Genomic DNA, 57,671 nt, shown 5'->3' on the forward strand with positions numbered 1-57,671 from the left:
TGCCGAACTCAGAAGTGAAACGCCGTAGCGCCGATGGTAGTGTGGGGTCTCCCCATGTGAGAGTAGGGAACTGCCAGGCATCAAATAAGTGAAGAGGCCATCCGAAAGGATGGCCTTTTTGCGTTTCTGCGCTGCACAAACTAATCCCCCAACGCCCTGCTTATACGGTAAACTACCTGCGTTTTTGCATCAGGATAGCGTCTATGAACCACTCCCTTAAGCCCTGGAATACCTTTGGCATTCAACGTAATGCTAATCAAATTGTACGTGCCGATACTGCACAGCAGCTGCTGGATGCATGGCAAAGCGCAACAGAAAATAACGAACCCGTACTGATTCTGGGCGAAGGAAGCAATGTCCTGTTTCTCGACGATTTCGCGGGAACGGTGATCGTTAACCGCATCATGGGCATTGGTGTGGAAGAGCATGCCGATAGCTGGCATCTGCACGTGGGGGCCGGAGAAAACTGGCATCAGCTGGTGCAATTTACCCTCGAAAAAGGGATGCCGGGTCTGGAAAACCTGGCGCTTATACCAGGCTGCGCCGGATCGTCACCCATCCAAAACATCGGTGCCTACGGCATCGAACTGAAACATGTCTGTGAATATGTCGACTGCATCGAACTGGCGACCGGAACGGCTAAGCGCTTAACGGCAGAACAGTGTCGGTTTGGCTATCGTGACAGTATCTTCAAGCATGAATATCAGGATCGCTACGTGATTGTCGCCGTGGGCCTGCGTCTGCCAAAGAACTGGCAGCCGGTGCTGACCTATGGCGATTTAACGCGTCTCGATCCGGCAACCGTCACTCCCCGCGACGTATTTGACTCAGTTTGCCATATGCGAATGACCAAACTTCCCGATCCGAAAGTAAACGGAAATGCAGGAAGCTTCTTCAAAAATCCGGTAATTAGCAGCGAAAATGCAAAAGCCTTTCTTGAAGGATGGCCCACTGCGCCACATTATCCTCAGGCAGATGGCAGCGTGAAGCTGGCCGCTGGCTGGCTGATCGATCAATGCCAGTTAAAAGGCACGTCCGTAGGTGGCGCTGCCGTTCACCAGCAGCAGGCTCTGGTACTGATTAATCAACGCGATGCGACCAGCGATGATGTTGTACAGCTGGCGCATTATGTTCGTCAACGTGTGGGCGAAAAGTTTAACGTCTGGCTGGAGCCAGAAGTCCGCTTCATTGGCCGCACAGGTGAAGTGAATGCCGTGGAGACCATTGCGTGAAGGACAATACCATTCCATTAACCCTGATTAGCATCCTTGCTGACGGGGAGTTTCACTCTGGCGAACAGCTGGGCGAGCAGCTGGGCATGAGCCGTGCCGGCATTAACAAGCATATCCAGACGCTTCGCGACTGGGGCGTCGATGTGTTCACGGTGCCGGGAAAAGGCTACAGCCTGCCGGAGCCAATTCAATTGCTGAATGAAGACGTCATCCGCAGCCAGCTTGGACACGGCAACGTTGCGGTGCTGCCGGTGATTGATTCGACGAACCAGTACCTTATGGATCGGCTGAGCGAACTCTCGTCCGGCGATGCCTGTGTTGCTGAATACCAGCAGGCCGGTCGTGGCCGTCGCGGTCGCAAATGGTTCTCGCCATTTGGCGCCAATCTCTATCTGTCCATGTACTGGCGTCTGGAGCAGGGGCCTGCCGCAGCCATTGGCCTGAGTCTGGTCATTGGTATCGTCATGGCGGAAGTGCTGCACGATCTGGGTGCCGATCGGGTCCGCGTTAAGTGGCCAAACGATCTGTACCTTAACGATCGTAAACTTGCCGGTATTCTGGTCGAACTGACGGGTAAAACCGGTGATGCGGCGCAAATTGTTATTGGCGCGGGCCTCAATATGGTGATGCGTACTGTCCAGGATGACGTGGTGAATCAGGCCTGGACCAATCTTCAGGAGGCGGGGATTGTCATCGATCGTAACACCCTTGCCGTGCGCATGATTAAAGAGCTGCGCAGTTCACTCACGCTTTTTGAACAGGAAGGCCTGGCACCGTTCCTGTCTCGTTGGGAAAAGCTGGATAACTTCATCAACCGTCCGGTGAAGCTGCTGATTGGTGATAAAGAGATTTACGGCATTTCCCGCGGTATTGACGCACAGGGCGCGCTGCTTCTGGAGCAGGATGGCGCGATCAAGCCCTGGGTGGGCGGTGAGATTTCCCTGCGAAGCGCCGAATAACCGGATGGAGTAAACGATGCGAAAATCCGTCTGCGCTACCCTGGCATTTAACGATGGGGCAGCCTTCCGTAGAGCCCGAAATCACCTCTAAAGACGACGACGATTCGGCAAGTCTGAAAATGCAGGTGTGGATTTCAGCGCAATAATGACGCACTGACTATCCCCTCTCCCCTGTGGGAAGAGGGGGAAATCAGTTACTGCGGATACGGTACCCAGTCCCCGCCGTTCAGGCGAACGTACGGTTTGTTCTGATACTGAATCACCACCGCGTTGGCGTTCTCGGAGACTTCTGCCGTTTGCGGCAGGTTGCTGGTGAGCTGATCCCAGTTCACGCTATCTTCCACAAACAGCTTCCCGTCAACGGCGCGGGCAACCAGTTCTGAAATCGCCAGATAGCTGCTTGGCTGGGTAATCTCAATTGGTGCGCCCTGGTGCGGTGCCTTCATACCAAAGAATTTAATGCCTGCAGGCACGTTGGTAATGGACGGGCTTGGGATATCGCGCAGACCGGATACCTGCATTCTGTCGCCTTTCAGCGCGCCACCGTGCTCAGGTACCACGACCACCATCACTTTACGGCCAGATTTTTCCAGCTCCGTGAAGAACGCGTCCAGCTCGTCGAAGAATTTCTGCGCCCGCACTTTGTAATCCGCCGTTTTACTCACCCCCGGGAAGTGGTTACCGTCGTGAAGCGGCAGGGTGTTATAGAACGTTGCACTGCGCGGATTACTGTCTTTTTCGATGGTCTGCAGCCAGCGCTGCAGCACGGCGGTATCGTCATAAACCGGCGAGCCATCGAAGCCCAGCAGCGTAACGGGAAGACCGGTTTGATCCATCAGTGGCGCCTGCATGCCACCCTGTTCACGTACCTCTTTCAGGAAGTTACCGAACTGACCGTTATGCCCCAGCATCAGGTGCTGCGTAAAGCCCAGCTTCGCGAGATTATCGAACAAATAACACTGGTTGCCAGCGGGCTGATACAGGTTTTTATGCGATGCCTGACCGCAGCTTGCTCGCAGCAGGCGGATTGCCGCCGGGCCGCTGTATGAGGTGGCAGAGTTAAAATCTTTAAACTGGATGTCAAAGTGGGACCACAGCGGGTGAGACATCAAACCGGCGGCATCCACGTCGGCCCAGGAGAGGGAACAGATGTTAATCACCAGCAGCTCAAACGGCTGTGCATCGGCTGGCAGCGCATCCGGGAATTTCGTCTGTCGCTTATCTTCAGCGGTATAGAAGCTGGAGAGCCAGGCATTAAGATTGGTGGAGGTCGGCGGTGCAGTCTGCGTTGGAATATCGCCCACCACCGGCGTATCGCCTGCCGTTGTAACGGTAGCCGCTGCGCTTCCTCCCGTCGTGGTCACCGTTGTCGTCGGCTGGCCGGCAGGCCACAGCGAAAAGCTTGGCCCCGCCAGCGTCAGCACGTTAAGCCAGATCATAATGGCGACGACAAACACCGTGACGCGGATCCACTGAGACAGGAACAGCCAGGCAACCAGCAGGACAAAGACGGCGCCAATCATCTGCCAGTTAATGAAACGCTCAACCAGGTCAAGCATATAGTCTGCGCTGAAGCCCGCGACCTGCGATCCCTGGCTCATTATGCTTTCCGGACCAGGCAGCCAGGTATCGTGCCAGAACAGCGCAAAGCCGATGGGGATGGCCACCCAATGGCGTAAACGATGCAGCCTGATGTTCGGCAGAGGCATCAGCAGGAAGGCCATAAACACCAGGTTAAGCAGGGGATGGAAATTCAGATAACCTGCCCAAAGCAGGCCAAACTTCACCAGAAAGTAGAAGTTCCAGCCGGAAAGGCCGCGCCAGTATTGCCAGAGCGGCGAGGGTGACGAAGCGGTATAGGAAGAATTAGTCATGTTTACGGTCTGCCTTGACGTGTGATGCCCGTGTCAGTGTTCCGGCTGGTTTTACATAGCGAGGTTTTACAAACATCACTCTGGCCGTATCACGGATACGGCGTATGGAATGGCGTGCATAGTAGCCAAGCGGGAAAAAGATCAGCGCGCAGAATACGACCAGTTGGATGATATCGCTGATATTCATGATGGTGCGTTCTCCCCGTTCTCAGTTAATAAGCGAAGGGGTTCCGGAACCCGACGCCAGACATGTCCGTCATGTCTGGCATTGAGGAGCGGTTTTACATCGCTCGTGATTGCGAGCGGTTTAACCCATTGTTCAGGCTGGAGAGCGCGCATTTGCACCAGCTCTGCGCTGATAGCATTATCTTCGAACCAAATCATACGGTTCGAGAAAATATCCCCGGTAGGCAGGGGGAAGATGTGGTTAAGCGCGGTATCAAGATCGTTGACCCGGCAAAACGACAAAAACAGCACCAGGCGATTGTCGCCAATGGTCATGATGTCCCCTGTACGGTTCGGGCGACACAGGGTGAGCGCCTGCTCAACGCGAATGCCCGGGACCGGCCGCAGGGCAACCATAACCCCTTTCCCGTCCGCCGGAAGTAACGTGTTGCTCATCATGTTGCCGACGGCATCGCAGAACGTATCCCATTTCTGGTAGCCACGCAGCTTCATCGGCTGGGTCATGGAGAGCAGCGTGGAGATATCTTCCGGTACATGGCGACTGAACTGCTGACCCTGAACGCTTTCAATAAGCGTCAGGCAGCGTGACAGTGGCGCATTCCAGGGGATAACCATATTTGCCCCGCAGCCCAGAAGCAGACGCTCATCGGTAGCGCGCAGGCTGGTATTATTTTCGCGCACCACAATTTTTAACGCGCTGCCGCGCTGGCGGCGCAGGGTGTGAATTTGTCTCGCCAGCGTTTCAATCTGATTATTCTGCATCAACGAGAAAACGAGGGTGGCTGCCTGGGTGGTACGGGCTTCATGAAAAAGCGCTTCGTTAGACTCAAACAGTGTCCAGTTTTCCGAAAGCGCGGGCGCGCCCTCTAAAACCGCAATATGGCTCAGGATGCGCTTTTCATCGCTGCGCGGCTGCACCACGGTTTCTTCCTGCTGTGCCAGGTGCCATTTCCCCTCAATATGTTTAAGAGTCAGCTGTTGCCTGGCGCTCACGCCCTTTTCATTGCACCAGAAGGCAATATCGTAGAGATAGCTGCCTGCCTGGTCACGAAGACTTGCCAGCCCGAACAGGGAGCGATATTCGCCCATCAAAAGTGAGAACAGCTTGTCATTATTACTGCCGGGGTTGACGACCAATAGCGTGCAATTTTGAAACTTTGCCCATTTATTGATTTTTTCCAGCCACGACAGCAGTTTTTCAGCAGGAATATTTTGCAGTATGTTATTTGCACATTTAAGAATCACTAAATAGTGATCCGGATCTATAGAGCACTGAACGTCGCGGGACAAAAAGTATAGACTATCCGCTTCCGCTGACATAGAAAACAAACGTACTTTCTGGGGGCCGCTGTCGCTTTCCAGCGTAATTATTTTCTTCGGCTCTTCGCCCATGCTAATGACGGCCACGCGGGAATCCTTATCCTGAGCGGCAATTGTCTGGTTTACCAGGCTGATAGCGTCTTCATTACGATCCGTATTAATCCACCAGACTCCACCGACTGGCATGTGGCTCAATTCGTCCCATAATGACTGGATGCCAATAGAAAATATGGAGTCCACGATGTCCCTCTTTTCGTCTAATTTGCCTGTATCTCAGTTTACTAGCGAAAGCGTAGAAATAAACCTAACATTGAAATTAAAGAACATCAGATTTAGCATGTAAATGAAATTTGTCAGGGCAGGATGCCCCGCAACTTCCGAGCGTGCGATTTTCCTCAAAGGGATGGAATAAGAATGGATAATAACGAACCTGCAACCCCAGTCGACTCGACTCTGGGTTACACATTCCAAAACGATTTTCTGGCGCTGGCGCAGGCCTTTTCTCTACCTGAAATAGATTACACCGATATTTCCCAGCGGGAACAGTTGGCTGCTGCTATTAAACGCTGGCCGTTATTAGCTGAATTCGCCCATCAACATTAAGGGAGCCATTGATGGCCATACTCGGATTACAGGGCGTCCGTGGCGGTGTGGGTACCACATCTGTTACCGCGGCGCTGGCGTGGTCATTACAGCTTTTAGGTGAATCGGTGCTGGTGATTGACGCCTGCGCCGATAATTTGCTGCGTATGTCGTTCAACGTCGATTTCACTCGCGAAGAGGGCTGGGCCCGCGCGCTGCTTGATGACAAAGACTGGCGGGATGCGGGGCTACGCTATACCTCCCAGCTGGATTTACTGCCTTTTGGCCAACTGACCACCACAGAACGCGAGAATGAAGCCGCCTATCAGCGTCTGTTTTCGCAGTTCACGCTTGCGCTGCAGAGCCTGAAAGAAAAGGGGCACTACCAGTGGATCCTGCTGGATCTGCCGCACGGCGCCGGGACGCTGACCCGGCAGCTCATCGCCAAGTGCGATCATGTACTTTCCGTGGTGAACGTCGATGCGAACTGCCATATTCGCCTGCATCAGCAGGGACTGCCTCAGAACGCGCATCTCCTGATTAACGATTTACGTATCGGTAGCCAAATCCAGGACGATCTCTATCAGGTGTGGCTGCAAAGCCAGCGCCGCCTGCTTCCCATTGTGATTCATCGGGATGAGGGGATGGCGGAATGCCTCGCCTCCAAGCAGCCGCTGGGCGAATACCGCAGCGACTCGCTGGCAGCAGAAGAGATCCTGACGTTGGCGAACTGGTGTCTGCTGAACTTCGCCAGCAAGGCGGAGCCTGCCGGGAGTTCGGTATGAGTCGACTCGCCAGCTGGCTTCTCATCCCGCCGGTCAGTTCGCGTTTGAGCGATCATTACCGTCACTTTCGCCGGCATGGTGCTCCGGCATTCAGCGCCGCGCTCGGCTGTTTCTGGCTGATTCTGGCCTGGACGTTCATTCCACTCGAGCACCCGCGCTGGCAGCGCATCCGTGCGCGTCACGGCGAATTATACCCACACATTAACCCCGACCGACCACGGCCTTTGGACCCGGCGCGCTATCTTATTCAGGCCGTCTGGCTGGCAATATCGTCATCCCGAACGGAGAAAATAACGCCGCACTGGCGCAGCTATTCCCGCGTACAGCAGTTACGTGAACGCTATCACCAGTGGCTGGATAAACTGCCCGCTAGCGTCAGCGATAAGACCAGCCATCTGGATAACCATAAAGAGCTTGGGCATCTCCACCCAGGCTTGCGGCGTTTTATTCTCGGCGTGATTGTCGTGTTCTCGCTCATTCTGGCGCTGGTCTGTATTACGCAACCTTTCAACCCGCTGGCGCAGTTCATCTTCCTGATCCTGCTGTGGGGCGTGGCGTTGCTGGTTCGTCGTATTCCGGGCCGTTTCTCGGCGCTGATGCTGATTGTGCTGTCGCTGACGGTTTCCTGCCGCTACATCTGGTGGCGTTACACCTCAACGCTGAACTGGGACGACCCGGTCAGCCTGGTGTGCGGTCTGGTGCTGCTCTTTGCTGAGACCTACGCGTGGATTGTGCTGGTGCTAGGCTATTTCCAGGTGATCTGGCCGCTCAACCGCCAGCCGGTTCCGCTGCCTAAAGACACCACGCAGTGGCCGACCGTCGATCTCTTCGTCCCGACCTACAACGAAGACCTGAGCGTGGTGAAAAACACCATCTATGCCGCGCTGGGCATCGACTGGCCGAAAGATAAGCTCAAAGTCTGGATCCTGGATGACGGCAACCGTCCGGCGTTTCGCCAGTTTGCGGAAGAGGTCGGCGTTGAGTACATCGCCCGCCCGACTCACGAGCACGCGAAGGCCGGGAATATCAACAACGCCCTGAAGTATGCCTCCGGGGAGTTCGTCTCGATTTTTGACTGTGACCACGTGCCGACGCGCTCGTTCCTGCAGATGACCATGGGCTGGTTCCTGAAAGAGAAAGAGCTGGCGATGATGCAGACGCCGCACCACTTCTTCTCGCCGGACCCGTTTGAACGTAACCTTGGCCGCTTCCGCAAAACCCCGAACGAAGGCACGCTGTTCTATGGGCTGGTGCAGGACGGGAACGACATGTGGGATGCCACCTTCTTCTGCGGCTCCTGCGCGGTTATCCGCCGTAAGCCGCTGGATGAAATCGGCGGAATAGCCGTTGAAACGGTAACGGAAGATGCGCATACCTCGCTGCGCCTGCACCGTCGGGGCTATACCTCTGCCTATATGCGTATCCCTCAGGCCGCCGGTCTGGCGACGGAATCTCTCTCGGCGCACATTGGTCAGCGTATTCGCTGGGCGCGCGGCATGGTGCAGATTTTCCGCCTCGATAACCCGCTGATAGGCAAAGGGCTCAAGCTGGCGCAACGTCTCTGCTACGTCAACGCCATGTTCCACTTCTTGTCCGGCATCCCGCGGCTGATCTTCCTGACCGCGCCGCTGGCGTTCCTGCTCCTTCACGCCTATATCATTTACGCCCCCGCGCTGATGATTGCGCTGTTCGTTCTGCCGCACATGATCCACGCGAGCCTGACGAACTCGAAGATTCAGGGCAAATACCGGCACTCCTTCTGGAGTGAAATCTACGAAACGGTGCTGGCGTGGTACATCGCGCCGCCGACGATGGTCGCGCTGATTAACCCGCACAAAGGGAAATTCAACGTCACCGCGAAGGGCGGTCTGGTGGAAGAAGAGTACGTCGACTGGGTGATCTCCCGCCCGTATATCTTCCTCGTGCTGCTGAATATTGTCGGCGTGATCGCCGGTATCTGGCGCTACTTCTACGGCCCGGAAAACGAAATCCTGACCGTCTTTGTAAGTATGGCCTGGGTGTTCTACAACCTGATTATCCTCGGCGGCGCGGTGGCGGTATCGGTAGAGAGTAAACAGGTTCGTCGCGCGCATCGCGTTGAAATCTGCATGCCTGCGGCAATCGCCCGTGAAGATGGTCACCTCTTCTCCTGTACGGTGCACGACTTCTCTGACGGTGGCCTGGGGATCAAAATCAACGGCCAGGCGAAAGTGCTGGAAGGGCAGAAGGTTAACCTGCTGCTTAAGCGCGGTCAGCAGGAGTATGTCTTCCCGACGCAGGTTGTGCGTGTGGCAGGCAGTGAAGTGGGTCTGCAGCTGATGCCGTTGACCAAAAAGCAACACATTGATTTTGTGCAGTGTACGTTTGCCCGTGCGGATACATGGGCTCTCTGGCAGGACAGCTTCCCGGAAGATAAACCTCTGGAAAGCCTGCTGGATATTCTGAAGCTGGGGTTCCGTGGCTATCGTCACCTTGCAGAATTTGCCCCGTCGTCGGTGAAATTAATTTTCCGGTCACTTACTTCGCTGGTTTCCTGGGTCGTGTCGTTCATTCCTCGTCGTCCCGAGCGGGATGAGACGAAGCAGGCGGACCCGGTTATGGCTCAACAATGATGATAACGCGATGAAAACAAAACTTTCCTGGTTATGTGCAGTGGCAATGGGAGTGAGTGCACTTCCCGCAACAATGGCTAACGCAGCACCCGGTAACGCAGCGGCGACGCCTGCGCCGACGGTACCTGTCGTCGCGCAGGCAACCGATCCGGTTGTTACGGCGGCACCCGGTCAAACAGAAAACATCATTCCGAACCAGCCAACGGAGGGGAACACCCTGCCGGCCGTGAATCCGGTCATCGGGCAGGTGATGCCGGGCGTGCGGGGGGCTAACGCGCCCGTTGTCGCGGATAATGTGCCGTCGCGGGACGTGAAGCTGACCTTCGCGCAAATTGCGCCGCCGCCGGGCAGCATGGTGCTGCGCGGCGTCAACCCTAACGGCAGCATTGAATTTGGTATGCGCAGCGATGAGGTTGTTTCAAATGCGGTACTGAACCTTGAATACACCCCGTCGCCATCCCTGCTGCCGACGCAGTCTCAGCTGAAGGTCTACCTGAACGATGAACTGATGGACGTTCTGCCGGTGACCAAAGAGCAGCTGGGTAAGAAAACACAGGCGCAGGTGCCGATTAACCCGCTGTTCATCACCGACTTTAACCGTATCCGTCTGGAGTTTGTTGGTCACTACCGCGATGTCTGCGAAAACCCCGCCAGCAACACGCTGTGGCTGGACGTCGGGCGTAACTCCTCGCTGCAGATGACCTACCAGCCGCTGGCGCTGAAAAACGATCTGTCGGCGTTCCCGGTTCCGTTCTTCGACCCGCGTGATAACCGTCCGCTCACGCTGCCGATGGTGTTTGCATCGTCCCCTGACGTGACCGAGCAGCTGGCGGCGACCATTGTGGCCTCCTGGTTTGGCTCCCGCTCCGGCTGGCGCGGTCAGAACTTCCCGGTGATGTATGACAAAATGCCGGACAGGAACGCGATTGTCTTTGCAACCAACGCGAAGCGTCCGGGCTTCCTGCGCGACCACCCGGAAGTCAAAGCGCCAACCATTGAGATGGTAAGCCACCCGGATAACCCGTACGTGAAGCTGCTGGTGGTCTTTGGTCGTGATGATAAAGATCTGGTCCAGGCCGCGAAGGCGATTGCTCAGGGCAACGTCCTTTTCCGCGGCAACAGCGTGGTGGTGGACGAAGTTAAGCCGCTGCTGGCGCGTAAACCTTATGACGCGCCAAACTGGGTGCGTACCGACCGCGCCGTGACGTTTGGTGAACTGAAAACCTATGAAGAGCAGCTGCAGGCGTCCGGGCTGGAGCCATCGCCGATTAGCCTGTCGCTGAACCTGCCGCCGGATCTGTACCTGCTGCGCACCAACGGCATTGATATCAATCTCAACTACCGCTATACCGCGCCGGCGACGAAAGACAGCTCGCGCATGGATATCAGCCTGAACAACCAGTTCCTACAATCGTTCAGCTTGCAAAGTACCCAAGACACCAACCGTCTGATGCTCCGCCTGCCGGTGCTGCAGGGGCTGCTGGACGGTAAAACGGACGTCTCTATTCCGGCGCTGAAGCTTGGCGCGATCAACCAGCTGCGTTTTGATTTCCAGTACATGAACCCGATGCCTGGCGGTTCGGTGGATAACTGCATCACCTTCCAGCCGGTACAAAACCACGTTGTGATCGGCGATGAGTCGACCATCGACTTCTCGAAGTACTACCATTTCCTGGCGATGCCGGATCTGCGTGCCTTTGCTAACGCGGGTTTCCCGTTCAGCCGCATGGCCGATCTCTCTGAATCCATTGTGGTGATGCCAAAAGCGCCAAACGAAGGCCAGGTGACGACCCTGCTCGACACCATGGCAACCGTAGGCGCGCAAACCGGATTACCGGCAGTTAACGTCACGTTGACGGACGATGGCAGTCAGATCCAGAACAAAGATGCGGATATCATGGTGATCGGCACCATCCCGGACAAGCTGAAGGATGAAAAACGTATCGACCTGCTGGTGAAAGCCACCGAGTCGTGGGTTAACACGCCGCTTCGCCAGACCGAGTTCCCAAGCATTATGCCGGACGTGAACGACCGTAAGGCCAGCGCGCAGACGGCCGTAACCTCTCAGGGGGCGATGGCTGCGGTGGTGGGCTTCCAGTCTCCTTACAACGATCAGCGTAGCGTGATAGCCCTGCTGGCGGACAGCCCGCGTGGCTATGAACTGCTGAATACCGCGATGAACGACAGCGGCAAACGTGCCGCGATGTTTGGTTCTGTGTCGGTGATCCGCGAGTCCGGTGTCAACAGCCTGCGCGTGGGTGATGTGTATTACGTCGGCCATCTGCCGTGGTTCGAGCGCCTGTGGTATGCGCTGTCGAACCATCCGGTTCTGCTCGCCATCCTGGCTGCGGTCAGCGTGGTCTTGCTGGCATGGGTGCTGTGGCGTCTGCTGCGCATCATCAGCCGTCGTCGCCTTAACCCGGATGAGTAAGACGTGATGAAAGCCTTTCGCTGGTGTGTAGTCGCAGCGTTGATGCTGGCGGCGATCCCTCTTCGCGCCGCCTGTACCTGGCCTGCCTGGGAGCAGTTTAAAAAGGATTACATCAGCGAGGGCGGGCGCGTCATCGATCCGAGCGACACGCGCAAAATTACAACGTCGGAAGGGCAAAGCTATGCGTTGTTCTTTGCCCTGGCCGCTAACGATCGCAAGGCGTTTGACCAGCTGCTGACGTGGACGCGCGATAACCTCGCCAGTGGCAATCTCAACGATCGTCTGCCCGCCTGGCTCTGGGGACAGAAAGACAAAGAAAACTGGGGGGTGATTGATACCAACTCCGCCTCAGATGCCGATGTCTGGATTGCCTGGTCGCTGCTCGAAGCGGGCCGGTTATGGAAAGACCCGGACTATACCCAAACGGGCAAGGCACTGCTAAAACGCATTGCCAGCGAGGAAGTAGTGAAAGTGCCGGGGCTCGGCTCAATGCTGCTTCCCGGTAAAGTTGGTTTTGCCGAAGAAAACGCCTGGCGCTTTAACCCCAGCTACCTTCCTCCACAGTTAGCGAGCTATTTCACCCGCTACGGTGCCCCGTGGACCACGCTGCGTGAAACCAATCTGCGGCTGCTACTGGAAAGCGCGCCGAAGGGATTCTCGCCGAACTGGGTGCAGTATCAGAAAAACAAAGGCTGGCAGCTACAGCAGGATAAAACGCTGGAAGGGGGGTATGACGCCATCCGTGTCTACCTTTGGGTGGGCATGATGAGCGATAAAGATCCTCAAAAAGCCCGGCTGCTGACGCGCTTCCAGCCGATGGCGGCAAAGACAATTAAACAGGGCGTGCCGCCGGAGAAAGTGGATGTGGCGACGGGTAAACACACCGGCAATGGCCCGGTCGGGTTCTCTGCCGCGATGCTGCCGTTTTTACAGCAGCGCGATGCCCAGGCGGTTCAGCGCCAGCGCGTGGCAGACCATTTTCCCGATAACAATGCCTACTACAGCTATGTATTGACTCTTTTTGGTCAGGGATGGGATCAGCATCGTTTTCGCTTCACCGCTAAGGGTGAATTAATACCGGATTGGGGCCAGGAATGCGCAAGTTCACAGTAAATCTACTCACTCTATCGCTTGGGCTGGCACTGATGCCGCTGGCGCAGGCCGTTAACTCTCCGCAGCAGAAACAGCTGCTGGAGCAGGTTCGGCTGGGCGAATCGACCCATCGCGAGGATTTGGTTCGTCAGTCGCTCTACCGTCTTGAGCTGATCGATCCGAACAACCCTGACGTCATTGCCGCCCGCTTTCGCTACCTGCTGCGCCAGGGCGATAACGCCGGAGCGCAAAAAGAGCTGGACCGCCTGAAGGGGATCGCCCCTGACTCCGGCGCGTACCAGTCCTCACGCAATACCATGCTGCTTTCCACCCCGGATGGCCGCCAGCAGCTTCAGCAGGCGCGCTTACTCGCTACGACAGGGCACACGCAGGAGGCGATTGCCGCCTATGACAAGCTCTTTGGCGGCAACCCGCCGGGCGGCGACGTGGCGACGGAATACTGGAATGTGGTGGCGAAAGATCCTGCCCGTCGCAATGCGGCCATTAACCAGCTGAAAAAAATAAACAGCAGCAGCCCTGGGAATACGCAGCTCCAGACGACGCTGGCCCAGCTTCTGTTCCAGAGCGGACGCCGTGATGAAGGCTTTGCGGTGCTGCAGGAGATGGCTAAATCCACCGGCGGCCGCGGCCAGGCCTCTGACATGTGGTATGAGCAGATCAAAGACCAGCCAGCCAGCAGCGCCAGCGTCACCGCGCTGCAAAAATACCTGACCGTCTTCAGCGACGGCGATAGCGTCGCGGCGGCGCGCGCCCAGCTTGAGGCACAGCAAAAGCAGCTCGCTGACCCGGCGTTCCGCGCGAAAGCGGAAGGGCTGGCGGCAGTGGATGCCGGGCAGGGGAGTAAGGCGGTGGCGGAGCTGCAAAAAGCCGTAAGCGCCAACCATGCCGACAGTGAAGCGGTGGGGGCTCTGGGGCAGGCCTATTCCCAGAAAGGCGACCGCGCCCGCGCGGTGGCACAGTTTGAAAAGGCGATTGCCCTCGATCCGCAGAGCGATAACCGCGGTAAATGGGACAGCTTGCTGAAGGTTAACCGCTACTGGCTGCTGATCCAGCAGGGGGATGCGGCGCTGAAGGCGAATAACCCGGCGCAGGCGGAGCGTTACTATCAGCAGGCGCGCAACGTCGACAATACCGACAGCTATGCGGTGCTGGGGCTGGGAGATGCTGCCGCCGCGCGTAAAGATAACGACGCGGCGGAGCGTTATTACCGCCAGGCGTTACGTATGGACAGCGGCAACAGCAATGCGGTTCGCGGCCTTGCCAATGTTTACCGCGTGCAGTCCCCGGAGAAAGCCTCGCAGTTTATCCAGTCGCTCTCTGCCAGCCAGCGCAGGAGTATTGATGATATTGAGCGTAGCCTGACTAACGAGCAGCTTTCCGCCCAGGCAGAACAGCTGGAGAGTCAGGGGAAATACGCTCAGGCGGCAGAAATTCAGCGTCGCCGTCTGGCACTCTCGCCCGGTGACGTCTGGATAACGTATCGTCTCTCGCGCGATCTCTACAGCGCGGGCCAGCGCAGCCAGGCGGATACCCTGATGCGCCAGCTTGCCAGCCAGAAACCGTCTGACCCGGAGCAGGTGTATGCCAACGGGCTCTACCTGTCCGGAAACGATCAGGACCGGGCCGCGCTGGCGCATCTGAATACCCTGCCGCGCAGCCAGTGGAACGGCAACATTCAGGAACTTGCCGACCGTCTGCAAAGCAATCAGGTGCTGGAAACCGCCAACCGCCTGCGCGACAGCGGCAAAGAGCAGGAGGCGGAAAATCTTCTGCGTCAGCAGCCTGCCTCCACCCGCATCGACCTGACGCTGGCGGACTGGGCGCAGCAGCGTGGCGATCTGAACGCGGCGAAAACGACGTACAGCGCCGTCCTGCAGCGTGAGCCGCAGAACGAAGACGCGATCCTCGGTCTGACCGAAATTTACAGCGCGGAAGGTAACAAAGATGCCGCCCGTGCGGAGCTCGCGAAACTGCCCGCCGCGCAAAACGGCCAGCCGCTGTCGCTCAATATGCAGCGCCGGATCGCGATGGCGCAGGCAGGTCTGGGCGATTCCGCTGCCGCAGAACAGACCTTCAGCAAAATCATTCCGCAGGCTAAATCGCAGCCCGCCTCCATGGAAAGCGCGCTGGTGCTGCGTGATGCTGCCCGCTTCCAGACGCAAAACGGCCAGCCGCAGCAGGCGCTGGAGACGTATAAAGATGCGATGGTGTCGTCCGGCATCACCACGACGCGTCCGGTGGACAATGACAGTTTCACCCGTCTGACGCGTAACGATGAAAAAGATGACTGGCTGAAGCGCGGCGTGCGCAGTGACGCCGGTGATTTGTACCGTCAGCAGGATATTAACGTCACGCTGCAGCACGACTACTGGGGCTCCAGCGGCACGGGCGGCTATTCCGACCTGAAAGCGCATACCACCATGCTCCAGGTGGACGCCCCGCTCTCTGACGGGCGCATGTTCTTCAGAAGCGATCTGGTCAACATGGACGCCGGCACCTTTGATAACAATAACGGAACCTACGACCCTAAATGGGGGACCTGCTACGACACGCCGTGTAGCGGCAACACCAGCCAGAGCGACAGCGGCGCCAGCGTCGCCGTTGGCTGGCAGAATAAAACCTGGGCGATGGATATTGGTACCACGCCAATGGGCTTTGACGTCGTCGACGTGGTGGGCGGTATCAGCTACAGCAGCGATTTAGGCCCCATCGGCTACACCGTCAACGCCCATCGTCGGCCTATCTCCAGCTCTCTGCTGGCGTTCGCCGGGCAAAAAGATACCAATACCGGCACCACCTGGGGCGGCGTGCGCGCGACGGGCGGCGGGGTAAGCATCAGCTATGACAAAGGCGAGGCGAACGGCGTCTGGTCAAGCCTGAACGCGGAAACGCTGACCGGTAAAAATGTGGAAGATAACTGGCGCGTCCGCTGGATGACGGGTTATTACTACAAGCTCATTAATAAAAACAACGAGCGCCTGACGGTCGGTGTCTCCAATATGCTCTGGCACTACGATAAGGATCTGAGCGGCTATTCCCTCGGTCAGGGCGGCTACTACAGCCCGCAGGAGTATGTCTCCTTCGCGCTGCCGGTGACCTGGCGTAAGCGTACGGAAAACTGGTCCTGGGAGCTGGGTGGCTCGGTGTCCTGGTCCCACTCCAAAACCAAAGACGAGCTGCGTTACCCGATCCAGAGCCTGATCCCGACCGATGAGCCAGGCCGCTATACCGACCGTGGCGCGATGGAAACCGGCAGCTCCTCCTCCGGGACGGGTTATACCGCGCGGGCAATTATCGAACGCCGGGTCACCTCCAACTGGTTTGTGGGCATGGGCGTGGATATTCAGGAAGCGAAAGATTACACCCCAAGCCATGCGCTAATTTATGTGCGCTACTCTGCTGCAGGCTGGCAGGGCGATATGGACTTACCGCCGCAGCCGCTTATTCCTTACGCGGACTGGTAATCGGATTTTCCTTAATCCATTTGTAAGTCTCTCTTAATAGCGCGGCAATCGGGTATACTCAGGCGCGCCAGGTTTACACCCTGGCGCGCCCTGCGCTTCGAGTTTTGTGGAGAGTCATTTTGCGTGTCAGCCGTTCATTAACGATCAAACAAATGGCGATGGTCTCTGCCGTCACTATGCTGTTTGTACTGCTCTTCTGCGTAATTTTGCTGTTTCATTCCGTACAGCAGAATCGCTATAACACGGCTTCGCAGTTAGAAAGTATCGCCCGCTCGGTGCGCGGCCCGCTCTCCGCCTCGATCCTGAAAGGGGACATTCCCGAAGCGGAAACCATCTTAAAGCGCATTCAGCCTGCCGGGGTCGTTAGCCGCGCCGATGTCGTCTTACCCAACCAGTTCCAGGCGTTGCGGATGAGTTTTATCCCGGAGCGTCCCGTCCCGATGATGGTGATGCGCCTGTTTGAGCTGCCGGTGCAAATTTCTCTGCCTCTCTATTCGCTGGAACGTCCTGCCAATCCGCAGCCACTGGCCTACCTGGTTCTGCAGGCGGACTCGTACCGGATGTATAAATTCGTCATGAGTTGGGTGGTTACGTTAGTGACCACTTGCTTACTTATGACCCTGATCATCAGCGTAGCGCTGACGTGGTGTATAAACCGCCTCATTGTTCACCCGCTGCGCCGTATCGCCCGCGAGCTGAATGGGCTTTCGCCGCAGGATCAACTGGGGCACCAGCTTGAGCTGCCGCGTCTGCATCAAGACGATGAGATCGGTATGCTGGTGCGCAGCTACAACCTCAACCAGCAGCGCATCCAGCGTCATCAGGATGAGCTAAACAACAGCGCCACGCGCTTCCCGGTGTCGGAGCTACCTAATAAAGCGTTTCTGATGGCAATGCTGGAGCAGACCGTTGCGCGGCAGCAAACCACGGCGCTGATGGTGATTGCCTGTGAAACCCTGCAGGACACGGCGGGCGTGCTCAAGGAGAGCCAGCGTGAAATGCTGCTGCTGACGCTGGTGGAAAAGGTGAAGTCTGTCCTTGCCCCGCGCATGGTGCTGACCCAGGTCAGCGGTTACGACCTGGTGGTGATTGCCAACGGCGTGAAAGAGCCGTGGCACGCTATCACATTAGGTCAGCAAGTACTTACTGTCATAAATGAGCGGCTGCCCGTGCAGGGCATCCAGCTTCGTCCGAGCGCCAGTATCGGTATCGCCATGTACTACGGTGATTTAACGGCGGAGCAGCTGTACCGCCGCGCGTTCTCGGCGGCGTTTACTGCCCGGCGCAAAGGGAAAAATCAGATCCAGTTCTTCGACCCAGAGCAGATGGAAAAGGCGCAGCAGCGCCTGACGGAAGAGAGCGATATCCTGACCGCGCTGGATAACCGTCAGTTCGCCCTCTGGCTACAGCCGCAGGTGAATTTACAGACGGGGGAAGTGAAAAGCGCCGAGGCACTGCTCCGCCTGCAGCAGCCGGATGGCTCCTGGGAGCTGCCGGAGGGGCTGATTGAGCGCATCGAATCCTGCGGCCTGATGGTCACCGTTGGCTATTGGGTACTGGAGGAGTCCTGCCGCCAGCTTGCCGCCTGGCAGGAGCGCGGCGTAACGCTGCCGCTGTCGGTCAACTTGTCTGCCCTGCAGCTTATGCATCCGACGATGGTCTCCGAGATGCTGGAGCTGATCCACCGCTACCGGATCAAGCCTGATACGCTGACGCTGGAAGTGACGGAGAGCCGGCGCATTGACGATCCTAACGACGCGGTGGCCATCCTGAAGCCGCTGCGCAATGCCGGCATTCGCATCGCGCTGGACGATTTTGGTATGGGGTACGCCGGGCTGCGCCAGCTTCAGCACATGAAAGCCCTGCCGGTGGACGTGCTCAAAATCGATAAATCGTTTGTCGACGGGCTGCCGGAGGACAGCAGCATGGTGCAGGCCATCGTCCAGATGGCGCGCAGCCTCAAGGTGCACCTTATTGCCGAGGGGATTGAAACCGAAGCGCAACGCGTCTGGCTGGCAGAGGCGGGCGTCGAGAGCGGCCAGGGCTACCTTTTTGCCCCCGCAGTGCCGCCGGATGTCTTCGAGCAGCGATACCTTTCTGGCGCTGACCATAACGCAAAAGTGTAATTTTGTTGCTGGCTTGTGCGAGCCAGTTCAAAGTTCTTAACATTTGTGTTTCAAATTTGAACCGGGTTTATTTCTGTCCTGTTATACGGGTGTTATTTTAGAGCCGCAGGTTAACCATAACCTTACAAAGCCTGTGGTTTTTCTTCCCAAGGACACCCTATGAAAACCTCACTCTTCAAAAGTCTTTATTTCCAGGTCCTGACAGCCATCGCCATCGGTATTCTGCTGGGTCACTATTACCCGGAGCTGGGCGCGCAAATGAAACCGCTTGGCGACGCGTTCGTTAAGCTCATTAAAATGGTCATCGCCCCGGTGATCTTCTGTACGGTGGTAACGGGCATCGCTGGTATGGAAAGCATGAAGGCGGTGGGCCGTACCGGTGCAGTGGCGCTTCTCTACTTTGAAGTGGTCAGTACCCTTGCGCTGATTATTGGTCTGATCATCGTCAACGTGGTACAGCCTGGCGCGGGTATGAACGTTGATCCCTCTACGCTGGATGCCAAAGCGGTCGCGGTCTATGCCGAACAGGCGAAGGATCAGGGCGTGGTCGCCTTCCTGCTGGACGTCATCCCTGGCAGCGTCATCGGCGCCTTCGCCAGCGGAAACATTCTGCAGGTGCTGCTGTTTGCCGTGATGTTTGGCTTCGCCCTGCACCGTCTGGGCAGCAAAGGCCAGCTTATCTTCAACGTGATTGAAAGCTTCTCGCAGGTCATCTTTGGCATCATCAATATGATCATGCGCCTGGCGCCGATCGGTGCCTTCGGTGCGATGGCCTTCACCATCGGCAAGTATGGCGTTGGTACGCTGGTGCAACTGGGTCAGCTGATCATCTGCTTCTACATCACCTGTATTCTTTTCGTGGTGGTGGTGCTGGGCTCCATCGCCCGTGCGACAGGCTTCAGCATTTTCAAATTCATCCGCTACATCCGTGAAGAGCTGCTGATTGTTCTGGGGACCTCCTCTTCAGAATCGGCGCTGCCGCGTATGCTCGACAAGATGGAAAAGCTCGGGTGCCGTAAATCGGTGGTCGGCCTGGTGATCCCGACGGGGTACTCCTTTAACCTGGACGGTACCTCGATATACCTGACGATGGCGGCCGTGTTTATCGCCCAGGCGACCAACAGCCATATGGATATTTTCCATCAGATCACCCTGCTGGTGGTGCTCTTGCTGTCGTCTAAAGGGGCTGCGGGCGTGACGGGCAGCGGCTTTATCGTGCTGGCGGCCACCATTTCTGCGGTGGGGCATCTGCCGGTGGCGGGTCTGGCACTCATTCTTGGTATTGACCGCTTTATGTCTGAGGCGCGTGCCCTTACCAACCTGGTGGGTAACGGCGTGGCCACGGTGGTGGTCGCGAAATGGGTGAAAGAGCTGGATCACAAGAAGCTCAACGATACGCTGAATAATCGCGCGTCTGATAGCAAAAATCCTGGTTTAACCTCCTAATCTTGTCACAATTGCCCGCATTCCCTTGTCGGGATGCGGGCTCCTGCGCATAATAACTGTTCATACCTGTCATAATTCGACAAGATTTTTTTTGGGTATATTTCACTTCGGACCGTGACGTTTTGCCGAACGCGCGGTCTAATCGACGTGTTTTCATCGTCATCTTTTAGAGTGCAGCGCGTCGCGAGACACTCTTTTTTAACCAGGAATGTTGATCAGGGGTTCACATGCAGGGCACAAAAATTCGACTCTTAACCGGCGGTTTGCTGATGATGGCAGCAGCCAGTTATGTGCAGGCAGATGCGCTCCAGCCAGACCCGGCCTGGCAACAAGGCACGCTAGCGAACGGTTTTCAGTGGCAGGTGTTATCTACTCCACAGCGTCCCAGCGATCGTATTGAAATCCGTCTGTCCGTAAATACCGGCTCCCTTACGGAAAGCACTCAGCAAACCGGTTTTAGCCATTTTATTCCCCGTCTGGCGCTCACGCAGAGCGGCAGCTTGCAGGCAGTACAGGTGCGTTCGCTGTGGCAACAGGCCATCGATCCGAAACGTCCCCTTCCTCCGGCTGTGGTCTCCTATGACTACACCATGTTTAACCTGAGCCTGCCAAATAACCGTAACGACCTGCTTAAAGAAGCCCTTACCTATCTCTCCGATGCCTCTGGCAACCTGGCGATTACGCCGGACACCGTGAACTATGCGTTGAGCAACGGCGACATGGTGGCGACCTGGCCTGCGGATACCAAAGAGGGCTGGTGGCGTTACCGTCTGAAAGGCTCAACATTGCTGGGGCACGATCCGGCAGAGCCGCTGAAGCAGCCGGTGGACGTCGAACAGGTAAAATCGTTCTACCAGAAATGGTACACCCCGGACGCGATGACGCTGATCGTCGTCGGCAATGTGGATAGCCGCGCGGTGGTTGAGCAGATCAACAAAGCGTTTGGCGATCTGAAGGGCAAACGCGAAACGCCAGCCCCTGTCCCGACGCTCTCTCCGCTGCGCGCCGAGCCTGTCAGCATTATGACGGACACCGTGCGCCAGGACAGGCTCTCCGTGATGTGGGATAACGCCTGGCAGCCTATTCGCGAGTCTGCGGCGCTGCTGCGCTACTGGCGTGCCGATCTGGCGCGTGAAGCGTTGTTCTGGCACGTTCAGCAGACGCTCAGCAAAAACAACGTGAAGAACATTGGCCTTGGCTTTGACTGCCGCGTGCTGTTCCAGCGTGCGCAATGTGCCATTAACGTTGAATCGCCGGGCGATAAACTGAATGCGAACCTGGGTGTGGTGGCGAAAGAGCTGGCAAAAGTGCGTAAAGAGGGGCTCTCTGAAGAGGAGTTCAACGCGCTGCTGGCCCAGAAAAAACTGGAGCTGCAGAAGCTGTTTGCCACCTACGCTCGCGCCGATACCGACATTCTGATCAGCCAGCGGATTCGCTCCCTGCAGAATCAGGTTGTCGACATTGCGCCTGAGCAGTACCAGAAGCTGCGTCAGGACTTCCTGAACGGTCTGACTGTGAATATGCTGAATCAGGATTTACGTCAGCAGCTGTCTCAGGATATGGCGTTGATCCTTCTGCAGCCGAAAGGCGAGCCGGAATATGACATGAAGGAACTTCAGAAGACCTGGGATTCCATTATGGCCACCGCGTCGCAGCCGGCGCAGGCTGCAACAGCTGATGATCTACACCAGGACGCGTCGGATATTCCGCAGGGGCAGTAACCCCCTCACGCTAACCCTCTCCCCTTTGGGGAGAGGGTTAGGGGAAACTAAACAGGCATCGCCTCGCGCGGAATAATTGCCCCGCGATACTGAATCACGGTGCTGGCCGTCAGGTGCCCACGCTGTGCCGCCGCTTCCGGCGTTCCCCCCGTCAGGCGTACCGCCAGGTAGCCCGCGCTGAAGGAATCCCCCGCCGCGGTGGTATCAATCACTTTCTCTTTGGCCAGCTTCACCGCAGGGACCTCAACCACCGCTTCACCCGCAATCGCGACCAGGCACGACTCCGCGCCGCGCTTAATCACCACTTCGCTCACGCCTGCCGCCTGCGTGCGGGCAATCACATCCTCAACCGGCTTTTCACCCCACAGGGCGTCTTCATCATCGAGCGTCAGGAAGGCGATATCCGTGCACTGCAGCATCTGCTGATAAACCTGCTGCGTCTCTTCGCGGCTGGCCCACAGGCGCGGGCGGTAGTTGTTATCAAAAATCACCTTCCCGCCGTTGGCGCGGCATTCGCGCAGCAGTGAGAGCAGCTTTTCGCGGCTGGTCGGGCTTAAAATCGCCAGGCTAATGCCGCTCAGATAGAGATAGTCAAACGTCGCCAGCTCTTCGCAGATGGCCGCAGCTGCGTCGCTCTCCAGCCAGAATTTGGCCGCGGCTTCGTTACGCCAGTAATAAAACGTGCGTTCGCCGGTGCTGTCAGTTTCGATGTAGTACAGTCCAGGCAGGCGGTTTTCCATACGCTGTATAAGCGAGGTGTCAACATGTTCACTTTGCCAGGCTTCCAGCATCTGCTGGCTGAAGCTGTCCGTACCAAGGGCGGTGACGTAGTTCACGGCGAGTGCCTCAGGCGCAACCTGACGGGCAATGTAAACCGAGGTGTTTAACGTATCGCCACCAAATCCGCGGCTGACTTCCGCGCCTTTTTGTGACAGCTCAATCATGCATTCGCCAATCACGGCAATTTTTTTGGACATAGTCGTGAACCTGAACAGAAGAATTTTCAGCAGTGTGCGCCGAGTGAATTAGATGGTCAACTATATTAAAACGGTGTTCCATTATTTTATTTGAGCCAGCGCGTGTTCCGGCAAATTTCTGTCATCTTAATTTCATTTTCACGGTGAATTGAACATAAAGTTCTCAATTATCGCGCCGATAATCCTGTGACGAGTCCAGAAAGGCTATCCCAACAACAGGACATCTGAAATGAAGTCAGAGCAGGTTATCCAGCGGCTGAGCACTACGCCTGAGGCAAGTATTGAGAACTTGCAGGAGCATCGCTACTGGCTGCAATGTGAGCGCGCGTACACCTGGCAGCCGATCTATCGAACGGACGGTCGGCTGATGGCAATTGAAATTTTGACCGTCGTTACGCATCCCTCAAACCCTACTCAGCGCATCGCGCCGGATCGCTATTTTGCCGAAGTTGCCGTTCGCCAGCGTCTGGACGTGCTGGAAGAGCAGCTCCGTATGCTGGCGACGAAACAGGCCTTTTTCGAGCAGCATACGATCCTCGCCTCGGTGAACGTGGATGGCCCAACTCTGCTGGCGCTGCGTCAGAACGCGAAGCTGCAGGAGCTGATCGCCACCCTGCCGTGGCTGCGCTTTGAGCTGGTGGAGCACGTGCGCCTGCCGCAGGATTCCTCGTTTGCGTCAATGTGTGAATTTGGCCCGCTGTGGCTGGATGACTTTGGCACCGGTATGGCGAACTTCTCGGCCCTCAGCGAAGTGCGCTACGACTACATCAAGGTGGCCCGCGATCTGTTCATCATGCTGCGCCAGACCTCGGAAGGGCGGAATCTGTTTACACTGTTATTGCAGTTGATGAATCGCTATTGCCAGGGGGTGATCGTTGAAGGCGTGGAAACGCTGGAAGAGTGGCGTGATGTGCAAAACTCTCCCGCAGCGGCGGCGCAAGGCTATTTCCTCTCTCGCCCTGTGCCGATGGATCTCCTCGAAAGCGCCAGAACGACCCTCTGATAGCCCCGTTTCCCTTTGTCTGGACTATAGTTTTACAGGACAGGTCATCAGGAAAGGGGATAACAATGACAAAAACAACCAGGGTCATTTCCTGGATTACAGGGATTTTCTTGTTGTTGATCGCGATCGTCGTCATCATTATCGCGACGTTTGACTGGAACCGCCTTAAGCCGACCATCAACCAGAAAGTCTCAACTGAGCTGAACCGTCCCTTCGCCATTCGTGGCGATCTGGGTGTGGTATGGGAGCGTCAGAAAGAGGAGACCGGCTGGCGAAGCTGGATCCCCTGGCCGCACGTCCACGCCGACGACATTATTCTCGGCAACCCGCCAGATATCCCCGAAGTGACCATGGTGCATCTGCCGCGCGTGGAAGCCACGCTGGCGCCGCTAGCGCTCCTGACCAAAACCGTCTATCTGCCGTGGATCAAGCTCCAGCAGCCCGATGCGCGCCTGATCCGCCTCTCTGAAAAAAACAATAACTGGTCGTTTAACCTTGCCAGCGACGGCGAAAAAGATCCGAATGCCCAGCCCTCTTCGTGGTCATTCCGTCTGGACAATATTCTTTTCGATCGCGGGCGGATCGCCATCGACGATAAGGTCAGCAAGGCAGACGTGGAGATCCTGGTCGATCCGCTGGGTAAACCGCTGCCGTTTAGCGAAGTCACGGGCAATAAAGCGAAAGGCGATAGCGCCAAAGCGGGTGATTATGTCTTCGGCCTGACGGCAAAAGGGCGCTACAACGGTCAGCCGCTTAACGGGAAAGGGAAAATCGGCGGCATGCTGGCGCTCCGGAGCGAAGGCATGCCGTTCCCGGTACAGGCGGATTTCCGCTCGGGGAATACGCGAGTGGCGTTTGTGGGGACGGTCAACGACCCGATGAACATGGGGGGCGTCGACCTGCAGCTCAAGTTCGCCGGTGACTCGCTTGGCGAACTGTATGAACTGACCGGCGTACTGCTGCCGGATACCCCGCCGTTCGAAACGGACGGGCATTTGGTTGCCAAAATTGATACCGAAAAATCGTCCGTTTTCGACTACCGGGATTTCAACGGCCGCATCGGCGACAGCGATATTCACGGCACGCTGACCTACACCACCGGAAAACCACGGCCAAAACTGGAAGGGGATGTCGAATCCCGCCAGCTGCGTCTGGCCGATCTTGGCCCGCTGATAGGCGTGGATTCGGGCAAAGGGACAAAGTCAAAAGAGGTTAAGAAGGACGTTCAGCCTGCGGGAAAAGTGCTGCCTTACGATCGCTTTGAAACCGATAAGTGGGACGTGATGGATGCAGATGTGCGCTTCAAAGGGCGCAAGATTGAGCATGGCAGCACGCTGCCGCTGAGCGATCTCTCGACGCATATCATCCTGAAAAATGCCGACCTGCGCCTGCAGCCGCTGAAGTTTGGCATGGCGGGCGGGACGATTTCCTCTAACATTCACCTGGAAGGCGATAAAAAGCCGATGCAGGGGCGGGCGGAGATCCAGGCGCGTCGATTGAAGCTGAAAGAGCTGATGCCGAACGTGGAGCTGATGCAGAAAACCCTCGGTGAAATGAACGGCGATGCGGACATTCGCGGGGTGGGGAATTCCGTGGCGGCACTGCTGGGCAGCGGCAACGGTAACCTGAAACTGCTAATGAACGACGGTCTGGTCAGCCGCAACCTGATGGAGATCCTGGGGCTGAACGTCGGTAACTTTATCATCGGGCAAATCTTTGGCGATGACGAGGTGCGGGTGAACTGCGCGGCGGCGAATGTGGATCTGGTTAACGGCGTGGCGCGTCCGCAGATTTTTGCCTTCGACACGGAAAACGCGGTGATTAACGTGACCGGTACCGCCAGCATGGCCTCCGAACAGCTGGATTTGACCATCGATCCGGAAAGTAAGGGGATTCGTATTATTACCCTGCGCTCGCCGCTTTACGTGCGTGGGACCTTCAAAAATCCGCAGGCGGGCGTCAAGCCCGGGCCGCTGATTGCGCGTGGCGCGGTGGCCGCAGCCCTCGCGACGTTGGTCACCCCGGCCGCTGCGCTGCTGGCGTTGATTTCGCCGTCAGAAGGCGAGGCGAATCAATGCCGGACGATTTTGTCGCAGATGAAGAAGTAAGGTGCGGTTTGTTATTGCCGGGTAAGGCGTAGCCGCCACCCGGCATTAGCTTACAGCGCCTGATGCTTAGTCTCATGCGTCAGCAGCAGCGCAATCAACGTCAGCGCCGCCATGGCCGCCAGATAAACGCCCACGTAGAACAGACCATAATTTGCCTGCAGCCAGGTGGCGATATACGGTGCCACGGACGCGCCCAGAATAGACGAGACGTTATAGGAGAACGACGCGCCGGTATAACGCACTTCCGTCGGGAACAGCTCCGGCAGCAGCGCGCCCATCGGGCCGAAGGTCAGCCCCATCAGGCTCAGGCCAATCAGCAGGTACGCCATCACCAGCGCCGGGCTACCTGAACTCAGCAGCGGCGGGAAGACGAACAGAGCAAACAGAATGATCAGCGTGGTGATCGTAATCATGCTCGCACGACGACCAAACTTATCCGCCAGCAGGCCGGCAATCGGTACCATCACGCCAAACCCAATCACCGCCATCATCAGCATCCACAGCACTTCGTTACGCGGCAGGCCCAGCCCAACCGGCGCGGCGGCGGTACTGTAGGTCATGGAGTACACCGTCATGATGTAGAACAGCGTGTAGGTCGCCAGCATGATAAACGTGCCCAGCACGGTCACGCGCACGTGTTTGGTCAGCAGGGTGCCCAGCGGCACTTTTACCTGTTTTTTCGCCGCGGCTACTTTTGCGAACACCGGCGTCTCATGCAGGGAAACACGCACATACAGGCCAATCAGCACCAGCACGGCCGAGAAGACAAACGGGATACGCCAGCCCCAGCTCATGAACTGTTCATCCGTCAGCAGCCAGGAGAGCAGCAGGAAGGTCCCGTTGGCAAAGAAGAAGCCAATCGGCGCGCCAAGCTGCGGGAATGAACCGTACAGCGCGCGTTTACGCGGCGGGGCGTTCTCGGTCGCCAGCAGCGCCGCGCCACCCCATTCACCGCCCAGCCCCAGACCCTGACCAAAACGCGCCAGCGCCAGCAGGACCGGCGCCAGAATGCCGATGGTTTCGTAGGTCGGCAGCAGGCCGATCGCCACGGTGGAGATGCCCATCGTCAGCAGCGAGGCCACCAGGGTGACCTTGCGCCCAATACGATCGCCGAAGTGTCCAAACAGCGCGGAGCCAATCGGACGCGCCACAAACGCGATAGCAAAGGTCGCCAGGGACTGTAGCGTCGCCGCCGTCGGGTCTCCCTGCGGGAAGAAAATATGCGGGAAAACGATGACCGCTGCGGTGGCGTAAATGTAAAAGTCGAAGAACTCAATGGCGGTGCCAATCAGCGATGCGACGACAACTTTATTGCGCGAGTTTACCGGGACGTTTTCCGCACCAGAGTCGAGTGTTGTGGCTGTTGATTGCATAATATTTTCTTATTTTTTGTCGAACGAAAGGCCATATTACGCACAGCAAAAGCGACATTTCAATCTGTAACAAAATAGCTTCCTGATTATAAAATCAACAAAAAGCGGATAATGTTCAGGCCAGCCAAAATGCTTCCATGAAATGCTTCACGTTTTTTAAATATTGGTGGATAAAACTGGTTTTCGGTTAAATAAAAGTTACGGACTGGATTTATATGCTGAAATGATGAGTCGGGCTGAAATATCAGCCCGAGAGCGGAATTAACGATGTGTTTTTCCGGGCATTCGCGTGTCGCCTTTGTACTCGGCGGTGGCAATCCACGCCGCGCAGAACAGGGTTAAACGCGCGAAGAAGTAGAAGAACGCCATCAGCCCGAGCACCGAGCCAAATGCCGCGCCGGACGGGGATTTCACCAGTGACGGCAGCGTGTAAGTCATCACGATCTTAATCACTTCAAAGCCGATCGCCGCAATCAATGTGCCGCGGAGCAGCGCCTTCTTACGCGGACGATGCCGAGGCAAGCGCCAGAAAATCCAGAAGAACAGCAGGTAGTTGGCGAAGATAGAAATCGCCAGTCCGATGCCGCGCCAGGCGGGCTTCAGCCATTCGATGTAATCAAGATAGAGCGCAGAAATAATCATCTGCTGCGCGGAGCCCGCCACGGAGGTAATGGAGAGCGTGACGACGAGCGCGATAAGCAGGCCAATCAGCGAAATAAAGTCGCGGAAATATTTAACCCAAATTTTCTCCTGATCCTGCGGTTTACGCTCCCACACCTCGCGCGACTGGGCGCGAATAGCTTCGCGGAGGTTGCCCATCCAGTTAACGCCGGAGTAAAGGGCGATGAGCAAACCGACGATCCCGACGGTGGTGCGCTGCTGAACGGCGGTGTTAATCGTGCTTTTCAGCGTGGTGGCGAGGGTCGGGTCACTGACGTTATTCAGGATCTTATTGAAAATATCCTGCAGCAGCGTTGGATGTGACGCGAGTACAAAACCGGCCGCAGCAAACGACACCATCAGGATGGGGATCATCGACAGGAACGAAAAATAGGTGATCGCGGCACCGAACTGGTTCCCCATGCGGTCATTAAAGCGCTCGGTCGCACGTATAAGATGCGCAACCATGGGAAACTGCTGAATTTTCTCCGCCAGGCTGGTGACGGTGCCCAGCGCCTTGCTGGCGGTACCAGGGGCTTTAGCCTCTTCCGGCTCGGTTTCCATCTTCTTGATGGGTTCATAATCTAAATGTTGGGTGGGTCGTTGCGGGTTATTTTCCGGCGTCACGCGTCTTTTCCTTTTTCGTTTGGCTGGATGTTACTGAATTATAGCTTGCGACTAGTCCACGTAAGCTTTTGTGAGTTCGGTTAGCCACTCCATAAACAGGTGAACCCGGCGAGAGAGGTTGCGCCGGTGGGGGTAAATCAGGGAGACAGGCATCGGTTCCGCGCGATACTGCGGGAGGATCTCAATCAGTTTCTTTGCGCGCAGCAGGTCGCGCACCCCAACGCGCGGGGCCTGAATGATCCCCAGCCCGGCAAGGCAGGCGGCCTGGTAAGTTTCCGTGCTGTTGACGGTTAGCACCCCGCCCGTTTTTATCCACTGCGTCGTGCTTCCGTTATAAAATTCAAAGCCCTGAGGGCGGCTTCCCAGCATCGCGGCATAATGAATCACGGCGTGCGAGCCCAAATCGTCCAGCGTGTCAGGGTAGCCAAAACGCGCCAGATAATCCGGGCTGGCGCAGTTGATCACCGACAGCTTGCCCAGCGGACGGGCTATCAGCCCTGAGTCCTTCAGGGAACCCACGCGGACCACGCAATCAAACCCTTCCCGGACCACATCCACCAGACGATCGCTGCTGCTGAGCTCCAGTTCGATACCCGGATACTGCTGTAAAAACGCAGGCAGTTTGGGGATGACGACATTTCGAGCAACGCTAACGGGCATATCCACGCGCAGCCTTCCGCTGATGCTGGAGGGATCGTGCTGAAACATACCGTCCAGCTCATCCAGGTTCGCCAGCAGATCTTTTGCCCGTTCATAATAGACCATGCCGTCCTGCGTCAGGCTGACGCGGCGCGTGGTGCGGTGCAGTAGCTGAGTGCCAAGCCGGTTTTCCAGTGCCTGAATTTGCCGGGAAACGCTGCCTTTCGGCAGCGTTAATGTCTCTGCCGCGCGGGAAAAACTCTCCAGTTCCGCGACGCGAACAAACAGCTGCATTGCGTGAATTTTATCCATAGATGAAGCTCATTGTTGTTTGTACTGAAACAGTGAAGCGTTATTACCCATCTTTATTGATCTTCTATCACCTAATAAGCTCTTTCTCAATCTCCATAACAGCCAAAACGAGGTTTATGATGACTGAACGTATCGCATTAGTGACGGGTGGTAGCCGCGGCTTAGGTAAAAACGCTGCGTTAAAGCTGGCTGCAGACGGCACGGGAATTATCCTGACCTACAATCGTAGCCAGCAGGAAGCGCTGGAAGTTGTGCGCGAAATTCAGGAAAAAGGCGTCAAGGCGGCGGCATTAAAGCTCAATGTCGGGGATATCGCCAGTTTCGAAAATTTTGCTCAACAGCTTCAGGAGATCCTGAAGAGCGTCTGGCAGCGCGAAACATTTGATTATTTATTGAACAATGCCGGAACGGGTTTATACGCACCCTATACCGAAACGACGGAAGCCCAGTTTGATGAGGCGCTGAACATTCACTTCAAAGGGCCTTTCTTCCTGACACAGCGCCTGCTGCCTCTGCTTAACGACGGGGGGCGGATCCTCAATGTCTCCAGCGGACTGGCCCGCTTCACCCAGCCAGGCTCAGGAACCTACGCGGCCATGAAAGGGGCGATGGAAGTGCTCACCCGCTATCAGGCGAAGGAGCTTGGAGCGCGCGGTATCTCCGTCAATATTATCGCACCAGGCGCGATCGAAACCGACTTTGGCGGTGGGCGCGTGCGCGACAACGCGCAGCTTAACCAGATGCTGGCGTCGCAGACGGCGCTGGGGCGGGTAGGTTTGCCGGACGATATCGGGGATGCCATTGCGGCGCTGCTTAGCGATAAGCTTGGCTGGATGAACGCGCAACGTATTGAAGTGTCAGGCGGTATGTTCCTGTGATGTCTGATGTTAAGGGGAGGGAACCCCTTAAGGAAATCCTTAATATGGATGTGTCAAAATGCGGGTAAATATAAAAACCACTCGCGGATTTGTAACCTCTCCATTCATTGAGTTTTTTCTTAAATAGCGCCTATGTAGAATCCCCCTTCGCTATTCTCAGAGGGAGAAATACGATGCGAGTAATCATGTTTGACAGGCAGTCGATATTTATTCATGGAGCGATACACGGTTTGCAGAAATTAATTCCTGAAATAAATATAACGGGGGCTTGTCAGGCAGACGATTTATGGACGCAAATATCCGCGTCACCGTCTGCTATCGTCATGATTGACGGCAATTTAATTCAGGATGAGGGGAGTTCTTTCCTGGATGAAATTATGCATCGCTTCCCGTCGGTACGGGTGATGATGGTTCTGGCAAAAAAAGAGACCCGATGGGTTGAACAACTCATGCAGCGAAACGTGATGGCTATTATCCCCCGTAACGCTAACCCTGAGCGGTTTGCCGCCGTGCTGGATTCCGTGTCCAGAGGGATGGTCTGCTTTCCCGCTGAGTGGGTCAGCCAGCAATCGTCAACGCAGGCGTTACTTTCCTTAAGCGAGCGTCAGCGTGAGGTGCTGAAGCTGCTGGCGGCGGGCGAATCAAACAAAGAAATTGGTCGCAATCTCAACATCAGTGCGGCCACGGTAAAAGCGCATCTGGAAGCGCTTTTTCGCCGGCTGGAGGTAAAAAACCGAACCCAGGCAGCCATGTACTACACCCGGGCGACGGCCTGAAGCAGCGCTTTCGGGAGTGAAGACGTCACGCCGAAACTCAGTATCATCAGTACCAGCGCGTCATGCTGCTGCTGGGTTAATGGATGTATACACTTTTCCCGCAGCAGCGTTTCACACAGCTGAATATCTTCATGGAGTAAATATTCCGCCTGAAGAGGCGTGATAAGGCCGTGAAAATTTTCCCGTTCGCGGATCACATGCCCATAGCCGATAACCCATACACCCTTTTCATCACGATATTTCTCCAGTGAAAGCCCTTGATGTTTCTTTATTAATTCTATGGCGGCAGAAGATATATTTAGCGCATGACCGTTCATATTCGTTTCCTCTTAATGGCGATACTGTAGAGGAATCGCGGTACGAGCAATATCCGCCAAATGGCTGTTGATCAGGAATTATTGTTCAGGTATTCCTGCCGTAATAACCCAAATAACCAGTCATTTTGCCAGCGACCGGAAAGGTAATAGCTTTCACGTAGCTCGCCTTCCAGCTGGAAGCGAGCTTTTTCCAGCAGGCGCCTGGAGGCGACGTTTCCCGCGGTGACGGTGGCGGTGAGCCGACGAATACCGCCCTGATGAAAGGCGTAATCGCAAAGCGCCTGCAGGGATTCGAAGCCGTAACCTTTGCCCTGCGCCTCGGGGGCAAAAAGAAAGCCCACTTCGGCGCAATCTTCTTCCCGATGAATATACCCGGTAACGCCCAGCGGGGCCTGTGAGAGGGCATCACGTACGACGAGGCACAGCCAGTGCGCGCTGCCTGGCGTCCAGGGCGTCAGGCGCGAATCAAACGCCTCCCGGATCGCTGCGACGGGGCGGTTCTCCGCAACAAAGCGCATGACTTCGGGGTGTTGCTGCAACGCCAGAAAAAAGGGCCAGTCTTGCTCCTGCAGGGGCGAGCAGTTCAGGCGTGAGGTCATTAAAACTGGCATTAAGATTCTCCTGAAGCATTTTAAATGATTTTAGGGTTGTCACTTTATTTCAACAGAAAGTCAGGTATGGTTAAGCGCGTATAAATAAAAAGAAAAACGGCCGTTAGTGCCCATTCCGGATGTCTTCGCTGTCGCTTAAGGAAAACAATGACTCTCAGCACATCACATCATATCCGCGAACAGTTTGAACACTGTCTGGCGGTCATTCGCCAGGCGTCGGTGGAAATCTTGCTTCTTCTGAATGTACATGTTTCTGAGGGGAAAGATCCACGCTGGTTTCTGGAACAGCTGGACAGCGCGCGTTTAGGGCTCGGGGGATGGGCTACGGTTGCGAAGAAGCTTAACCTGAATGATGCCGAGATGTCGGAATTTACGCTGCAGCTGCGCCTGCTGCAGCAGCGCGTCCCGCAGTACGAAAGCGGGCAGGATGTCAGTGAAAACCAGCTTATTGCGGCGATGCGGTTTGTGACTACGCTGGAACATCTTCGTCTGCAGCAGCCGCTTCTGACCTACAGCACCGAGCTGGCCCCGGGAAGTGAACTCCAGCAACAGCAGGCGCACAAGCAGGTACGCGCAATTGAGTTAATGATTAAAGGCCTCATTCAGCAGGCCTGGCCCGATCAGGTGCGGCTCAATAATCATCTTAAAACCTTATTTAACGCTGACCGCGTACGGCGCTGGCTGAAGCATGGCGAAATCAACGATGTCCTGAGCGGCATGATGTTCAGTGAACTGGCGCAAATGCTGGTGGATAAAAAAGAGTTCAGCCGCTATTACGCCTCGCTGTTTAACGACCCGTCCATGCTGACGCTCCTGGTGGAGCCGCGCAAAACGCTGCAAACCTTCCTCGACGACATTCGACAAATTCGCAACAGCATTACGGTGCAGAAAACGTTAAGTTCGGCGCAAATTCAGCTGCTGGATAACTACTACATGCAGATCTCCCGTCCGGTTCAACGCGCGTTTGAGGAGGGGAGAACGCGCGTCAACCCGGCCGGATTCATGGCGGTGGATGCCAGCGAGCTGCACGCGTTCTGGGAAAAGGCGCAAAAAATGGATCGGGTTACCGGTGGGGATCTGTTTGAAGTCCGCGACACGATTGAAAAGCCGACCCAGCGCGCCCCGCGCACGCCCGAACAGCGTGAGCAGCTTATATCGGGTGCGCTATGGGGAGCGGTCGGCGTGATGGTGATTGCCATCGTGGTAGGCGGCTTCTGGCTGGTGACCAGCAGCAAACCGCAGCCTGCGGCCGAAAATACGGCGCAAGCGGCGGCTCCGCCGCAGGAGATGCGCGAAACCCCTTCCTCGCGCGAGACGCTGACGCGCATGGGAGTGACCTGGGACGAGAGTAATTTCCGTTCGGCGATTAACCGCAACGATACCCGCGTGGCGCTGCTCTTTTTGCAGGGTGGGATGGACTGGAAGCTGTCATGGACCGAAGAGGCGATGTCGGCAGGCTATGACGACGTTCTGGAGCTTATGCTGCGCTATCGGCAGAACATGGCAGAAGAGAAGCCGTGTCGTCGTTTCATCAATACGCTCAGCCACGCCATGTCAAACGGCGAGTCCCTGACGTCAATACGTAAAGAGTATCTGAAAGCGTTCTGCACCGTGCCGGCCGTGGTGAAGCGCCAGAAGCACGATCTTGAGATGGCAATGCGACGCGCGCAGTCACAGCCGGATGCCACCACGAAAAAATGGCAGTCTATTCAGACCGCCATTTATGAGGTGATTCGCTAACGTTTTCCCCTCTCCCCAGAGGGGAGAGGGGCCAGATCGCACCCCTCTCAAGGCTCCCCATACAAGCCAATCAACCGTCGCACCACGCCGTTCGTCCAGCCGAAGCCATCCTGTAGCGGATACTCCCCGCCGCCCCCTTCGCGCGGCGTACTGCTGGCGATGTGGTACTTCTCAATCAGCTTGTGGTGCGTCTTGTAGAAGTGGTTCACCGTATGCAGCCAGCTCCAGGCGATTTCATCCCCCAGCGAGTCGTTGCCGTACTGCTTGAACCCCTGAATCGCCATCCACTGCAGCGGCGCCCAGCCGTTGGGTTTATCCCACTGCTCGCCGGTTTCGTACTCGGTTGCCAGAATCCCACCCGGCGTCAGCAGACGCGCTTTTACCGCGTCAGATAAACGTTCTGCCTGCTCGTGCGTCGCCATTCCAACATACAGCGGCACAATGCTAGCGGCAGAAAACAGCGCCATCTGCTCGCGTCGCCAGTCGTAATCGCGGTAACAGCCACTCTCCTCGTCCCACAGATAGCGGTTCACCGCCGCGCGGCGATCGGTGGCCTTCTGGCGGAACAGCTCGGCCGTCTCTTTATCCCCTTTCGACGCCGAGATATTGGCAATCGCGCTCTCCAGCTTAAACAGGAAGGCGTTCAAATCGATGGGGATAAACTGCGTCGTGCGAATGCTGGCGAGCCGCGCCGGATCGCGCAGCCAGCGGGAGGAGTAATCCCAGCCAGACGCTGCCCCCGCACGCAGATCGCGATAGACCTCATTCGGCGGACGGCCCGAGTGGCGGGCGGTTTCCACGTCCTCAATCCACGATTCGTCGCGCGGGGTGTCACGGTCGTCCCAGTATCGGTTCAGCAGCGAGCCGTCCGGCATGCGCACCGCGCTGCGGTAGGCCTGATTAAGCAGGAGCGACTCCGCGCCGTCCATCCAGAAGGCGTGCTCCATTTTGAGGTGGTCGAGGTAGCGCTTCGCGCCGCGCACGCCGTCCTCTTCAAACAGCTCCACCATCAGGGCAAAGACTGGCGGCTGCGAGCGGCTGAGATAATAGGTGCGGTTGCCGTTAGGGATATGGCCGTAGCGTTCGATCAGCCACGCGAAGTTATCCGCCATGCACTTCAGCAGATCGTTACGGCCACTTTCCGCCAGCCCCAGCATGGAGAAGTACGAATCCCAGTAGTAGGTCTCGCTGAATCGCCCGCCGGGCACGATATAGGCCTGCGGCAGCGCCAGCAGGGACGACCAGGGAATATGGTCCTGCGGTTCGCGCGTCAGGACGGGCCACAGGCTATCAATGTGCTCTTTAAGCGACAGTCCGGGGTCGGAGACATATTCCGTGCTGTAGGTTTCAGGCAGCCAGAAGTGGTTCTCCACGAACTGGCGCAGGTCGAAATCCCGGTGCCGTCTGACCTTACGGTAGCGGATCAGAATATCCAGCGGATCCATCTTCGGCGCGCAGTCGGGGAAGGTTTTGCTGTCCGCAAACAGCCGCGTCGACTGGACGTGCTCGAACAGTTCAAGGTAGCGATCGGCGGGCGTCAGGGCATCGGAGGCGGGTAGCCCCTCGATCATTTCGGGTTCCGGCTCCGCCTCAATCATCTCATCCAGTTTTAACTCGCAGGGATCGGTCTCGTAGCGCAGCTCTTCTGCAATCTCGAATTCGATGTTCTCGGTAGCCTGTAGTTTCTGGTTGAACATGGTGATAGGGACCTCCGGTTGTGTATTCTGAAGACAGGTTTCTCCGGGCGTCCTATAAGCGTAGACATTCGCTTCGGTAGATGTGGAGGGATATGTGCGGTAGATCACTCTTTTCGGAGCATTCGTTTTGCAACGATTTATGTATGTGAATAAAAAAAGCCCCTCCGGAGAGGGGCTTCTGCATTATCGCATGGTGACAAACTCTTCTGCCGCCGTCGGGTGGATTGCCACGGTGTTGTCGAAGTCTTTCTTGGTCGCACCCATCTTCAGCGCCACCGCAAAGCCCTGCAGGATCTCATCCATGCCGAAGCCGATGCCGTGGATACCGACAATCTTCTCTTCCGGGCCCACGCAGACCAGCTTCATGCGGCACGGCTGACGGTGCGAGGTGACGGCGGTATACATCGCGGTGAACGCGGATTTATACACTTTCACCTGGTCGTCGCCGTACTGCTCGCGCGCCTGCGGCTCGGTTAAGCCGACGGTGCCGATTGGCGGGTGGCTAAAGACCACGGTCGGGATGTTGCTGTAGTCCAGATGCTCGTCCGGCTTGTTGTTGAACAGACGCTCGGAGAGACGACGGCCCGCCGCAACGGCCACCGGCGTCAATTCAACCGCACCGGTGTTATCACCGACGGCGTAAATGCCCGGTACGCTGGTGTTCTGGAACTTATCGACGACGATGTAGCCTTTTTCGTCGGTTTTCACGCCGGTCACCGCCAGGTTAAAGCTGTCGTTCGCCGGTTCACGGCCAATCGCCCAGATCAGGCAATCAACGGTCTGGCTGCGGCCATCTTCCAGCTCAAGGGTCAGGCTGCCGTCCGCGTTTTTAACGACCGCTTTAGGCACGGCGTTGGTGTGCAGGGTTGGGCCTTCGGTGTTCATCACTTCAACCAGCGTATCGACGATCAGCGGGTCAAAGCTGCGCAGCGGTGCGTGTTTACGCACGAACAGGTGCGCTTCTGCACCCAGGCCGTTAATCACGCCAGCCAGCTCAACCGCGATGTAACCTGCGCCCACAATGGCCACGCGATCAGGCAGAGCAGGCAGCTCGAAGAAGCCGTCAGAGTCGATGCCGTATTCCGCACCCGGAATATTCGGGTGGCTCGGGCGGCCGCCGGTGGCGATCAGGATATGATCGGCGGTGATCGTCTCGCCGTTCACTTCGATCGTTTTCGCGTCCACAAAGCGGGCGAAGCCGTGAATCACGTCGACGTTATTTTTGCCCAGCACGTTGTCGTACGAGGTGTGAATGCGGTCGATGTAGGCGGTACGGCTGGCGATCAGCTTGTCCCAGTCGAAATTGTTGATGGTGGTGTCAAAGCCGTAGTCCGGACCGTACATATGGATCGCTTCACGAATTTGCGCCGCGTGCCACATCACCTTTTTCGGTACACAACCCACGTTCACGCAGGTGCCGCCCAGCGCTTTGGCTTCAATCAGCGCACATTTCTGGCCGTACATGGCCGCGCGGTTGATGGAGGCGATGCCGCCGCTGCCGCCGCCGATTGCGATGTAGTCATAATGCTTAGTCATAGCTTTTGTCCTTAATCGTGAATTGCCGCGATTGTATACCTGAAATCAATAGTTTCCACCGATGGCTGCAATTACTCCGGCACGATCCAGCTGACGGTGGCGTGGCCCGTTCCGGCTGGAACCAACGTTTTGTGCAGCCACGGCAGCACGTTGTTCATCTGCGCTTCCAGCTTCCACGGCGGGTTAATGACGATCATGCCGGAAGCGGTCATGCCGCGCTGGTCGCTGTCCGGGCGTACCGCCAGCTCAATCTGCAGGATTTTACGAATGCCGGTCGCCTCAAGGTCTTTGATCATGCGCTTGATCTGCGCGCGCAGCACTACCGGGTACCACAGGGCATAGGTTCCGGTCGCAAAACGTTTGTAGCCTTCGTGAATGCCGGTCACCACCGCCTGATAGTCGGTTTTGATTTCGTACGGTGGGTCGATCAGCACCAGGCCGCGACGGGAAACCGGCGGCAGCTTGGCTTTCAGCTGCTGGTAGCCGTCGGCTTTTTCCACGCGGGCGCGGCTGTCTTTCTGGAATTCCGAACGCAGCAGTGGGAAGTCGCTCGGGTGCAGTTCGGTCAGCTGGAGGCTGTCCTGCTCGCGCAGCAGCTGGCGGGCAATCAGCGGTGAACCAGGGTAGTAGCGCAGCTGGCCGTTGCGGTTGAAGTGGTTCACCACGCCAATGTACGGCTCCAGCTCGGCGGGCAGGTCGTCCTGCTGCCAGATGCGGGCGATCCCTTCCAGATATTCGCCGGTACGCTCGGCATGCTCGCCGCTCAGCTGATAACGGCCCGCGCCCGCATGGGTGTCCAGATAGAGAAACGGCTTCTCTTTCTCTTTAAGCGATTCAATGATCAGGCTCTGAACGGTGTGTTTGAGGACGTCGGCATGGTTGCCAGCGTGGAAGCTGTGGCGATAACTGAGCATGGGTAATGGTATTCCGCTGAATTGACGATTTGCCACAGTTTACAGCAGAACGGCACAGATTACCCGCAGGCCCGGTAAGCGCAGCTATTGAAATCCTCTACACTTAACCCCATTACTGAAAACAATATGCACAGCGCCGGATGCGCGCTTCATTCACCTATTTCAACAGGACAGCGTTTATGACCAATCCATTACTGACGCCTTTTTCGTTGCCACCGTTTTCTAAAATCCTCCCTGAGCATGTAGTCCCAGCCGTTACGCAATCGCTGGACAACTGCCGCGCGGCGGTAGAAAGCGTGGTCGCGCAGGGCGGGCCGTACACCTGGGAAAATCTGTGTCAGCCGCTGGCCGAAGTGGACGACGTGCTGGGGCGTATCTTCTCTCCGGTAAGCCACCTGAACTCGGTAAAAAACAGCCCGGAACTGCGTGAAGCTTACGAGCAAACCCTGCCGCTGCTCTCTGAGTACAGCACCTGGGTCGGCCAGCACGAAGGGCTGTACAAAGCCTACCGCGACCTGCGCGACGGCGACCATTATGCCGAACTGAATACGGCGCAGAAAAAATCGGTTGATAACGCCCTGCGTGATTTCGAACTGTCCGGTATCGGTCTGCCAAAAGAGAAGCAGGTTCGCTACGGTGAAATCGCTGCGCGCCTGTCCGAACTGGGTAACCAGTACAGCAACAACGTCCTTGACGCCACCATGGGCTGGACGAAGCTGATTACCGACGAAGCAGAGCTGGCGGGTATGCCGGAAAGCGCCCTGGCGGCGGCTAAAGCCCAGGCCGAAGCGAAAGAGCAGGAAGGCTTCCTGTTAACGCTGGATATCCCGAGCTATCTGCCGGTGATGACCTACTGCGACAACCAGGCCTTGCGTGAAGAGATGTACCGCGCCTACAGTACCCGTGCCTCCGATCAGGGGCCAAACGCGGGTAAATGGGACAACAGTCCGGTGATGGCAGAAATCCTCGCCCTGCGTCACGAGCTGGCCCAGCTGCTGGGCTTCGACAGCTACGCGGATAAATCCCTCGCTACCAAAATGGCCGAAAACCCGCAGCAGGTGCTCGACTTCCTGACCGATCTGGCGAAACGCGCCCGTCCGCAGGGTGAAAAAGAGCTGGCCCAGCTGCGCGCCTTCGCGAAAGCGGAGTTTGGCGTGGACGAGCTGCAGCCGTGGGATATCGCGTACTACAGCGAAAAACAGAAGCAGCACCTCTACAGCATCAGCGACGAGCAGCTGCGCCCGTACTTCCCGGAAAACAAAGCCGTCAACGGCCTGTTTGAAGTGGTGAAACGCATTTACGGCATTACCGCTAAAGAGCGTACTGATATTGACGTCTGGCATCCGGACGTGCGCTTCTTCGAACTGTATGACGAGAAAAACGAACTGCGCGGCAGCTTCTACCTCGATCTCTACGCGCGTGAGAACAAGCGCGGCGGGGCGTGGATGGACGACTGCGTGGGCCAGATGCGTAAAGCAGACGGTTCCCTGCAAAAACCGGTCGCCTATCTGACCTGTAACTTCAACCGTCCGGTAAGCGGCAAGCCTGCGCTGTTCACCCATGACGAAGTGATCACCCTGTTCCACGAGTTCGGTCACGGCCTGCACCACATGCTGACCCGCATCGAAACCGCCGGCGTCGCCGGTATCAGCGGGGTGCCATGGGATGCGGTCGAGCTGCCAAGCCAGTTTATGGAAAACTGGTGCTGGGAGCCGGACGCGCTGGCGTTTATCTCCGGCCACTATGAGACCGGCGAACCGCTGCCTAAAGAGTTGCTGGATAAAATGCTGGCGGCGAAAAACTACCAGGCGGCGATGTTTATCCTGCGTCAGCTGGAGTTCGGCCTGTTCGATTTCCGCCTGCACGCCGAGTTCAGCCCGGAGCAGGGGGCGAAAATCCTCGAAACGCTGGCCGAGATTAAAAAGCAGGTTGCCGTTATTCCAGGGCCAACCTGGGGCCGATTCCCGCACGCGTTCAGCCACATCTTCGCGGGCGGCTACGCGGCGGGCTACTACAGCTACCTGTGGGCCGACGTGCTGGCGGCGGATGCCTTCTCTCGCTTCGAGGAAGAGGGGATCTTCAACCGCGAAACCGGCCAGTCGTTCCTTGACAACATCCTGACCCGCGGCGGTTCTGAAGAGCCAATGGTGCTGTTCAAACGCTTCCGTGGCCGCGAGCCGCAGCTGGATGCGATGCTTGAGCATTACGGGATCAAAGGCTGATTGTTACGTGAAGATCTGCTTAGTGGATGAAACGGGCGCCGGAGACGGCGCCTTATCTGTTCTGGCGGCCCGCTGGGGGCTGGAGCACGATGAAGAGAACCTGATGGCGCTGGTAATGACGACAGCACATCTCGAATTACGCAAGCGCGATGAACCGAAGCTCGGCGGGATTTTTGTCGACTTCGTTGGTGGCGCGATGGCGCACCGGCGTAAGTTCGGCGGCGGTCGCGGCGAAGCGGTGGCCAAAGCGGTCGGCATTAAGGGGAGCTATCTCCCGGACGTGGTCGATGCCACGGCGGGGCTGGGGCGCGATGCGTTTGTGCTGGCGTCGGTGGGCTGTCATGTGCGAATGCTGGAGCGTAATCCGGTTGTCGCCGCGCTGCTCGACGACGGGCTGACGCGAGGCTATGCGGACCCGGAAATCGGCCCGTGGCTGCAGGAGCGTTTGCAGCTTATCCACGCGTCAAGCCTGACGGCGCTGACGGACATCACCCCGCGTCCGCAGGTGGTCTACCTCGACCCGATGTTCCCGCATAAGCAGAAAAGCGCGCTGGTTAAGAAAGAGATGCGGGTATTTCAGTCGCTGGTGGGGCCGGATTTAGACGCAGACGGCCTGCTGGAGCCTGCTCGTCAGCTCGCGACGAAGCGGGTGGTGGTGAAGCGCCCGGATTACGCGCCGCCGCTGGCGGACGTTGCTACGACCAACGCGGTGACCACGAAAGGGCATCGGTTTGATATTTATTCGGGGACGCCGGAATAAAAAAAGCCGGGTGGCGGCTTCGCCTTACCCGGCCTACTTTCAGTGCCGCTTTTTTTGCACTTACTCGTCTTCTTCGTCGCGCAGCGGAACAATCAGCATGTCCACGTGAACGGTGTTAATCAGCTGGCGCGCTGAAGACATCAGCTTGCTCCAGAAGTCCTGATGGTGACCGCATACCACCAGATCCATATCGTATTTCTTAATCGCATCAACCAGCACCTGGCCCAGGTCGCCGCTGCCGCTCAGGGTTTCGGTGATCGGATAGCCCGCGTTGGTCGAGAGCTCGCTCAGCGCGTGATGCGTTTCTTCAGAGATGCGTTTCTGCATATCGCCCAGATTGACGTCGATCAGACCGGTGTAGAGGTCGGAGTAATTCACATCAACGTGAATCAGGGAGACTTTCGCGTTGTAGGGACGTGCCATAGATACCGCTTTATCAACCAGCACTTTGCTCTCCGGGGAGAGATCTACCGCGATAAGAATGTGTTTGTAAGCCATAGTGTTACTCCTTCCTTAAGTTATCGATGACTAAATGGGAAAGCCGTCGTCTGATGCTTTCATTACGGCCCAGTTAAACATATTTTTCAAGCTTTGGTGTTGATAACGATTAACCTTGTGGCAAAAAAATTAACGGATCTCCTACACTATTTAATGAGCCGTTCGGATATTAAAACGCGAACCGGATCGACTTTTAGTCATTCTTTCACTGAACTGTCTGTCAGGGCATTGGGGTGCGGTAGCTCAGGAGCCTTGCTTCGTGGGCGGACGCCGGGGAGGATGTATGATTAGCACCGTCGCATTGTTTTGGGCGTTATGCGTAGTTTGCATAGTGAATATGGCGCGCTACTTCTCATCGTTACGTGCGCTGTTAGTGGTACTTCGTGGTTGCGATCCGTTGCTGTATCAGTATGTGGACGGTGGAGGGTTCTTCACCTCGCATGGACAGCCCAGCAAGCAGATGCGTCTGGTGGGATATATCTACTACCAGCGCTACCGCGATCATCACGATGAAGAGTTTATCCGTCGCTGCGAGCGCCTGCGTCGTCAGTTCATTTTGACCAGCGCCCTGTGCGGGCTGGTTGTGGTCAGTATGATTGCGTTGATGATTTGGCACTGAGTACCACAGCAGGCGGGGATAACCCCGCCTGCTTTCCTCTGGTTCAGGGCTTCACTGAGAACCGCAGATTGGAGATATTGGTCTCAATCGAAATAACCTTCCCGCTATAGGCGATATTAACGTGTCCGTTTGTATCAATGCTGGCCGCAGTGATTGTACCCGTACCTTCAATGACAGGATGCTTCATTGCCAACTGATGGATAATGTCGGTGTCTTTCCCTGTTATCTTTTCCGAGAGATAGTAACGGTAGATTGTGGGTACGGTGGCGCCACCCTGATTGTTCACGGTCATATAGAGCCAGACGCTGTCAGATAATTTATAAACGCGTTGAAGTTTATCGCCCTCTTGCTGGTTGGGCTGGTGGTTGAGCCACACAAATCCAATGACCAGAGCCAGAAGCGAAACAGTAACAAGGCGATGAATCCATTTAGTAGCCGTTTTGAATGGCATACGCTATTCCTTCTCTGATATTGCGTTGGTCCGTTGGATCGTCCCCGTAAGGCGGCTTTTCGTGCCATTTTCCCCATTCAGGTTTTGACGTGCCAGCACGGCCTTGAGCCCAACCAGCGCCCATAAGAAGGATGTTTGCAGGTATGCCTGCTGCAGTTCCGGCGGCTCCGAAGTTGAAATTACCAAATGCAGCAAAATAAGGGTCGAATTTTTTGTAATCCCAGGGACCACCATTTCGGACTTTTTGGTAGAACCAGTAATACGTTGAGGGAGTGGCCATGTTACGCGACATGCCATGGAGACGTGCTTCACGCATATTATTTGCTATAACTATTGAGCCAGGTCCTGAAATTGGGACAGAAGCCATACATTCTCCTTTGCCTGGTTTTTCTTCTGGCCGTCATCATAGTGTTATTTTCGCAACTCTTTTGAGCAAAAAATGTTCAGAAAATCCTAATGTTATAAACTGTTGGATTGCAAATAACAGCCATAAAAAAGCGGGTCAGTTTCCTGACCCGCTTTTTGTCGCCTTCAGCCAATCAAATCAGCTTCAGCGAAATCCAGTACAACCCGCCTGACAGCAGGATAGAAGCCGGAAGCGTAAACACCCAGGCCATCAGAATGTTGGTCACGGTTTTGCGCTGCAGACCGCCGCCGTCAACAATCATGGTACCTGCCACGGACGAGGAGAGTACGTGGGTGGTGGATACCGGCATACCGGTGTAGCTCGCCAGACCAATAGACACTGCCGCCGTCATCTGCGCGGACATACCCTGCGCATAGGTCATGCCTTTCTTACCGATCTTCTCGCCGATGGTGGTCGCCACACGACGCCAGCCAATCATCGTACCGATACCCAATGCCAGCGCGACGGCCATGATGATCCAGATTGGCGCGTACTCAATGGTATTGAGCATATCGCTTTTCAGTTTCTTCAGCAGACGCTTGTCGTCACCATTCACCTCTGGCAGCTTCGCGACTTTATCGGTCACGTCGGAGATACAGAGCATGATACGACGCAGCTGACCACGCTGTTCAACGGCCAGTTTATCGTAGCTTTCGATGTTGCCCAGCATACCTTTGGCACGTTCCAGCGCGTTAATCGCGTTAGCCGGATGGCAGTGGAATTCGCCAGGCGCGGTGGTGGCACCGGCTTCCGGAGAAGGGATCAGCTGGTCAACGCCGGTCGCTTTTTTCAGCAGCTCAGGGTGCTGCTGGAAATAGGTTTCAACGTTGTTGACCGCATCACGGGTACGGGTGATTTCGTAACCCGAGGCGTTCATATTCACCACGAAGCCCGCCGGTGCGACACCGATCAGAACCAGCATCACCAGACCAATGCCTTTCTGCCCGTCGTTCGCGCCATGAGAGAAGGCTACGCCGATAGCGGAAATGATCAGGGCGATACGCGTCCAGAACGGCGGCTTTTTCTTGCCGTCTTTCTTCTCACGCTCTGCTGGCGTCAGGTGGATACGCGCACGTTTCTTCGTGTTGCTCCAGTAGCGACGCAGGATGAAAATCAATCCACCCGCAACCACCAGACCCACGATAGGGGAGACGATGAGAGAAGCGAAAATGCCCAGTACTTTAGGCAGATTCAGCGCATCAACAACCGATGTCCCGGTCATCAGGGCGTTGGTTAACCCGATACCGATAATCGCGCCGATGAGGGTGTGAGAGCTGGATGCAGGCAGGCCAAAATACCAGGTACCGAGGTTCCAGATAATGGCAGCAAGCAGCATTGAGAACACCATGGCGAGGCCATGACCGGAACTCACGTTAAGCAGCAGATCCGTTGGCAGCATATGCACGATCGCATACGCAACGCTCAGTCCGCCCAGGAGGACACCAAAAAAGTTAAATACCGCCGCCATAACAACCGCAAGCTGCGATCGCATTGCGCGAGTGTAGATAACCGTTGCTACTGCGTTTGCAGTGTCGTGGAAGCCGTTGATCGCTTCGTAAAACAGTACAAAAACCAGAGCAAGCAATAGTAAAAGCCCGGTATGTAAATCCAGGCCGGCAAACAAATGTAGCATAGGACGTTACGCCATTTTGAGGACATGAACGCGGCGCATTATCCAGGACAAATGCGCAACGGGCAAAGTGAAATATAGACTTTTTTTGACATACCACCTGATTTGGGAAAAGTGCCTGAAAGGATAATCGTTAAATTTCAATGGAATGGCTTTGTAATATCTTTTTACGCTGGTGTGACCACAGAGGAAACTTTACAATCCGCGGCAGTTAACGAAGAGGGTTTTGACGTGGAAAGGTTTGATGCCGTGGTTATTGGCGCCGGTGCGGCGGGTATGTTTTGTGCGGCGATGGCCGGACAGGCGGGTCGTCGCGTGCTGTTGCTGGACAACGGAAAAAAGCCAGGCCGCAAGATCCTGATGTCAGGCGGCGGGCGTTGCAACTTCACCAATCTTTATGTCGAACCCGCGGCCTATTTGAGCCAGAACCGCCATTTTTGCAAATCTGCGCTGGCGCGTTACACCCAGTGGGACTTTATCGACCTGGTGGGTAAGCATGGCATCGCGTGGCATGAAAAAACCCTGGGACAGCTGTTCTGCGACGACTCCGCGCAGCAGATTGTCGATATGCTGGTGGCCGAGTGCGAGAAGGGCGGCGTGGTCATGCGCCTGCGCACCGAGGTGTTGGAGGTGGCCCGCGACGAGCAGGGATACACGCTGCAGCTGAACGGTGACACCGTCAGCGCCGATAATCTGGTGATCGCCAGCGGCGGTCTGTCGATGCCGGGGCTGGGCGCGTCACCGTTCGGCTACAAGATTGCCGAGCAGTTTGGCCTGAAGGTGCTGCCAACCCGCGCCGGGCTGGTGCCGTTCACGCTGCATAAGCCGCTGCTGGAGCAGCTTCAGACGCTGTCCGGCGTCTCTGTTCCCTCCGTCATTACCGCCGAAGACGGGACGGTATTCCGCGAAAACCTGCTCTTTACCCACCGCGGTCTCTCCGGCCCGGCGGTCCTGCAAATCTCCAGCTACTGGCAGCCGGGGGAATTTGTCTCGGTGAATCTGCTGCCGGACTGCGATCTGAACGCGTTCCTCAATGAACAGCGCGCCGCGCACCCGAATCAGAGCCTGAAAAATACCCTGGCGATGCAGCTGCCGAAGCGTCTGGTGGAGTGTTTGCAGGGGCTGGGGCAGATCCAGGATGTGTCGCTCAAGCAGCTTAACAGCCGCGAGCAGGAGACGTTGGTGGATACGCTAACGAACTGGCGCGTTCAGCCAAACGGTACCGAGGGGTATCGCACGGCGGAAGTGACGCTGGGCGGCGTTGATACGAATGAGCTTTCTTCACGCACGATGGAAGCGCGTAACGTACCGGGGCTCTACTTTATTGGCGAAGTAATGGACGTAACCGGCTGGCTCGGCGGGTACAATTTCCAGTGGGCGTGGTCGAGCGCCTGGGCGTGCGCGCAGGCGCTGCAAAATGCGCAATAAATTGCCGGGGAGTCTCCTCCCCGGCGGTGTTGCTCATTCAGATGATGTAAGCATTAATCCGGTATGGCGTAATCCGCAATGCGGAAGGTGACCTTACCCGTCCAGGTGTTATCACGGTAAGAACCAATGGCGAGACTGTCCTGAGTGAAGCCATTGAAGCTCCCGGCCGCAATGGACGCGCCGAATTTTTCATACTGATTTTTACCCCAGTAGACTTTCGCAACGCCTTCTCTCACCAGCGTATTAATATTGATCATGCCTTCTTCATCGTCAGCGTAGTCATCCAGGCTTTTACCGCCGTTGATGACATACACGGCACCCACCTGCGTGCCGCTGCCGTTCACCGCATTCGGATCGCCGATCACCAGGTCTTTTTTACCGTCGCCGTTCAAGTCCACATTACCGAGAATGCTGTTCCCGAACCCTGCCAGCTTGCTGCCAGGCCTGTCGGCGTAAATAGCATAGCCATCGTGTACGCTAAATGTTTTGTTGTAGTTCAGCCGGGTGTGCGCCGCATCGAGGAACAGAGACGATGGTAGCTTACTGCCGTCGGCCTTACCTTTAATAATCCAGACCAGCCCGGAACGTTTTTTATCAATACCCATGTCGGCAGGGGCGCTAATCGCAAAAGCGTTAGCGTGAGCATTCAGGAAATTACCTAATGGCGTAATGGTGCCGTTATTGGGCTTATCCTGCGTATACGCGCTATGATCGTTACTTCCTTCACCTCCGCCGGACTGACCACCCAGGAAAGCCGCCCCCATACCGTGAATGCGGGTTGCCTGCGTCGCGTTTAGCGAGGCGATGTCGAGATTCCCCTGGTTGAAGCTGCTGCCGTAGACGAGATAGGCCGTGCCGCGTCCATCAGTGCCGCTGTTCTCTGATTTACGGCCTTCATTGACCGATTCCGGGTCGACGATCAGGTAATCACTGAAGCCGTCGCCGTTAATATCCCCGACATCGCTGATCTGCTGCCCAAGGTTGTAGTTAAGGGGTTTATCCGGGCCGTTGGTGGCGGTCATCTGCGGACGAATATAGGCACCGGTCGCGGCAGGGATCTCCCAGTCGCCCAGGTTGTTGCGCTTAATATCAATGTTCTGCCACTGATCGCCTGGCTTTTGAGCGCCGTAGATAATGATGGCGCCGCCGCGTCCGCCCGTGCCTTCGATATCGCCGATAGCAAGATCGACCATCTTGTTAGCCACGGCAGAATTTTTATATTTAATTGGGCCTACCGCGGCGCCAAACCAGCCGCCGGTATTCGCATTGCCTGAAGAATTCACCGTACGGATGCGAATACCCAGGCGAGCGTCGCCGTTGTCGATATCATTGAGGTCAATCTGATTAGAAAGACGCGCGCCGGTACGGTGATGCGGTCCGCCCCAGATAATATAGACCTGATCATGCCAGTGGGAGGCGATGACTAAATCATCATATCCATCGCCGTTAATATCACCTATTTTACGTACCGCGACGCCCATCCATTTTGTCGTCACTGAGCCAGGCTTATTCGCTTTATTGCTGTGGATAATTTTAAGCGCATTTTGCGGATCGAATTCACCTACGTTATTGACTTGCTGCATGGGTTTCCCACCGGAAGTCCCGAAAATGACGTACGCGATCCCTTTTGCGCCATCCCCCCAGGGGGCCGTAATGACAATATCTTCACCCGCGATATGCGAACCATTGTCCTTATCGGAAAACTTACCGATCGTGGTCATCGTCATACCGAAATAGTCTTTTTGTTTTTCACCCTTAATAGATACAGGGACAGAATAAGGCTCGATATCGCTGGCGATAACCTGTGATGCCGTGATGCCAGTACCTGATAAAGCTGCAACGCAAAGCGCTACACGCGTTTTCGTTTTGAGTTTCATAGTATATATCCTTATACAAATCCATTTTTCATACCCGGCAACTCATTTGTATAGCGCTATGTGTTGCCGGGAAATAAGAGGTTTCTACGCTGTATTAAGTTTTTTCTTTATTTAAACTCGAAATCCAGCGTGGATGTGGCTTCAAATTTTCCCGGTTGTGGAGACTTTTCTCCTTGTTGGACAGGTGTTGCTATAATAGTGACATTCCCCTCCTGCGTTGGTACGGCTGAACTGTTGCCATCAATTTTATTCCCGTTGTGTTCAAGTTTTATCCCTAAATCATTGCGCTCACCTTCATCATTATGGGTCTTGATAAAACCAGAGCCATTAAAATCGGACGCGCGGAACTTAATACTCACCTTGCTTTCATCTTCAGGATTTTTGCACGTCACACGAATATCCACGTTTTTTTGCTTACCGGTGGCCTCGGGCTTAAATTCATTCGCGGTAATACTGCCAAACGGGACCTTGATGGTTTGCCCGTCATTAATCATGCATTGTGGTGGAATATCAATTGACAGTTGGAAATTAAGTGTGACAAAAGGTCTGGAGGTGTCATAACTCCCCGTCTGTTTTTTGGCAAAAATGGTCACTAATTCCTGCATAGGAATATCAATGCGGCCTGAAGGAAGCGGTTTAGTTAATTCCAGAGAGACAGTCCCGCTGGAGCCGGTTGCGAACAGAGTATGGTCGTTTTTATCATCACAGTTATTTGTCGCAGGACGTCCATTATCAACACCGGCGGTATTACTCAAATCAACCGGGATATACCGCAATTCATCCTCGCCACCAAGAACGACATTTATACCGATATTAATACCCTTTTCCGCATCCAGAGGATAATAGATAAAGTCTGCATTACGTTTGCCGCCTCCTGTGCCCAGTTTCGTACTGGTAAATCGAAATAAGATACTTTCTGGCACGCTGGAGTCCTGACAGAGGCAGATACCATTAAAATTACCTTTATTATTCCATGTGGATTGGGTTGTGCCGGGTACGTCGTCGGCAGTAAGGTTTTCGATAATATCAAACTTGTGCGCCTGGCCAGATACGGTTGATGTCGGCCAGCAGCTTCCTACAACATCAGCATAAGCTGGCGCGCCCATCAATCCCCCTGCTGCCAGGCACGCGAGTAACGTTAATTTTTTCATTTTAATTCCTTTATTTATTAACGGATGATTTGCAGGTCTGCGTTAACTGCACAATTCCGCTAATCGTGGGTTCCTGGCCAGAAAGCTGATAGTGAACCTGGCAACGCTGATCGGGTTTCTTACCCCAGCTCACGTCTAACGTCCCTTTTTCCGCCATCCCGGTGAGGAATACGCTGCCTTCATCACCCACAATGCTGGTGGTTGTATTCTGAGAAACAATGGCACCGAACGGAACGGGTTTGCCCTGCGCATCTTTCAGCGTCATCATCAGGCGTTTACCCACCGCCGTGGTGAAACGTGCCCGAACGATGGCTCCCCGGGTGGGAACGACTTTATGGCTGTTACTTTCCAGCTCGACATCGTCAGGTAAAGTATCGGGACGCAGCTGGATATTGCTCTCCTGATAAGGTGTCAGGTAAGGCACCACCGCATAGCCCCAGGGGTCGGTGCGCACGCCAGTGTGGTTACGGACGCTGACACCTGCGGCATCCGGCGCTTCAACCAGAGCGACCGTTTCACCCAGCGACTGCGCCAGCGTGACGCCATGAGGATGAACCAGCACGCCCCCGCGCAGGCTGTAATTCAGCCGCTGCGCGTCCCGGCTATAGCCATACCCGGCGCCAACCTGCGCATAGCGTCCGTTATAGCTAAGCGAGGCATCGCTGCTGTTTGCCTGGCTCCCTGGGTTGATATTCTGCTGTACGCTCCAGTTCAGGTTATTGTCCTCAAGGGCGCTGCCGCTCAGGGAAACACTGTGGCCTGGCGAGCGTTTTTCCGCCGCAGAGAAGGTGTAACCGGCACGTGTGGAGCGGAGCCATTTGTCCAGAGGGACGCTCACGCTCAGGCTGAACAGATTGTCCTGGTTATAGAGACGCTGGTTATCCTCTTTTGTCACGTTCAGATAGTGGTTGTAATTCAGGCTATAGCTGATCCCGTTCCAGCTGTTGCCATAGCCCAGCGTGGCGGAGGTCGTGCGTTTTTGGCTCGTGTGGTAGTCCTCGCTGACCAGCATGGCGGAGAGATAGCCGAGGTTTTCTCCCAGGTTTTGGTTTAGCGTCAGTTCTGTACGGCTACGGCGTCGATCCAGGCGCGAGGGTTGCGAGTGATAGCTGCTCAGGGTTTCACCGAGCGTGTAGAAATCGGACGTCGAGTAGCGATAGCCCGCAATCGCAACGTTAGTGCCGGTAGACAGCAAATTTTTGTTATAGCGCAGGCGTAGCGACTGTCCCCGGTTTTTCTCTGCCTGTTTAGTGGTGGCCCAGGCCTGGGTAATATCAAATGACAGTGCGCCAAAATCGCCCATGTTTTTACCCATGCCAAAAAGCAGGGACTGATATTGACTGGCGGCCTGCATGCCTCCGTATATCGAGGTTTCCCACGGCAGACCGTAAATCAGGCTCCCTTGTGAAAACAGGGCATTCTCAGCATCGCTGCTGCTGGAACGATAGCTGCCGCTAATGACTTCATATTTGTATTGCCCTTCCCGCTGCATAACCGCTAACGACGCGTAAGGCACTAAAGAGACTTGTTCGCTGCCATCCGCCTCTTTCACCACAACTTTCAGCTCGCCGCTGCTGCCGAGGTAAAGATCGTTGATGACAAATTCACCGGGCGGGACATAGCTTTGATAAATGCTGTAGCCGTTCTGAAAAATAGTGATCTGGGCATTAGTACGAGCAATACCGCGGATCACCGGCGCATAGCCTCGCAGGCTGCCCGGAAGCATCTGTTCATCCGAGTAAAGCTGAACGCCGCGAAACGGGGTGCTATCAAAGACTTCTGCGGTAGAACTGTTATCCCCGACAATCAGCTGGCTATTCAGGGCGCTGATATCACGCTGCAGATAGGTATAAACCGATTCCCAGCGCCCAGCTTGTCCCTGGCTGTTACTCCAGGTCGAGAAATTGCGTAAACGCCAGGGTCCAACGTTCAGTCCCGGACGCAGGCTGAGGTACTGGCTATCGGTTCCCGTCCCGTTGTGCGAGGTCCACGTGGCGCCGCTGTAGTTGTAGCTGAGCATCAGGCCCGGAATACCCTGTTCCCGACGCGCAGGATCGATGTAGCCGTGAGCGTGGCTGTCCAGGGCCGCCTGGGGAATGCTGAGCCTTAACGCCTGCTCGCTGAAGTCAAATTCGCTGCTTGCGAGAGGGATCGCCGACAGATTCGCGCAGCCCTGGGTATCGTCCCGGAGCAACGGGAATGCCGCCGTTTTAACACCAAACGACTGGAGCGTCTCCTCGCTGAGGCACGGTGCGAGGATATTTTTATGCTGCGCGTTCTCTTCGAGTCGAAACGTGATATCGCGCGTGTCGAACATTTTATTGTTAAGAAACAGGTCAACACGATAAACGCCGGGTGTCTGGCTCTCTTTGTTCTCAAAGAGAGAAAGATCGACGGCGGTACGCGGCGCGCCACCCGTTTCCAGAAAGGCCGGGTCGAAGTAATCACTGGCGTATAATGCGCTGGGTAATATCCAGGCAAAGCAAAGCGCTGGACGAATGCCCCAAAATATAGTCATGAAAAAATACCCCTGTGAGGTTATTGTTTTAAAATAGTTATTCTATTTTTTGTGTGATTAACTGGCTGTTGCCGCCATAATCATTGATATATTTCCATTGCACGGTGGCATTGTTTTTCAAAAGCGTGTTCCTGAGCGTGAATGTTGTGCTGCTTTTAGGCGCGAGCATGTCAATCTCTGACCATGCTTTGTTATTGATCTTCACCTCCGCAAAGGAAATGTAATAAGACGAGTTGTTGCGTACAATGAGTTCGTTATTTTTAACAGACCATTGCACATTCTTACTAATATCCGTGGGTTCATCCATTAAATTTGACGGACGATAAAATAATTTGATCCGGGTATTTACCGCTATCTGCAGTTTATTAATATCCTCTCTGGAAGAGGAGGGGATCGATTTTACGTTGATCCAGAAAAGCGACTCGCGATCCTGCGGTAAAGGCGCGCCGTTATAGATAATACGGAGCGCGTTGGACTTACCTGCATCCATGCGAAAAAGCGGTGGCGTCACAATAAACGGGGCTTTGGTGCCCTGTGAATCTTTGCCCTGTACCCAGCTCTGTACCAGGAACGGGCTGGCAGTATTATTTCTGACTGTAATATTGCTCTCTTTCTTGTCCGCATGATATACCACCCGCGTATTGGATAAGGTCACACTGGCGTGTGACATACAAGAGCCAAAGAGCAGAGCCAGCAGCGTCAGATAGCGTTTCCTTAACATAAAACGTCCTTGCGTTCCGGGCTGTTATTCATTGCCCGGAACTGAGTTGAATGATTTATTTATAGATAATGGTGTAATCCGCAACCGCATCTGCCTTACCGGCGGTCACAGCATCCAGGGATGCTTTATAACGGGCTGAATACAGCAGGGTGGCTGCCCCCGAGGTGCCATCACCAATAATAGGAACAAATTTATTCGGGTTGTCGCCCAGTTTTAACGATGTTCCATCTTCATTCAGGAATTCAATACCCAAACCCGTTGCAGCGTCGCCACCGGTTTTAAGCGCGAGCAGATTATTATCATTAGCATCATAGGCACCGCCAAATCGTGCTCCGGCTGATTTAAGGACGGCGGTATCGCAGTTAGACAGTTCTATCTGGATACGGTGAATACCCGCAACGTCACCTTTTTCTTTAAATGCTGAAGACGAGATGGTACCCATATCGATCGTTGGGTTCCCCCCCTGACCGTTAATATCGACATCACAGGTGCTCGCGGTAATCATACCCGTGAATTCAATCGTCCCTGCGCCTTTACCTGGCGCTGCATGGCTGGAAGGACTGGCAATTGCAGCCAATAAAAATCCCATGGTAATAACGGATTTATTCATTTTTTAAAATATTCCTCAGTGTGTAAAAGGTAGAACAGTATTATTTCGGGTTAGTCACTCGAAAGCGTTGTTGTGGTCACGGGATGTGGATATTCCGCTAATATGAAACATTAAGGTGGATATTCATCATCGCTTACCAGTCCATGTGAAAAACTTCCATCACAAGAAGTCTGAATATTTTTCTGGGTCAGGTTAACAAGCGTTTAAAAAAAATAAAGTGAGAACGTCATGATTTGTCTTTGGTGGCTTTAAAATCAATGAGTTAAGTGGGTTTTATCAGGGTTTTATCAGCAATTCAGTGTGAGAATTTTACGGCTTATTTACTACTTACTGAATGTCAGGGTCAGCTCAGATAATAAAACTTTCATAATAATGAAAGAATAATTTCCGGAAGAACACGTTGCCTTCCCGGAAGACGTAAGAGAAATCCTGGCACTTTTAACATCACATTTACATTGCCGGGCTGACGTCAAGAAGTGTTATTATTATTCTCTTGCCCGGTGATACGGGCGTTTTCTTTTTTTGTTGCAAACGTTGCCTCTGCCAGCGCGCAGATGAAGGTTAAGGATAGATTCATGGCTTCTGCTCATCTCGGTTTCCCGACTGAAACCGTTGTTGTCTTTGTGGTGATGGCCGTTGGGGCGATGTTTATCGACCTCTTCATGCACCGTCACGATAAACCTGTTTCGCTGAAAAGTGCGGCCATGTGGTCCGTTTTCTGGTTCTCGATGGCGATGGCCTTCGCCGGTTTTCTGTACATCCACCACGGCGCCGAGATGGCGAGCCTGTTCCTCACCGGTTACGCGCTGGAAGAGGTGCTCTCCATCGATAACCTGTTCGTGATGATGGCGATCTTTGCCTGGTTCGGCGTGCCGGATAAGTACCGTCACCGTGTGCTCTACTGGGGCGTGCTGGGGGCGATTGTCTTCCGCGGTATTTTCGTGGCGATCGGCACCAGCCTGCTGAGCCTGGGGCCGTACGTGGAGGTTATTTTTGCGCTGGTCGTCGGCTGGACGGCGGTGATGATGCTCAAGCGCAATGAAGAAAGTGACGAAGTGGAAGATTACTCGGGCCACCTTGCCTATCGCCTGGTGAAACGCTTCTATCCCGTCTGGCCCAAAATCAGCAGCCACGCGTTTATCCTGACGCAGAAAGAGGTGGATGCGGAGCTTGAAAAGCCGGAAAACCAGGACGTAACGGTTGGCCGCGTGAAGAAGGCGAAGCGCTATGCAACGCCGCTGCTGCTCTGCGTGGCGGTGGTGGAACTCTCTGACGTGATGTTCGCGTTTGACTCCGTACCGGCGATTATTGCGGTAAGCCGCGAGCCGCTGATTATCTACAGCGCCATGATGTTCGCCATTCTCGGCCTGCGTACCCTCTACTTTGTGCTGGAAGCGCTTAAGCAGTATCTGGTGCACCTGGAGAAAGCGGTGGTGCTGCTGCTGTTCTTCGTGGCGTTCAAGCTGGGTCTGAATGCGACCGATCACTTCTGGCACCACGGTTACAGCATTGGCGCGACGGCCAGCCTGTTTGTGGTGTTAGGTGTGCTGGCGCTGGGGATTATTGCGAGCGTGATGTTCCCGGGGAAACGTGAGGCCTGATGCACCGCTTTTCTCCCTCTCCCTGTGGGAGAGGGCTGGGGTGAGGGCAACAGACCGCACCTAACCCTTAATCGGTGAATTCCGGCGCTTGCGTGGGTGATGGAAGTGCCGCCAGTGAGGATCCTGCGCCGCGGCCAGCAGTTCGTGGTCGCCGCGGGTGTCGCCCCAGGCTCGCAGATGATAGTCGTTCAGATCGCCATACACCTTCTCCAGCCTCGCCACTTTCTGGGCGCAGCGGCAGTTATTGCCCGTAATGCGTCCCGTCAGCTTGCCGTCCTTCACTTCCAGCTGCGTGCCAATCAGCTTAATGCCGAGCCTGTCCGCCCACGGCTGGAGCACCAGCGCCGGCGACGCAGAGCAGATCGTCACTTCCGCGCCGGAATTTACCTCAGCCGCCACCGCCAGAACCCCTTCGGGGCGCATCAGCTTGTTCCAGTATTTTTCGCAAAAGGCTTCCGCCTGCTGGCGTAGCCAGTGTTCGTCCACGCCCGTCAGGAACGTTTTAATCAGCACTTCCTTTAGCTCATCACGCGTCAGCTTGCGGCGCACGCAGTGGAGCGTGGGCAGCGCCATGCGCACCAGACGACCCGCAAAGTAGCGTTTCCCAAAGGCAAAACGCAGGAAAGGGATAAAGCTGTCGTGGTGCGTGAGCGTCCCGTCAAAGTCAAAGACAGAGAGCACGCTGGATTTCGCCACCGTCTCGTCGGCAATCATATTGGTCATAAATACGTCTTAGCTGAATTACACATTCTGTCGATCAGTTTACCTGCTTTATCTGAACAGTCCTTACATCACCACCCTTTTTTTCTCAATCTTGCGATCTGAAAGTGAGTCCAATTTTGGCCTCAATAATGATTGGTGAAAAAGTGAGCAGTCTATATTATCGCCACATCGAAAGATATTTCGGGGGAACGTTGGCCCCCACAGGTAAGGATAAATTCACTCTTAGCTCCTGTTTAGATATGACATTCAGATCGCTTATTTCAATCCTCACGTTAAGTTTTGCTTCGTTTTCCGCACTGAGTTTTCAGTTGCCCGCATCGATGATCTCCGCCGATAGCACATTTGCGGAATCGCCGGTGAAGTCGGCCCTGCTTCACCAGGAGACAGGCCCACTCCGCTCCCGGATACTGGATCAATACCAGAAATGGAAAGGGACTCACTATCAGTGGGGCGGCACCACGCACCGCGGAGTGGATTGCTCCGCGCTTATGCAGCATCTGTTCAGCGATGCGGCGCATCTTTATCTGCCGCGCACGACGAGCGAGCAGATCCATCGTGGTGTACAGGTAGCGCAATACCGTCTAAAGGCGGGAGATTTGGTCTTCTTCCAGACGGGCCCGAACCGCAGGCACGTTGGCGTGTATATCGGTAACAGCCAGTTTATTCATGCCTCCAGCAGCCAGGGCGTAACTGTCTCAACCCTGACTGATGACTACTGGCAGGATCGTTACATTACCGCCCGTCGTGTCGCGGGCAGCGCCGCCTGACGACATTAAATAATGTCATCCACCACGCCACCATCGACGCGCAATGCCGCGCCTGAGGTGGCGGAGGCCTGCGTCGAACAGACATAAATCACCATATTAGCCACCTCTTCAACGGTGGCGGCGCGCTGGATAACCGAGCTGGGGCGGTTGGTCATGACAAATTCTTTTGCCAGCTGCTCCAGCGATTTACCGGTTTTCTCGATCTCATCTTTCATCATTTCAGCGAAACCGTCGGACATCGTCGGGCCTGGCAGCACGCTGTTCACCGTCACGCCGCTTCCCGCCACGAACTTCGCCAGCCCGCGCGCCAGCGAAAGCTGTGCCGTTTTGGTCACCCCGTAGTGGATCATGTCTGCCGGGATATTGCAGGCTGACTCGGAGGAGATAAACACCACGCGGCCCCAGCCTTTTTTCACCATACCCGGCAGCAGGGCGCGGGAGAGGCGCACGCCGGACATCACGTTGGTCTGCCAGTAGCGCTCCCAGGTTTCATCGTCGGTGCCATAGAAATCCTGCGGGCCGTAAATCCCGGCGTTGTTCACCAGAATATCGACGTCGCTCGCGACCTTCAGCAGCGATTCAACCCCTTCCGCGGTGCTGAGATCGGCAATGGCTGCACGCACCTGCACGCCAGGCACAACCTGCTGCAGTTGCTGAATACCTTTGTTCACCGAGTCGGTGCTGCGGCCATTAACGATCACTTCCGCGCCGCTTTCTGCCAGGCCTCTGGCAATGGCAAACCCGATCCCGCCGGTTGAGGCGGTGACCAGGGCCACTTTCCCCGCAAAGTCGATTTTCATCATCAGCTCCTTATCGTTTTAACGTTCGGACCTTAAAGCGTAGCAGGTGATGATGACGGCTCCTGGCTAAAAAGGCGCAGCAGGGTTTCAACCTGCTCATCCAGCGGGGCGAGGGTGCGCTTCACGATCAGATGCAGCGGCGTGGCCCGACGAACGCCGTGGCTCAGCGGGAGGAGTTTCAGTACGCCTTGCTCCAGCTGGGGCTGAATGCGTTCCTCTGGCAGCCAGCCGTAGCCGACCTGCGAGACGACCGCCTCTATGGCAGCGTCGATGGTCGAGAACGTCCACGACTCGCCGGCAGCCCGCGCGGCGTTCTGGCTGTCCGCAATCTGGATTAGCGGCCACGGGCGCAGCATCTCATCATTCAGCGGCGCGTCGAGGCTAAAGAGGGGATGCCGGTGATGCGCCACGGCGACAAAGTCAATGTTCATCAGCCATTCGCCGAGCCCGGTAATGTCCTGGCGGCGGGTTAAAACCATCACATCGGCCTCGTTGTTCATGGCATCGGCGCGGGTATTTTCCAGCACCTCCGTGAGGCGGACCTGAGTTTGCGGATACTGCTGCTGGAACTGACGCAGAATGGCGAACAGGCGGCGGCGTGGGAAAATCGAGTCCACCACCAGGTCCAGCCGCGTGCGCATCCCGTTACGAAGGGTCGCCGCGCGCGTCTCGACATACGAAAACGCTTTCAGCAGCGGTTTCACCTGGCCGAGAAGCAGTTCACCGGCCGGGGTCAACACCGCCCTGCGCCCCTCCGGCGCCAGCAACGCCACGCCCAGGCGCTCCTGCAGCAGCGACAGGTTATAGCTCACCGAGGACTGACTGCGGTGGGTTTCTTCCGCAGCTTTGGCAAAGCTGCCCGCATCCACC

General features: G+C 55.8%; 46 protein-coding genes (1 of these 46 running past the window's edge). 22 read left to right on the forward strand and 24 right to left on the reverse strand.

The window, feature by feature from the left end; translation table 11 throughout:
* The first annotated feature begins 203 nt into the window (after positions 1-203).
* Positions 204-1,232: a UDP-N-acetylmuramate dehydrogenase gene (gene murB, locus IM291_RS17925; RefSeq protein ID WP_028014766.1), complete on the forward strand. Its 1,029-nt coding sequence runs from the start codon at positions 204-206 to the stop codon at positions 1,230-1,232.
* Positions 1,229-2,191, forward strand: a complete 963-nt coding sequence (gene birA / locus IM291_RS17930; RefSeq protein ID WP_047363553.1) for a bifunctional biotin--[acetyl-CoA-carboxylase] ligase/biotin operon repressor BirA — start codon at positions 1,229-1,231, stop codon at positions 2,189-2,191. Before murB ends, birA begins: the two co-directional genes overlap by 4 nt.
* 194 nt (positions 2,192-2,385) lie before the next feature.
* Here birA and bcsG read toward each other — a convergent pair whose 3' ends face one another.
* Genes bcsG through bcsE form a run of 3 tightly spaced genes read right to left on the reverse strand, consistent with a single transcriptional unit; the run spans position 2,386 to position 5,811 of the window.
* Entirely contained in the window at positions 2,386-4,065 is a 1,680-nt protein-coding gene (bcsG, locus tag IM291_RS17935) for a cellulose biosynthesis protein BcsG (protein WP_028014764.1), read from the reverse strand.
* Entirely contained in the window at positions 4,058-4,252 is a 195-nt protein-coding gene (bcsF, locus tag IM291_RS17940) for a cellulose biosynthesis protein BcsF (protein ID WP_072201618.1), read from the reverse strand. The genes bcsG and bcsF overlap by 8 nt, the downstream gene beginning before the upstream one ends.
* Positions 4,249-5,811: a cellulose biosynthesis c-di-GMP-binding protein BcsE gene (gene bcsE, locus IM291_RS17945; protein WP_047367232.1), complete on the reverse strand. Its 1,563-nt coding sequence runs from the start codon at positions 5,809-5,811 to the stop codon at positions 4,249-4,251. The genes bcsF and bcsE overlap by 4 nt, the downstream gene beginning before the upstream one ends.
* A 174-nt stretch (positions 5,812-5,985) precedes the next feature.
* Here bcsE and bcsR point away from each other — a divergent pair, with 174 nt between their 5' ends.
* The 9 genes from bcsR (at position 5,986) to IM291_RS17990 (ending at position 21,851) form a co-directional block, all read left to right on the forward strand.
* A complete protein-coding gene (bcsR, locus tag IM291_RS17950; protein WP_028014761.1) occupies positions 5,986-6,174 on the forward strand; it encodes a cellulose biosynthesis protein BcsR in 189 nt (62 codons plus the stop codon).
* An 11-nt stretch (positions 6,175-6,185) separates the two neighbouring features.
* Positions 6,186-6,938 (forward strand): cellulose biosynthesis protein BcsQ, encoded by a 753-nt coding sequence (gene bcsQ, locus IM291_RS17955; protein ID WP_100171182.1) that lies wholly within the window; start codon positions 6,186-6,188, stop codon positions 6,936-6,938.
* The gene (bcsA, locus tag IM291_RS17960) at positions 6,935-9,550 is read left to right on the forward strand and encodes a UDP-forming cellulose synthase catalytic subunit (RefSeq protein WP_028014759.1); all 2,616 of its coding nucleotides are present in this window, start codon (positions 6,935-6,937) and stop codon (positions 9,548-9,550) included. The genes bcsQ and bcsA overlap by 4 nt, the downstream gene beginning before the upstream one ends.
* A gap of 10 nt (positions 9,551-9,560) precedes the next feature.
* Positions 9,561-11,981 (forward strand): cellulose biosynthesis cyclic di-GMP-binding regulatory protein BcsB, encoded by a 2,421-nt coding sequence (bcsB, locus tag IM291_RS17965; protein WP_126345965.1) that lies wholly within the window; start codon positions 9,561-9,563, stop codon positions 11,979-11,981.
* 6 nt (positions 11,982-11,987) lie between these two features.
* Entirely contained in the window at positions 11,988-13,094 is a 1,107-nt protein-coding gene (gene bcsZ, locus IM291_RS17970; RefSeq protein ID WP_047363559.1) for a cellulose synthase complex periplasmic endoglucanase BcsZ, read from the forward strand.
* Positions 13,076-16,558, forward strand: coding sequence for a cellulose synthase complex outer membrane protein BcsC (gene bcsC, locus IM291_RS17975; RefSeq protein WP_192987424.1), 3,483 nt, complete (start codon positions 13,076-13,078; stop codon positions 16,556-16,558). The genes bcsZ and bcsC overlap by 19 nt, the downstream gene beginning before the upstream one ends.
* 119 nt (positions 16,559-16,677) lie before the next feature.
* Positions 16,678-18,684 carry a biofilm formation regulator HmsP gene (gene hmsP / locus IM291_RS17980; RefSeq protein ID WP_028014755.1) on the forward strand — a complete coding sequence of 669 codons (2,007 nt, stop codon included), beginning with the start codon at positions 16,678-16,680 and terminating at the stop codon, positions 18,682-18,684.
* A gap of 159 nt (positions 18,685-18,843) precedes the next feature.
* Positions 18,844-20,130 carry a dicarboxylate/amino acid:cation symporter gene (locus IM291_RS17985; RefSeq protein ID WP_136484768.1) on the forward strand — a complete coding sequence of 429 codons (1,287 nt, stop codon included), beginning with the start codon at positions 18,844-18,846 and terminating at the stop codon, positions 20,128-20,130.
* Positions 20,131-20,357: 227 nt separating this feature from the next.
* The gene (locus IM291_RS17990) at positions 20,358-21,851 is read left to right on the forward strand and encodes a pitrilysin family protein (protein ID WP_041911852.1); all 1,494 of its coding nucleotides are present in this window, start codon (positions 20,358-20,360) and stop codon (positions 21,849-21,851) included.
* A 47-nt stretch (positions 21,852-21,898) separates the two neighbouring features.
* Here IM291_RS17990 and IM291_RS17995 read toward each other — a convergent pair whose 3' ends face one another.
* The gene (locus tag IM291_RS17995) at positions 21,899-22,828 is read right to left on the reverse strand and encodes a sugar kinase (protein ID WP_192971962.1); all 930 of its coding nucleotides are present in this window, start codon (positions 22,826-22,828) and stop codon (positions 21,899-21,901) included.
* Positions 22,829-23,057: 229 nt separating this feature from the next.
* Here IM291_RS17995 and pdeH point away from each other — a divergent pair, with 229 nt between their 5' ends.
* Together pdeH and IM291_RS18005 are read left to right on the forward strand one after the other, a co-directional pair.
* A complete protein-coding gene (gene pdeH, locus IM291_RS18000) occupies positions 23,058-23,831 on the forward strand; it encodes a cyclic-guanylate-specific phosphodiesterase (protein WP_192971961.1) in 774 nt (257 codons plus the stop codon).
* A 65-nt stretch (positions 23,832-23,896) separates the two neighbouring features.
* Positions 23,897-25,939, forward strand: a complete 2,043-nt coding sequence (locus IM291_RS18005) for an AsmA family protein (protein ID WP_192987425.1) — start codon at positions 23,897-23,899, stop codon at positions 25,937-25,939.
* A 50-nt stretch (positions 25,940-25,989) separates the two neighbouring features.
* Here the strand turns inward: IM291_RS18005 and IM291_RS18010 are convergent, their stop codons facing one another.
* The 3 genes from IM291_RS18010 to IM291_RS18020 form a co-directional block, all read right to left on the reverse strand.
* Complete coding sequence (locus IM291_RS18010; RefSeq protein WP_028014749.1) at positions 25,990-27,312, reverse strand: MFS transporter; 1,323 nt, start codon at positions 27,310-27,312, stop codon at positions 25,990-25,992.
* A 261-nt stretch (positions 27,313-27,573) separates the two neighbouring features.
* The gene (gene yhjD, locus IM291_RS18015; RefSeq protein ID WP_192971959.1) at positions 27,574-28,599 is read right to left on the reverse strand and encodes an inner membrane protein YhjD; all 1,026 of its coding nucleotides are present in this window, start codon (positions 28,597-28,599) and stop codon (positions 27,574-27,576) included.
* Between the two features lie 51 nt (positions 28,600-28,650).
* Positions 28,651-29,550, reverse strand: coding sequence for a LysR family transcriptional regulator (locus tag IM291_RS18020; RefSeq protein ID WP_192987426.1), 900 nt, complete (start codon positions 29,548-29,550; stop codon positions 28,651-28,653).
* 119 nt (positions 29,551-29,669) lie between these two features.
* On the opposite strand from IM291_RS18020, the gene IM291_RS18025 reads away from it, so the two are divergent.
* On the forward strand, positions 29,670-30,428 hold the full coding sequence (locus IM291_RS18025; protein WP_028014746.1) for an SDR family NAD(P)-dependent oxidoreductase: 759 nt from the start codon (positions 29,670-29,672) through the stop codon (positions 30,426-30,428).
* A gap of 173 nt (positions 30,429-30,601) precedes the next feature.
* Entirely contained in the window at positions 30,602-31,204 is a 603-nt protein-coding gene (locus tag IM291_RS18030; RefSeq protein WP_192987427.1) for a response regulator transcription factor, read from the forward strand.
* Here IM291_RS18030 and IM291_RS18035 read toward each other — a convergent pair.
* Together IM291_RS18035 and IM291_RS18040 are read right to left on the reverse strand one after the other, a co-directional pair.
* Positions 31,183-31,521 (reverse strand): lysozyme, encoded by a 339-nt coding sequence (locus IM291_RS18035; protein ID WP_028014744.1) that lies wholly within the window; start codon positions 31,519-31,521, stop codon positions 31,183-31,185. The two genes, IM291_RS18030 and IM291_RS18035, sit on opposite strands and share 22 nt — an antisense overlap.
* 71 nt (positions 31,522-31,592) lie before the next feature.
* On the reverse strand, positions 31,593-32,132 hold the full coding sequence (locus tag IM291_RS18040) for a GNAT family N-acetyltransferase (RefSeq protein ID WP_028014743.1): 540 nt from the start codon (positions 32,130-32,132) through the stop codon (positions 31,593-31,595).
* Between the two features lie 147 nt (positions 32,133-32,279).
* Here IM291_RS18040 and IM291_RS18045 point away from each other — a divergent pair, with 147 nt between their 5' ends.
* A complete protein-coding gene (locus IM291_RS18045) occupies positions 32,280-33,872 on the forward strand; it encodes an STY4199 family HEPN domain-containing protein (RefSeq protein WP_192987428.1) in 1,593 nt (530 codons plus the stop codon).
* 47 nt (positions 33,873-33,919) lie between these two features.
* Here the strand turns inward: IM291_RS18045 and IM291_RS18050 are convergent, their stop codons facing one another.
* From IM291_RS18050 to IM291_RS18060, 3 genes are all read right to left on the reverse strand, one after another.
* A complete protein-coding gene (locus IM291_RS18050; protein ID WP_028014741.1) occupies positions 33,920-35,569 on the reverse strand; it encodes an alpha,alpha-trehalase in 1,650 nt (549 codons plus the stop codon).
* 183 nt (positions 35,570-35,752) lie between these two features.
* Complete coding sequence (gene gorA / locus IM291_RS18055; RefSeq protein WP_069733657.1) at positions 35,753-37,105, reverse strand: glutathione-disulfide reductase; 1,353 nt, start codon at positions 37,103-37,105, stop codon at positions 35,753-35,755.
* A gap of 71 nt (positions 37,106-37,176) precedes the next feature.
* Positions 37,177-38,019: a 23S rRNA (adenine(2030)-N(6))-methyltransferase RlmJ gene (locus tag IM291_RS18060; protein WP_032640380.1), complete on the reverse strand. Its 843-nt coding sequence runs from the start codon at positions 38,017-38,019 to the stop codon at positions 37,177-37,179.
* Positions 38,020-38,198: 179 nt separating this feature from the next.
* Here IM291_RS18060 and prlC point away from each other — a divergent pair, with 179 nt between their 5' ends.
* Both prlC and rsmJ read left to right on the forward strand, forming a co-directional pair.
* Positions 38,199-40,241 carry an oligopeptidase A gene (gene prlC / locus IM291_RS18065; RefSeq protein WP_028014738.1) on the forward strand — a complete coding sequence of 681 codons (2,043 nt, stop codon included), beginning with the start codon at positions 38,199-38,201 and terminating at the stop codon, positions 40,239-40,241.
* 7 nt (positions 40,242-40,248) lie between these two features.
* Complete coding sequence (rsmJ, locus tag IM291_RS18070; RefSeq protein ID WP_047367222.1) at positions 40,249-41,001, forward strand: 16S rRNA (guanine(1516)-N(2))-methyltransferase RsmJ; 753 nt, start codon at positions 40,249-40,251, stop codon at positions 40,999-41,001.
* 60 nt (positions 41,002-41,061) lie between these two features.
* Here rsmJ and uspA read toward each other — a convergent pair whose 3' ends face one another.
* The gene (gene uspA / locus IM291_RS18075) at positions 41,062-41,499 is read right to left on the reverse strand and encodes a universal stress protein UspA (protein WP_003861223.1); all 438 of its coding nucleotides are present in this window, start codon (positions 41,497-41,499) and stop codon (positions 41,062-41,064) included.
* Between the two features lie 283 nt (positions 41,500-41,782).
* On the opposite strand from uspA, the gene uspB reads away from it, so the two are divergent.
* Positions 41,783-42,118: a universal stress protein UspB gene (gene uspB / locus IM291_RS18080; RefSeq protein ID WP_003861224.1), complete on the forward strand. Its 336-nt coding sequence runs from the start codon at positions 41,783-41,785 to the stop codon at positions 42,116-42,118.
* 43 nt (positions 42,119-42,161) lie between these two features.
* Here the strand turns inward: uspB and IM291_RS18085 are convergent, their stop codons facing one another.
* From IM291_RS18085 to pitA, 3 genes are all read right to left on the reverse strand, one after another.
* Positions 42,162-42,569 (reverse strand): hypothetical protein, encoded by a 408-nt coding sequence (locus IM291_RS18085; RefSeq protein ID WP_028014736.1) that lies wholly within the window; start codon positions 42,567-42,569, stop codon positions 42,162-42,164.
* Positions 42,547-42,936, reverse strand: coding sequence for a polymorphic toxin type 44 domain-containing protein (locus tag IM291_RS18090; protein WP_028014735.1), 390 nt, complete (start codon positions 42,934-42,936; stop codon positions 42,547-42,549). Before IM291_RS18090 ends, IM291_RS18085 begins: the two co-directional genes overlap by 23 nt.
* 172 nt (positions 42,937-43,108) lie before the next feature.
* Positions 43,109-44,608, reverse strand: coding sequence for an inorganic phosphate transporter PitA (gene pitA / locus IM291_RS18095; protein ID WP_028014734.1), 1,500 nt, complete (start codon positions 44,606-44,608; stop codon positions 43,109-43,111).
* Between the two features lie 228 nt (positions 44,609-44,836).
* Between pitA and IM291_RS18100 the strand changes: the two genes are divergently transcribed.
* The gene (locus tag IM291_RS18100) at positions 44,837-46,033 is read left to right on the forward strand and encodes an NAD(P)/FAD-dependent oxidoreductase (RefSeq protein WP_192987429.1); all 1,197 of its coding nucleotides are present in this window, start codon (positions 44,837-44,839) and stop codon (positions 46,031-46,033) included.
* Positions 46,034-46,086: 53 nt separating this feature from the next.
* Here IM291_RS18100 and IM291_RS18105 read toward each other — a convergent pair whose 3' ends face one another.
* The 5 genes from IM291_RS18105 to IM291_RS18125 all read right to left on the reverse strand — a co-directional run bounded on the left by IM291_RS18105 (position 46,087) and on the right by IM291_RS18125 (position 52,910).
* Positions 46,087-47,910 carry an integrin alpha gene (locus IM291_RS18105; protein ID WP_048957398.1) on the reverse strand — a complete coding sequence of 608 codons (1,824 nt, stop codon included), beginning with the start codon at positions 47,908-47,910 and terminating at the stop codon, positions 46,087-46,089.
* Positions 47,911-48,017: 107 nt separating this feature from the next.
* The gene (locus IM291_RS18110; RefSeq protein WP_192987430.1) at positions 48,018-49,061 is read right to left on the reverse strand and encodes a fimbrial protein; all 1,044 of its coding nucleotides are present in this window, start codon (positions 49,059-49,061) and stop codon (positions 48,018-48,020) included.
* A gap of 10 nt (positions 49,062-49,071) precedes the next feature.
* Positions 49,072-51,579, reverse strand: a complete 2,508-nt coding sequence (locus IM291_RS18115) for a fimbria/pilus outer membrane usher protein (RefSeq protein WP_136344114.1) — start codon at positions 51,577-51,579, stop codon at positions 49,072-49,074.
* 37 nt (positions 51,580-51,616) lie between these two features.
* A complete protein-coding gene (locus IM291_RS18120; protein WP_041911869.1) occupies positions 51,617-52,300 on the reverse strand; it encodes a molecular chaperone in 684 nt (227 codons plus the stop codon).
* A gap of 55 nt (positions 52,301-52,355) precedes the next feature.
* Positions 52,356-52,910, reverse strand: coding sequence for a fimbrial protein (locus tag IM291_RS18125; protein ID WP_192987432.1), 555 nt, complete (start codon positions 52,908-52,910; stop codon positions 52,356-52,358).
* Between the two features lie 575 nt (positions 52,911-53,485).
* Here IM291_RS18125 and IM291_RS18130 point away from each other — a divergent pair.
* Positions 53,486-54,511, forward strand: a complete 1,026-nt coding sequence (locus tag IM291_RS18130; protein ID WP_100171191.1) for a TerC/Alx family metal homeostasis membrane protein — start codon at positions 53,486-53,488, stop codon at positions 54,509-54,511.
* A gap of 60 nt (positions 54,512-54,571) precedes the next feature.
* Here the strand turns inward: IM291_RS18130 and IM291_RS18135 are convergent, their stop codons facing one another.
* Positions 54,572-55,234, reverse strand: a complete 663-nt coding sequence (locus IM291_RS18135; protein ID WP_028014726.1) for an HAD family hydrolase — start codon at positions 55,232-55,234, stop codon at positions 54,572-54,574.
* 239 nt (positions 55,235-55,473) lie between these two features.
* On the opposite strand from IM291_RS18135, the gene IM291_RS18140 reads away from it, so the two are divergent.
* Positions 55,474-56,001: an NlpC/P60 family protein gene (locus tag IM291_RS18140; protein ID WP_028014725.1), complete on the forward strand. Its 528-nt coding sequence runs from the start codon at positions 55,474-55,476 to the stop codon at positions 55,999-56,001.
* A gap of 5 nt (positions 56,002-56,006) precedes the next feature.
* Here IM291_RS18140 and IM291_RS18145 read toward each other — a convergent pair whose 3' ends face one another.
* Together IM291_RS18145 and IM291_RS18150 are read right to left on the reverse strand one after the other, a co-directional pair.
* A complete protein-coding gene (locus IM291_RS18145) occupies positions 56,007-56,801 on the reverse strand; it encodes an SDR family NAD(P)-dependent oxidoreductase (RefSeq protein ID WP_028014724.1) in 795 nt (264 codons plus the stop codon).
* 32 nt (positions 56,802-56,833) lie between these two features.
* Positions 56,834-57,671 carry the 3' portion of a LysR family transcriptional regulator gene (locus IM291_RS18150; protein WP_045259394.1) on the reverse strand. Its footprint extends 44 nt past the window's final position, so the window shows 838 of its 882 coding nt (coding positions 45-882); its start codon lies beyond the right edge, outside the window; the stop codon is at positions 56,834-56,836.

Origin of the sequence: Enterobacter cloacae complex sp. P27C (assembly GCF_014895705.1) — a bacterium.
Lineage (GTDB): Bacteria > Pseudomonadota > Gammaproteobacteria > Enterobacterales > Enterobacteriaceae > Enterobacter > Enterobacter bugandensis.

Bases quoted from the DNA above. Each gene is read 5' to 3' on its own strand.
- murB (WP_028014766.1), top strand. From the start codon at position 204: ATGAACCACTCCCTTAAGCCCTGGAATACCTTTGGCATTCAACGTAAT.
- bcsG (WP_028014764.1), bottom strand. From the start codon at position 4,065: ATGACTAATTCTTCCTATACCGCTTCGTCACCCTCGCCGCTCTGGCAA.
- bcsF (WP_072201618.1), bottom strand. From the start codon at position 4,252: ATGAATATCAGCGATATCATCCAACTGGTCGTATTCTGCGCGCTGATC.
- bcsR (WP_028014761.1), top strand. From the start codon at position 5,986: ATGGATAATAACGAACCTGCAACCCCAGTCGACTCGACTCTGGGTTAC.
- bcsQ (WP_100171182.1), top strand. From the start codon at position 6,186: ATGGCCATACTCGGATTACAGGGCGTCCGTGGCGGTGTGGGTACCACA.
- bcsA (WP_028014759.1), top strand. From the start codon at position 6,935: ATGAGTCGACTCGCCAGCTGGCTTCTCATCCCGCCGGTCAGTTCGCGT.
- bcsB (WP_126345965.1), top strand. From the start codon at position 9,561: ATGAAAACAAAACTTTCCTGGTTATGTGCAGTGGCAATGGGAGTGAGT.
- bcsZ (WP_047363559.1), top strand. From the start codon at position 11,988: ATGAAAGCCTTTCGCTGGTGTGTAGTCGCAGCGTTGATGCTGGCGGCG.
- bcsC (WP_192987424.1), top strand. From the start codon at position 13,076: ATGCGCAAGTTCACAGTAAATCTACTCACTCTATCGCTTGGGCTGGCA.
- IM291_RS17985 (WP_136484768.1), top strand. From the start codon at position 18,844: ATGAAAACCTCACTCTTCAAAAGTCTTTATTTCCAGGTCCTGACAGCC.
- IM291_RS17990 (WP_041911852.1), top strand. From the start codon at position 20,358: ATGCAGGGCACAAAAATTCGACTCTTAACCGGCGGTTTGCTGATGATG.
- IM291_RS17995 (WP_192971962.1), bottom strand. From the start codon at position 22,828: ATGTCCAAAAAAATTGCCGTGATTGGCGAATGCATGATTGAGCTGTCA.
- pdeH (WP_192971961.1), top strand. From the start codon at position 23,058: ATGAAGTCAGAGCAGGTTATCCAGCGGCTGAGCACTACGCCTGAGGCA.
- IM291_RS18005 (WP_192987425.1), top strand. From the start codon at position 23,897: ATGACAAAAACAACCAGGGTCATTTCCTGGATTACAGGGATTTTCTTG.
- IM291_RS18010 (WP_028014749.1), bottom strand. From the start codon at position 27,312: ATGCAATCAACAGCCACAACACTCGACTCTGGTGCGGAAAACGTCCCG.
- IM291_RS18020 (WP_192987426.1), bottom strand. From the start codon at position 29,550: ATGGATAAAATTCACGCAATGCAGCTGTTTGTTCGCGTCGCGGAACTG.
- IM291_RS18025 (WP_028014746.1), top strand. From the start codon at position 29,670: ATGACTGAACGTATCGCATTAGTGACGGGTGGTAGCCGCGGCTTAGGT.
- IM291_RS18030 (WP_192987427.1), top strand. From the start codon at position 30,602: ATGCGAGTAATCATGTTTGACAGGCAGTCGATATTTATTCATGGAGCG.
- IM291_RS18035 (WP_028014744.1), bottom strand. From the start codon at position 31,521: ATGAACGGTCATGCGCTAAATATATCTTCTGCCGCCATAGAATTAATA.
- IM291_RS18040 (WP_028014743.1), bottom strand. From the start codon at position 32,132: ATGCCAGTTTTAATGACCTCACGCCTGAACTGCTCGCCCCTGCAGGAG.
- IM291_RS18045 (WP_192987428.1), top strand. From the start codon at position 32,280: ATGACTCTCAGCACATCACATCATATCCGCGAACAGTTTGAACACTGT.
- IM291_RS18050 (WP_028014741.1), bottom strand. From the start codon at position 35,569: ATGTTCAACCAGAAACTACAGGCTACCGAGAACATCGAATTCGAGATT.
- gorA (WP_069733657.1), bottom strand. From the start codon at position 37,105: ATGACTAAGCATTATGACTACATCGCAATCGGCGGCGGCAGCGGCGGC.
- IM291_RS18060 (WP_032640380.1), bottom strand. From the start codon at position 38,019: ATGCTCAGTTATCGCCACAGCTTCCACGCTGGCAACCATGCCGACGTC.
- prlC (WP_028014738.1), top strand. From the start codon at position 38,199: ATGACCAATCCATTACTGACGCCTTTTTCGTTGCCACCGTTTTCTAAA.
- uspA (WP_003861223.1), bottom strand. From the start codon at position 41,499: ATGGCTTACAAACACATTCTTATCGCGGTAGATCTCTCCCCGGAGAGC.
- uspB (WP_003861224.1), top strand. From the start codon at position 41,783: ATGATTAGCACCGTCGCATTGTTTTGGGCGTTATGCGTAGTTTGCATA.
- IM291_RS18085 (WP_028014736.1), bottom strand. From the start codon at position 42,569: ATGCCATTCAAAACGGCTACTAAATGGATTCATCGCCTTGTTACTGTT.
- IM291_RS18090 (WP_028014735.1), bottom strand. From the start codon at position 42,936: ATGGCTTCTGTCCCAATTTCAGGACCTGGCTCAATAGTTATAGCAAAT.
- pitA (WP_028014734.1), bottom strand. From the start codon at position 44,608: ATGCTACATTTGTTTGCCGGCCTGGATTTACATACCGGGCTTTTACTA.
- IM291_RS18105 (WP_048957398.1), bottom strand. From the start codon at position 47,910: ATGAAACTCAAAACGAAAACGCGTGTAGCGCTTTGCGTTGCAGCTTTA.
- IM291_RS18110 (WP_192987430.1), bottom strand. From the start codon at position 49,061: ATGAAAAAATTAACGTTACTCGCGTGCCTGGCAGCAGGGGGATTGATG.
- IM291_RS18115 (WP_136344114.1), bottom strand. From the start codon at position 51,579: ATGACTATATTTTGGGGCATTCGTCCAGCGCTTTGCTTTGCCTGGATA.
- IM291_RS18120 (WP_041911869.1), bottom strand. From the start codon at position 52,300: ATGTTAAGGAAACGCTATCTGACGCTGCTGGCTCTGCTCTTTGGCTCT.
- IM291_RS18125 (WP_192987432.1), bottom strand. From the start codon at position 52,910: ATGAATAAATCCGTTATTACCATGGGATTTTTATTGGCTGCAATTGCC.
- IM291_RS18130 (WP_100171191.1), top strand. From the start codon at position 53,486: ATGGCTTCTGCTCATCTCGGTTTCCCGACTGAAACCGTTGTTGTCTTT.
- IM291_RS18135 (WP_028014726.1), bottom strand. From the start codon at position 55,234: ATGACCAATATGATTGCCGACGAGACGGTGGCGAAATCCAGCGTGCTC.
- IM291_RS18140 (WP_028014725.1), top strand. From the start codon at position 55,474: ATGACATTCAGATCGCTTATTTCAATCCTCACGTTAAGTTTTGCTTCG.
- IM291_RS18145 (WP_028014724.1), bottom strand. From the start codon at position 56,801: ATGAAAATCGACTTTGCGGGGAAAGTGGCCCTGGTCACCGCCTCAACC.